38 protein-coding genes (2 of these 38 cut by a window edge) are annotated in these 57671 nt (G+C 44.1%); 3 read left to right on the forward strand and 35 right to left on the reverse strand.

The genetic code is table 11. The annotated features are described in order from the left end of the window. The 6 genes from radA to purM all read right to left on the reverse strand — a co-directional run. On the reverse strand, window positions 1-623 hold the beginning of the coding sequence (gene radA / locus GT575_RS08400; protein WP_161171863.1) for a DNA repair protein RadA. Its footprint begins 739 nt before the window's first position; only the first 623 of its 1362 coding nucleotides appear in the window; it begins with the start codon at window positions 621-623; its stop codon lies beyond the left edge, outside the window. A 23-nt stretch (window positions 624-646) separates the two neighbouring features. Beyond that, complete coding sequence (locus GT575_RS08405) at window positions 647-1063, reverse strand: hypothetical protein (protein ID WP_022216880.1); 417 nt, start codon at window positions 1061-1063, stop codon at window positions 647-649. Between the two features lie 236 nt (window positions 1064-1299). Continuing rightward, the gene (locus GT575_RS08410) at window positions 1300-3783 is read right to left on the reverse strand and encodes an ATP-dependent Clp protease ATP-binding subunit (protein ID WP_161171864.1); all 2484 of its coding nucleotides are present in this window, start codon (window positions 3781-3783) and stop codon (window positions 1300-1302) included. Window positions 3784-3971: 188 nt separating this feature from the next. Continuing rightward, window positions 3972-5243, reverse strand: a complete 1272-nt coding sequence (purD, locus tag GT575_RS08415) for a phosphoribosylamine--glycine ligase (RefSeq protein WP_022216882.1) — start codon at window positions 5241-5243, stop codon at window positions 3972-3974. An 11-nt stretch (window positions 5244-5254) separates the two neighbouring features. Continuing rightward, window positions 5255-5881, reverse strand: coding sequence for a phosphoribosylglycinamide formyltransferase (purN, locus tag GT575_RS08420; RefSeq protein ID WP_055146784.1), 627 nt, complete (start codon window positions 5879-5881; stop codon window positions 5255-5257). Continuing rightward, window positions 5875-6900 carry a phosphoribosylformylglycinamidine cyclo-ligase gene (gene purM, locus GT575_RS08425; RefSeq protein ID WP_022216884.1) on the reverse strand — a complete coding sequence of 342 codons (1026 nt, stop codon included), beginning with the start codon at window positions 6898-6900 and terminating at the stop codon, window positions 5875-5877. The genes purN and purM overlap by 7 nt, the downstream gene beginning before the upstream one ends. Before the next feature lie 225 nt (window positions 6901-7125). On the opposite strand from purM, the gene GT575_RS08430 reads away from it, so the two are divergent. Then, window positions 7126-9435: a diguanylate cyclase gene (locus GT575_RS08430; RefSeq protein ID WP_161171865.1), complete on the forward strand. Its 2310-nt coding sequence runs from the start codon at window positions 7126-7128 to the stop codon at window positions 9433-9435. Window positions 9436-9526: 91 nt separating this feature from the next. Here GT575_RS08430 and GT575_RS08435 read toward each other — a convergent pair whose 3' ends face one another. From GT575_RS08435 to GT575_RS08500, 14 genes are all read right to left on the reverse strand, one after another. Further along, the gene (locus GT575_RS08435) at window positions 9527-11632 is read right to left on the reverse strand and encodes an aminopeptidase (RefSeq protein WP_161171866.1); all 2106 of its coding nucleotides are present in this window, start codon (window positions 11630-11632) and stop codon (window positions 9527-9529) included. Between the two features lie 12 nt (window positions 11633-11644). Then, the gene (locus GT575_RS08440) at window positions 11645-11959 is read right to left on the reverse strand and encodes a hypothetical protein (protein WP_015535076.1); all 315 of its coding nucleotides are present in this window, start codon (window positions 11957-11959) and stop codon (window positions 11645-11647) included. Then, window positions 11946-12410 carry a VanZ family protein gene (locus tag GT575_RS08445; RefSeq protein WP_055223402.1) on the reverse strand — a complete coding sequence of 155 codons (465 nt, stop codon included), beginning with the start codon at window positions 12408-12410 and terminating at the stop codon, window positions 11946-11948. The genes GT575_RS08440 and GT575_RS08445 overlap by 14 nt, the downstream gene beginning before the upstream one ends. A 13-nt stretch (window positions 12411-12423) precedes the next feature. Beyond that, on the reverse strand, window positions 12424-13644 hold the full coding sequence (gene coaBC / locus GT575_RS08450) for a bifunctional phosphopantothenoylcysteine decarboxylase/phosphopantothenate--cysteine ligase CoaBC (RefSeq protein ID WP_161171867.1): 1221 nt from the start codon (window positions 13642-13644) through the stop codon (window positions 12424-12426). Between the two features lie 35 nt (window positions 13645-13679). After that, a complete protein-coding gene (gene panC / locus GT575_RS08455) occupies window positions 13680-14525 on the reverse strand; it encodes a pantoate--beta-alanine ligase (RefSeq protein WP_015535078.1) in 846 nt (281 codons plus the stop codon). A 14-nt stretch (window positions 14526-14539) separates the two neighbouring features. Next, window positions 14540-15367 (reverse strand): 3-methyl-2-oxobutanoate hydroxymethyltransferase, encoded by an 828-nt coding sequence (gene panB / locus GT575_RS08460; protein ID WP_015535079.1) that lies wholly within the window; start codon window positions 15365-15367, stop codon window positions 14540-14542. After that, window positions 15294-16259, reverse strand: a complete 966-nt coding sequence (locus tag GT575_RS08465; RefSeq protein ID WP_117874935.1) for a Rossmann-like and DUF2520 domain-containing protein — start codon at window positions 16257-16259, stop codon at window positions 15294-15296. Before GT575_RS08465 ends, panB begins: the two co-directional genes overlap by 74 nt. Before the next feature lie 127 nt (window positions 16260-16386). Then, a complete protein-coding gene (gene purE / locus GT575_RS08470) occupies window positions 16387-16878 on the reverse strand; it encodes a 5-(carboxyamino)imidazole ribonucleotide mutase (protein WP_015535082.1) in 492 nt (163 codons plus the stop codon). A 72-nt stretch (window positions 16879-16950) separates the two neighbouring features. Next, complete coding sequence (locus GT575_RS08475) at window positions 16951-21261, reverse strand: hybrid sensor histidine kinase/response regulator (protein WP_022216892.1); 4311 nt, start codon at window positions 21259-21261, stop codon at window positions 16951-16953. A gap of 26 nt (window positions 21262-21287) precedes the next feature. After that, complete coding sequence (locus GT575_RS08480) at window positions 21288-22667, reverse strand: aminopeptidase (RefSeq protein ID WP_015535084.1); 1380 nt, start codon at window positions 22665-22667, stop codon at window positions 21288-21290. A 15-nt stretch (window positions 22668-22682) separates the two neighbouring features. Beyond that, complete coding sequence (locus GT575_RS08485; RefSeq protein ID WP_022216894.1) at window positions 22683-24353, reverse strand: hypothetical protein; 1671 nt, start codon at window positions 24351-24353, stop codon at window positions 22683-22685. Next, entirely contained in the window at window positions 24340-25065 is a 726-nt protein-coding gene (locus GT575_RS08490) for an ABC transporter ATP-binding protein (RefSeq protein ID WP_022216895.1), read from the reverse strand. The genes GT575_RS08485 and GT575_RS08490 overlap by 14 nt, the downstream gene beginning before the upstream one ends. A gap of 68 nt (window positions 25066-25133) precedes the next feature. Further along, on the reverse strand, window positions 25134-28976 hold the full coding sequence (addA, locus tag GT575_RS08495; RefSeq protein ID WP_161171868.1) for a helicase-exonuclease AddAB subunit AddA: 3843 nt from the start codon (window positions 28974-28976) through the stop codon (window positions 25134-25136). A gap of 4 nt (window positions 28977-28980) precedes the next feature. Continuing rightward, the gene (locus tag GT575_RS08500) at window positions 28981-32685 is read right to left on the reverse strand and encodes a PD-(D/E)XK nuclease family protein (protein ID WP_161171869.1); all 3705 of its coding nucleotides are present in this window, start codon (window positions 32683-32685) and stop codon (window positions 28981-28983) included. 119 nt (window positions 32686-32804) lie between these two features. On the opposite strand from GT575_RS08500, the gene GT575_RS08505 reads away from it, so the two are divergent. Beyond that, window positions 32805-33287: a hypothetical protein gene (locus GT575_RS08505; RefSeq protein ID WP_055146811.1), complete on the forward strand. Its 483-nt coding sequence runs from the start codon at window positions 32805-32807 to the stop codon at window positions 33285-33287. A gap of 103 nt (window positions 33288-33390) precedes the next feature. On the opposite strand, the gene GT575_RS08510 is transcribed toward GT575_RS08505, so the two are convergent. The 13 genes from GT575_RS08510 to GT575_RS08570 form a co-directional block, all read right to left on the reverse strand. After that, the gene (locus GT575_RS08510) at window positions 33391-34080 is read right to left on the reverse strand and encodes a UDP-N-acetylglucosamine pyrophosphorylase (protein WP_161171870.1); all 690 of its coding nucleotides are present in this window, start codon (window positions 34078-34080) and stop codon (window positions 33391-33393) included. A 73-nt stretch (window positions 34081-34153) separates the two neighbouring features. Next, complete coding sequence (locus tag GT575_RS08515) at window positions 34154-36202, reverse strand: DNA topoisomerase (RefSeq protein ID WP_161171871.1); 2049 nt, start codon at window positions 36200-36202, stop codon at window positions 34154-34156. A 422-nt stretch (window positions 36203-36624) separates the two neighbouring features. Then, a complete protein-coding gene (locus GT575_RS08520; protein WP_117549155.1) occupies window positions 36625-38733 on the reverse strand; it encodes a glutamine synthetase III family protein in 2109 nt (702 codons plus the stop codon). Window positions 38734-38901: 168 nt separating this feature from the next. Then, window positions 38902-39585 carry a metallophosphoesterase gene (locus GT575_RS08525; RefSeq protein ID WP_242857336.1) on the reverse strand — a complete coding sequence of 228 codons (684 nt, stop codon included), beginning with the start codon at window positions 39583-39585 and terminating at the stop codon, window positions 38902-38904. A 62-nt stretch (window positions 39586-39647) separates the two neighbouring features. Beyond that, window positions 39648-40151 (reverse strand): CinA family protein, encoded by a 504-nt coding sequence (locus GT575_RS08530; RefSeq protein WP_161171872.1) that lies wholly within the window; start codon window positions 40149-40151, stop codon window positions 39648-39650. 160 nt (window positions 40152-40311) lie between these two features. Next, window positions 40312-42483, reverse strand: a complete 2172-nt coding sequence (locus GT575_RS08535; RefSeq protein WP_161171873.1) for a serine/threonine protein kinase — start codon at window positions 42481-42483, stop codon at window positions 40312-40314. A gap of 5 nt (window positions 42484-42488) precedes the next feature. Beyond that, a complete protein-coding gene (locus tag GT575_RS08540; RefSeq protein WP_161171874.1) occupies window positions 42489-42962 on the reverse strand; it encodes an FHA domain-containing protein in 474 nt (157 codons plus the stop codon). 15 nt (window positions 42963-42977) lie between these two features. Next, complete coding sequence (locus GT575_RS08545; protein ID WP_055146867.1) at window positions 42978-45314, reverse strand: PASTA domain-containing protein; 2337 nt, start codon at window positions 45312-45314, stop codon at window positions 42978-42980. 23 nt (window positions 45315-45337) lie between these two features. Continuing rightward, window positions 45338-48304 (reverse strand): PASTA domain-containing protein, encoded by a 2967-nt coding sequence (locus GT575_RS08550; RefSeq protein WP_055146870.1) that lies wholly within the window; start codon window positions 48302-48304, stop codon window positions 45338-45340. A gap of 21 nt (window positions 48305-48325) precedes the next feature. After that, window positions 48326-50422, reverse strand: a complete 2097-nt coding sequence (locus GT575_RS08555) for a serine/threonine-protein kinase (RefSeq protein WP_022216238.1) — start codon at window positions 50420-50422, stop codon at window positions 48326-48328. Between the two features lie 26 nt (window positions 50423-50448). Further along, complete coding sequence (locus GT575_RS08560; protein ID WP_055146873.1) at window positions 50449-51174, reverse strand: PP2C family protein-serine/threonine phosphatase; 726 nt, start codon at window positions 51172-51174, stop codon at window positions 50449-50451. A 126-nt stretch (window positions 51175-51300) separates the two neighbouring features. Further along, window positions 51301-52269 (reverse strand): DUF5050 domain-containing protein, encoded by a 969-nt coding sequence (locus tag GT575_RS08565; protein WP_022216240.1) that lies wholly within the window; start codon window positions 52267-52269, stop codon window positions 51301-51303. Next, window positions 52266-53000: a LytR/AlgR family response regulator transcription factor gene (locus tag GT575_RS08570; protein ID WP_022216241.1), complete on the reverse strand. Its 735-nt coding sequence runs from the start codon at window positions 52998-53000 to the stop codon at window positions 52266-52268. Before GT575_RS08570 ends, GT575_RS08565 begins: the two co-directional genes overlap by 4 nt. A gap of 334 nt (window positions 53001-53334) precedes the next feature. Here GT575_RS08570 and GT575_RS08575 point away from each other — a divergent pair, with 334 nt between their 5' ends. After that, window positions 53335-55365 carry a hypothetical protein gene (locus tag GT575_RS08575; protein WP_161171875.1) on the forward strand — a complete coding sequence of 677 codons (2031 nt, stop codon included), beginning with the start codon at window positions 53335-53337 and terminating at the stop codon, window positions 55363-55365. A gap of 4 nt (window positions 55366-55369) precedes the next feature. Here GT575_RS08575 and GT575_RS08580 read toward each other — a convergent pair whose 3' ends face one another. Continuing rightward, a complete protein-coding gene (locus tag GT575_RS08580) occupies window positions 55370-56692 on the reverse strand; it encodes an MFS transporter (RefSeq protein WP_161171876.1) in 1323 nt (440 codons plus the stop codon). A 107-nt stretch (window positions 56693-56799) separates the two neighbouring features. Further along, window positions 56800-57671, reverse strand: the 3' portion of a protein-coding gene (tyrS, locus tag GT575_RS08585) for a tyrosine--tRNA ligase (RefSeq protein WP_022216244.1). 349 nt of this gene lie beyond the right edge of the window; the window shows 872 of its 1221 coding nt (coding positions 350-1221); the start codon falls outside the window, past its right edge; it ends in the stop codon at window positions 56800-56802.

A 57671-nucleotide genomic window follows, 5' to 3' on the forward strand; every position in this document is an offset into this window, starting at 1 on the left:
AATATGGCGATCCCTGTCTGCTTCGCCATCCTCATGAGTCTGGCTGTAACTTCCTTTACCTGGGATACACTTCCCGGTGCAGACTCCACGTCATCCGTAACTATGGTCTGTATGGAATCTATAACAATGACCTTTGGAGTGTCCTTCTTGACATACTCCTCCACATCCTCGAGATTGTTGACACAGAGAAGCAGCATATCCTTTGTAAAATTTCCGATACGCTCTGCCCTCATCTTTATCTGTGAAAGGGACTCCTCACCTGACACATAAAGTATCTTCTGTCCCATCTCTGACATATTCCTACACATCTGCAGCAATATGGTGGATTTACCTATACCCGGATCTCCTCCCACCAGCACAAGGGATCCGCTCACTATCCCGCCGCCTAATACTCTGTTTAATTCGCCTATTCCTGTGGTAAAACGCGTCTCGTCGGTGGTCTCCACCTCCAAAATGCTTGTAGGCGCCACGACAGCCCTTCTACCGGACTGGCTCTTGGCGCCTACTGTCACTTTCTCCTCGCAAAATGAATTCCACGCTTTACAGCCGGGGCACTGCCCCATCCATTTTGTCGATTCGAATCCACATTCCTGGCAAAAAAACACCTGTTTTCCTTTTGCCATAAATATCTCCTGTGTATGCTATATTAGTCAAATGCTCTTTTAACATCAACCTTGACTGGTCTGCCCTCTTCAAGATCTACGCTTATGCTCATCTTGCCACCGAGGTTGGTCTTGTTCTTGCCGACATATACATCGTCTACGTGAACCTTGTACTCTGTCTCAGGCTCAAGCTCAAGTGTGATGGACGCATTCTCTGGTCCCTCAACTACAAATGTAACATCGTTCTCATCAGCCTTGAAACCATGTACTGCTGTTCCCGGTACTGACTCATATACGAACATTCCGTTCTTCTCAAGCTTTGTGATCTCGTTGAAAGTCTTTATCTTGTAGATATCTCCCTGGAACTCAAAACCGTCCTTCTTGGTCTTTGCTCCAAGCTCATAATTACCGAATTCCAATGACTCCCCCTGTGCATTTATCAATTCATTTACTACTGACATTGATCTTATCCTCCTGTTGTTTTTGTATGATCTGAACTCTATCGCAATAATATCCTGATATATATCAATAATCTCTGTATACTATCCGTTAGTGATTTTCATTATACAGTAATGCATCCTTTTTTTCTACAAAATTATGCATTTTCACCAATATTTCATATTAATTTCTACTGCTTAATTTTCCGCACTTGGCACTACTGTATATCATGCTCACATCACAAATATCTAATCCGACATCATTCCTCTGTCTTTTGTTTCGCTGTAAGTGATATTTTCTCAGTGGTTTTTCCGTCGGCTTCCTTCTTTTTCTTCGTTGACACTGTGACTGTATCACCTTTTTTGACATCACCTCTAAGCATCGCCTCCGCAAGCACATCCTCCACATATGTCTGGATAGCCCTTTTGAGTGGTCTTGCTCCATACTTCTTGTCATAGCCTTTTCCAAAGATATATTTCTTTGCATGGTCGGTGAACTTAAGCTCAATATCCATCTGTGTCTGGACACGGTTCTTAAGTTCCTTTAACATAAGTCCGGTTATATCCTTTACATTTGCCTCGCTCAGGGCATGGAACACGATTATGTCGTCTATTCTGTTCAGGAACTCCGGCTTGAAGGTTCTCTTGAGCTCATCCATTACATTGCTCTTCATCTTCTCATGTTCCTTTGTCTCATCGCTTACCGTGACAAATCCAAGCTGCTTAGGATCAACTATACCCTGTGCCCCTGTATTGGAGGTCATGATTATGATGGTGTTCTTGAAATCCACCTTTCTTCCCTGGGAATCCGTTATGTGTCCGTCATCAAGTACCTGAAGGAGAATGTTGAACACATCGCTGTGAGCCTTCTCTATCTCGTCAAACAGCACAACAGAATACGGATTGGTCCTGACCTTCTCACTGAGCTGTCCGCCCTCCTCAAAGCCTACATAACCCGGAGGTGAACCTATCATCTTGGACACGCTGTGCTTCTCCATGTACTCCGACATGTCAACTCTTATCAGGGCATCCTCACTTCCAAATACTATATCTGCAAGAGCCTTGGAAAGCTCTGTCTTACCGACACCTGTAGGTCCGAGGAACAGAAATGATCCCATCGGTCTCTTCGGATCCTTAAGTCCGACTCTGCTTCTCTTGATAGCACGTGATACGGCTGTAACAGCCTCCTCCTGGCCAACTACCCTCTTGTGAAGTTCACTCTCAAGGCGTTCAAGCTTCTTTGACTCCTTCTCCGTGAGCTTGCTCACAGGGATCTTGGTCCACACGGACACAACATCCGCAATATCGTTCTCCTGAACTGTGATATTTCTCTGGCTGGAAGACTGCTTTCTTGCATTCTTCTTTGCAAGCTCCTTCTGTCTCGCGCTCACCTCTGCCGCCGCCTCTATATTGCCAGCCATGAGTGCCTTCTCCAGATCGTCGTTGAGCGTTGTAAGCTCAGCCTCCACAGCCTTTTTCTTCTCATAATTATGTCTGTCCGATGAGAATCCGAGCCTCTTTCTGGAGCATGCCTCATCCATAAGATCTATGGCTTTGTCCGGCAGGAATCTGTCTGTTATATATCTGATGGACAGATCCACCGCAGCTTCAACCGCATCATCGCTTATATCGACATTGTGATGCTGCTCATAGCATGGTCTGAGTCCCTTGAGTATCTCCACTGCCTCATCCCTTGTAGGCTCATCCACGTACACCGGCTGGAATCTTCTCTCAAGGGCCGCATCCTTCTCTATATACTTCCGATATTCGTTCAGAGTCGTAGCACCTATCATCTGGATCTCGCCGCGTGACAGGGACGGCTTCAGTATATTGGACGCATCTATTGCACCCTCGGCACCGCCTGCCCCTATGAGTGTGTGAAGTTCATCCACAAACAATATGATATTGCCATCCGATATGACCTCTCCGATGACCTTCTTTATCCTGTCCTCAAACTCTCCTCTGTACTTGGATCCGGCAACCATGCTTGAAAGGTCAAGCGAAAGGAGCCTTTTACCCTTTACAGTATCCGGCACTTCATCGTGGGCTATGAGATATGCTATGCCCTCCACAACAGCAGTCTTTCCAACACCCGGCTCTCCGACCATACATGGATTGTTCTTCATTCGTCTGCTGAGTATCTGCATGACTCTCTCTATCTCTTTTGTACGTCCGATGACCGGATCCATATTGCCCATCCGTGCTTCCTGTGTCAGATCTCTGGAATACTGATCCAGTGTAGGTGTGGATGTCTTGCTCTTATTTCTCGACTTTTTCAGTGCTGCATATTCTCTCTTTGCCGTATTCGCATCGCTTCCACAGGCCAGAAGTATGTCTGTGTACACCTTCTGGATATTTACATTCTCTGATGCCATAAGCTTTACAGCTACACAGTCTGTCTCCTTTATAAGTGCCAGAAGGATATGCTCTGTTCCCACCTCCTGGGAATTGAGTCTTCTCGCCTCATACTGTGAGTCATCGAGAATCCTTCTTGCGCTCATCGTATATTTGTCTCTCTCCCCTGTGACTACTCCACCAGGTTCCAATGTATACTTCAACGCATCTATGATCTTAACTATATCCAGACCATTCTCGTTCAGAATACTGTACGCTGTTGTATCTGCTACAGATGCCAGTGCAACGATAAAATGCTCGCTTCCGACAAAATTCTGTCCAAGCTTCCTCGCCACCCTGTTTGCCTCTTTTATAACTATGTCAGATTCTTTGCTGTACGGTAATTTCATTCAGTCCACCTCAAATCTAAATAATCTAGGATTTTATGCGCTTCATTATAGCATATGTCGTCGTGCGTAAGCGCGATGACCTACGCACGCATCAGCGTGCTTCATTATAACATATATATTACAGGAATACAAAAGAGGTTTTGAGACAAATTCTCTCAAAACCTCTTCCGTAAATATATATCTATAGATTACTGCTCGTCTATAGCCTTACCTATATCATGTCTCATGTACTTGTTGTCAAATGTGATCCACTCTGTCGCAGCATATGCATTCGCACGAGCCTCGAAAAGATCCTTGCCCTTTGCTGTAACACCGAGTACACGGCCGCCATTTGTCACGATCTGATCACCGTCAAACTTTGTGCCGGCATGGAATACAAAGTAGTCATCCTTGCCATCAAACTTCTCAAGTCCATGTATAGGATAGCCCTTCTCATATGATACAGGGTATCCGTCTGATGCAAGAACTACGCACACTGCCGCATTGTCCTCAAACTGAAGATCAACTTTATCAAGTGTTCCGTCGATACATGCCTCCATGACATCGATAATATCATTCTTCATACGAGGAAGAACTACCTGAGCCTCAGGATCGCCAAATCTTGCATTGTACTCGAGAACCTTAACACCATTTGGTGTCATCATGAGTCCGCAGAACAGAACTCCCTTGAACTCTCTGCCCTCTGCCTTCATGGCAGCCATGGTTGGCTTGTAGATGTTCTCCATGCAATACTCGTCTATCTCTTTTGTATAGAAAGGACTTGGGGAGAATGTTCCCATTCCGCCTGTGTTGAGTCCCTGATCTCCATCCTTTGCTCTCTTGTGATCCTGTGCTGAAGTCATAGGCTTGATCGTTGTTCCATCACAGAAGCAAAGGACTGATACCTCACGTCCTGTCATGAACTCCTCTATTACCATGGTATTTCCGGCTGAACCAAAGTGCTTGTCAAGCATGATCTCCTTGACGCCTGCCTTTGCCTCCTCAAGGTCATTACATATGAGAACACCCTTGCCGAGTGCAAGTCCGTCAGCCTTTAAAACTATAGGGAATGTGGCTGTCTCAAGGTACTTAAGCGCTGAATCGGCATCTGTAAAGTTCTCATAAGCCGCTGTAGGTATGCCATACTTCTTCATGAGATCCTTGGAGAACGCCTTTGAGCCCTCTATGATCGCTGCATTTGCACGAGGTCCGAATGCTCTGATACCAGCTGCCTCAAATGCATCGACCGCACCTGCAACAAGCGGATCATCCGGCGCAACAACAACCAGATCGACTGCCTTATCCTTTGCAAATGCAACCAGCTTGTCAAAATCCATCACACCTATATCAACGCACTCTGCAAGTGCTGCGATACCTGCGTTGCCAGGTGCACAATATATCTTGGATACTTTATCACTCTTTGAAATACTTGTAACTATAGCATGCTCTCTTCCGCCGCTTCCTACTACCAATACTTTCATGGATATTCCTCCTAATCTTCTACAACTGCAATTCCATCTTCAACATGTACTTTGCCATGGGCAATCTTGTCTATAACCGCAGGCAGAAGCTTCCACTCGGCCTGCTCCATCACACGCTGCTGCAGAACCTTTGGTGTATCTCCATTCTGTACTGCAACCGCCTTCTGCATGATTATAGGACCTGTGTCAGTGCCTTTATCTACAAAATGAACCGTAGCTCCCACTACCTTGACACCTCTTGCAAGGGCTGCCTCATGAACTTTAAGTCCATAGTAGCCTGTTCCGCAGAATGCCGGTATGAGTGATGGGTGTATGTTGACTATCTTATTCGGATATGCATCTATCACTATCTCAGGTATAACCACAAGATATCCTGCGAGAACTATAAGATCCGCTCCGGTCTCCTGAAGCTTTGCGAGAAGTGCTTCGTTGAATCGAGCTCTGTCCGCGTAATCCTTAGGGCTTACGACCTCCGCTGCTATTCCCACCTTCTTCGCCCTCTCAAGAGCAAATGCATTCTTATTGTTGCTTATGACCGCAACTATCTCCGTATCTGTTATGACTTTATTATCTATGGCATCTATGATGGCCTGAAGATTGGTTCCGCCGCCTGATACCAGAACTGCAACCTTTAGCATAAGTCTACTCCCTTTTCACCAGCTACAACTGTACCGAGAACAAATGCCTTGTCGCCGGCAGCTTCTATAGCTGCAATAGTCTTATCTGCGTCTGCAGGGTCTATAGCAAGACACATACCAACTCCCATGTTGTATGTGTTGTACATCATATGCTCATCTATATCGCCTTTCTTTGCGAGAAGCTTGAATATAGCCGGTACCTCATATGAATCCTTCTTAACCTGAGCACGAACTCCGTCTGGAAGCATTCTTGGGATATTCTCATAGAATCCACCACCTGTGATGTGACTGCATCCCTTGATCGTAATGCCTGCATCCTTCACTGACTTGAGAGCCTTTACATAGATTCTTGTAGGCTCAATAAGTGCCTCACCGAGTGTCTTGCCAAGCTCGTCGTAATATGTATCAAGAGATTCCTTTGTCATCTCGAAAACCTTTCTTACAAGTGAGAAACCGTTGCTGTGCACTCCACTTGAAGCGATACCTATAAGTGTATCTCCAGGCTTAATGCTCTCTCCTGTAATAAGATCCTTCTTCTCAACAACACCTACTGCAAATCCTGCAAGGTCGTACTCATCCTCAGGCATAAGTCCCGGATGTTCTGCTGTCTCACCACCTACGAGGGCAGCTCCTGACTGGTTGCATCCCTCTGCAACGCCGCTTACTATAGTTGCAATCTTCTCAGGATAGTTCTTGCCACATGCTATATAGTCAAGGAAGAAAAGTGGCTCTCCACCAGAGCATGCTATATCATTCACACACATTGCCACTGCGTCGATTCCGATGGTGTCATGCTTATCCATAATATAAGCGAGCTGAACCTTTGTTCCGCATCCATCTGTTCCTGACAGAAGTATAGGCTCTTCCATATCCTTGATCTTAGCGAGACTGAAAGCTCCTGCGAATCCACCAATTCCGCCAAGTACCTCAGGTCTCATGGTTGTCTTGATGTGCTTCTTCATAAGCTCCACAGACTTGTATCCAGCTTCAATATCTACTCCGGCATTCTTGTAATCCAATTTCTTATCCTCCTGTTATCTGTTTTGTACAAGGCGCACCGGCACCTTTTCAAATATTCCAATAAATTATAGATTATATCGAATACTTTGTAAAGATTGAGATGATTACAAATTGATAATGTGGTGAACGTGTGATATAATCACAATATATTGTGATTATAGCTATCCGCAATATATAACAGTCGATTATACTACAGCAAAAGCAGTTACTAAAGGAGCACCCGCATGACCAACAACAGATTGAACATCGGTATTTTTACATGTCATATTGATAACGATTACGCAACAGAGGTTTGCAAAGGAGCTGAATACGCAGCAAAGGAACTTGACTGCAATCTCATCGTATTTCCGGGCATGTTTCTGAATGCCTCCTTTTATGATCCTGCCAATCAACTGTATGATTACCAGTATAATTCGATTTTCTACTATGCACATCCTGAGTGTCTGGACGCACTTATCATCTCCGTCGGAGCTATATCATCTCTGTTATCGGAGAAGGACATGAATTCTTTCCTTTCCCATTTTGATGGAATACCTATCCTCACACTGGAGGAGAAGCTTCCGGGATATCCATGCATCAGAACAGACAATTCAAGAGGAATGAGGGATGCCATAGAACATCTCATAAAAGAACACAAGAGAAAGCATATATGCTTTGTTGCCGGCAAGGATGACAACACCGACAGCAATCTCAGACTCAAGATATACAGAGAGGTTCTCTCTGAGAACGGACTCAGCGTTGAGGACCGCATGATAATACACGGCGACTTCGCAGAATACTGTCAGGAGGAGACTGCACAGCTTCTGGATGTCAACCCGGATGCCGATGCCATCGTATTTGCAAATGATCACATGGCAATAGGCGGTTACGCAGAGCTCAAGGCCAGAGGAATACGCATAGGAGAAACCATGTCGGTCATCGGTTTTGACGATTCACCATCTTCAGTCAACATGGATCCACCACTCACAACAGTCAATATCAATTCCTGTGAGCTCGGTTTCCGTGCAGTGTATGCGGCGGTGAGACTTGCCCAGACCGGCAACATGAAATCCGAGGCTTTGGATTCCCGACTTATAAACAGAGTGTCCTGCTGCTGTCATCTGTGCACAGAGAGTGACCTGATGAAGGATGGCAGACATTTGCTGGATCTGGATATACCAGACATCATCGATATTCTTGATGGCCGTCTCTTCGGTGAGATTGCAGATTCATTCTACGCATCCAAGGTCATGTCCGCCTACAACAGGATACTCATTGATATAGTATCCGTGATCAAGAGCGACATAGATACGGAGTACCCACAGAACAAGATCATCGATGAACTCAAATGTATTCTCGAATCTGACCTGACCGATTTTTATTCTGTCCAGAAAACAGCATACATGTTCCGTGAACTGGCTTCCATCTTCTCAAGCTGTAAATTGTCTGCAGCCAAGAGTCTCCAGTTCAACAGACTTAACACGACCATAACCAACACCATATCACTCTTCATCTCGAATCAGCTTTACAACACGATATACGAGAACAAGATGATGGGCTGGTCATCAATATACATAACCCGTGACACCCTGACATACGGCGAGGATCTTGGCAAGACATACACATCCATCCTCCACAAGCTTCAGGGGCTGAATTACGAAGGAGCTTACATCTACACATACGACGATCCTGTGCGCATCACAGACACGGGAAGCTGGATCGTTCCAAAGTCAGTCTTCCTTCAGGCTTTCTTCAACCCGAACAATTGTCAGGTGCTTTTCGGAGAGTCCAGAAGGGTTCCTTCTGTAGAAATTTTTGACAACGAATATACATACTATGACAAGCGTTTTACATCCGTCATAGTTCCTATATTTACAAACGAGGATCACCACGGAGTGTTCATATGCAACACAGATGTGGCTCACTTCAGTTCCATATATTCCACCAGCCTGCAGCTCGGTGCAGCACTGAAATATATGTCGCTGCTCCGTGAGCAGAACATCACGCAGGAACAGCTCAGGATGTCTCTGAACGAGATCCACGAGAAGAACGAGCTTCTGAACCACCTGTCGACATCAGATGAGCTGACGGGTATATATAACAGACGTGGATTTATGGAGCGGGTTGAATACTATATCAACATTCCGTCAAACTGTGGAATGAAGGCTATACTTCTCTTCGCTGATATGGATTCACTGAAAGTTGTAAATGACAAATTTGGACACAAGGACGGTGACTTCGCCCTCAAGAACATCGCGAACATCCTGTCCCAGAGTTTTGGTCCACATGATGTCATCGGTAGAATAGGCGGCGATGAGTTCGTATGCTTTGCATTTATAGACGACTCCGATTACGTCACCGAAGTGCAGCGCAAGATCAAGGATTTCTCAGCCGAGCTGAACGCAACCTGTGGCAAGCCATACTTCATAGAGATGAGCGTTGGTGTTACTGAATTTGTCTGCGATGGAGAACAGACCATCGAGGATCTACTCTCACAGGCAGACACGGCACTTTACTCAAACAAGAGATACAAGAGAATGTCCATACTGAAGTAATCTTCAGTATCAGAACAAAGATATATACATAAAGAGAGACAGATATTTATTTCGACTGAAATAGATATCTGTCTCTTTTTGTCCTATAGGTCTACTTTGCCTGATCCAGCGCTTCATTGAGCTTCTCTGTTCCCGGCAGGACAAATCTGCCCTTCTCGATGATCGGAACTTCAGTTCCATCCGGATGAACGGAATATATTCCTCCTATCTCATCGTAAGGTATTGTTATGTCTGTATGGCAGTTGAAATACGCCTTTGACACATCTGTTTTTCTCAGAATAGAACACTCATTGTCCTTTGCCACGATCTCCTTGCCATCAGGATTGTGGAGCACATTTTCCTCACTCCAGCTATAGCATGTATCTCCCACAGCAAAATGCGGTCCCATCTTCTCAACTATGAGGATAGGCAGTTTATACACTATGTCATATTTGTTTGCCATGACGTATGCTGTCGTATTTGTTCCTATTGCAAACTCTCCTATAGGAAGTGTATCCCTTCCGCCCAGAAGATTCTCCTTTATATACGCCTTGTTCTTCTCCGTATCCGGATAGTTGTCACATGTATAGTCCGCTATTTTTCCATCCTCAAATGTAAGCTTGAGATTCACATATTTCAGGCCGTCCAGGAATACTTCACTTACGTTTAATATTCCGTGGGTTCCGGTGAGCTTCGGTGAAGTGAACACCTCTCCAACAGGTATATTCACATCGGCTACGCAGTTCTCAAAGTTGGTCTCCTTCGATGGATCTGTCATCTCGTGCATCATAACGGTCATATCAGTCACATTTGCTCCCTGACCGACAACCCTCACGTGTTCAGCCTTATCAAGCTCATCTATCATACTCTGATGGATCGCCCTGAACAGATCATTGTCCAGTGTGTTGATCCTGACAGTATCCCTGAATATATCTCTGTATCTATCTCCGATCTCCGGCACAGGGTATGCTATTATAGTGAAGCTGCACTGATCCTGGGCTATATATTCATTTACGATCTGTGAACTCATTGTGCGGTATGAGATCGCAGCCTCCTGCTGTTTCTTGTCGAGCACAGGATTCCGTTCACTGTTCTCCGGCTCAAATGGGTTCTCGCCGAACACCTCGACCACCGCAGGGCCCGCATATACTGAAGCCTCATAGGCCATATTCTTGTATGCCTGTCTGAGCACCTCCAGCTTTCTCTCCATGAGCTTCTTGTCCATGAAGAGTGCCTCATCCATCCTGTGATCGTACTCGAGCTGTCTGTTAGGAACGCTTGACGAATAACCTATCCTGTGTATAAGTCTCCTGTTGATCCTGTTTGCCGCATATCGGTAGCATATCGGCCTCAGACCCATCTGCTCAAACTGCAGTATCGCGGCTCTTATCATCCTCTCCTGTCCAAGGAAATATCGGATATTTACAGTTTTCTTCTTCGAGAGATCTATTCCGGCAGCCTCGAATCCCAGTCTGTAGCCCTCGGTGAATGTTCTTGCCATGGCCTCTATCTCTGAATCCGGCAGGGTACTCATGAAAATCGCCGTGTCGATCTCATTTTTTCCAACATACTCTCCATATCTGTACAGATACGTGACATCGCCCAAATCGCTGTTCATAATGATATCCGTCGCAAATGTGAGATCAGGGTCAAGCTGCTCTCTTATCCTGTACGTGATCCAGAACTCGGCATAATCGTTCTCAAAATAATACACAGCGGATTCCAGATCCTTCACGGAAAAATCATCCTGAAACATGAAATATATCTGGACAAACAGCTCCGCAAACAAAGTTATGTCAACCACTCTGCCCTCAAATGCGTACACTGTCATTCCTCTTATCTCGTTGTACACAAATCCCAGAAGCTGGGCGATGCGCTTTATCTCCTCTTTGTCACGGGTGTAATCCTTTGAAAACTCACCCATGATATATCTGTAATTTGCATAGCTTCTATTGTAGTTGTCTCCCAGTATATCATTGTACAGCCCATGGTTCATCGCCTGAAGCTGATCAAGGCTCCTGTCTGGCAGTGCGTCATTTTTTACCAGTTCCAGAACATCTCCTATTCTAGCTATAAATCCGGCAACATGACTGAAATAATCTCTGTACGGCTCCTTTACCAGTGATTCATGGATTATCTGTCTCACACGTTCCATGATAAGCTCATAGCGCTCTTCTATATCATCATATTCTTCTGTAAGATCCTTATAATAATTCATCGCATGCCCTTTCTATAATCCCATCAATAAAAATATAACAGACGCTCCAAGAACTATAACATTAAGTATGATCGCCATCTTCTTGTTTGTTATACCTCCGTTGTCCGCCCTGTAGCCTATGGCCGAGAATACCAGGCCTGTAAATGCCATCAGCATCGCGCTGACCATGAGGACTCCGTACACCCTCTGTACCTTTCCCTGGGTAAGTATGGATTTTATGATGGATATGACCACAAACACTCCGCCAAATCCGCCCAGAAAGTATCCAATTATGGTGTCCGTCGGCAGACCCGGTGTCGAAACTTTGAATTCCTTACTTCTTTGCATGATATCTCCTGATAAGTTTTGCTGTAACGTAATATATACAATATCCTATGACTCCACCAAGCGTATTCATGATGATGTCATCGATATCGAACACACCCAGTTTGGTTATGTACTGCACCGTCTCTATGACAAGTGTAAATCCCAGAGAGTACAGCAGAGCCTGTACAAATGTCGTGTTCTTATTTCTCGCCCATCTGAGCAGCATACCAAACGGTATAAATGCGATTATATTGCCATAGAGATTCAGAAATACACTCATTGGCGACATCTGATCCCCGTATGTGATAAACCGCTGTATTTCCTGCAGAGGGTGAAGATTGTATCTGCGTTCATCATATCCCCCTCTGCCAAACATATCGCTGAAAATAAGAAAGTAAACGATACAGATTATATAAAGCACAAACAACACAGAGCACACAGCCCTGAGTTTTTTTCTATCTATCTGCTTCAAAATATTACTCCTGTCAGGACAGGTCTGCAGCTTTACGCATCTCCATTATTCTGTCAAGAAGCATGTCTGCACACTCTTCCTTTGACATCATCGGAAGTTCACTGATACTGTCCCTTGTAATGAGAGTGAGAACATTGGTATCAACACCAAATCCCGCCCCTGCGACCTTTAAATTATTTGCCGCAATAAGATCTATATGCTTTGAATCTATCTTCTTCCTTGAATTCTCTATGAGATCCCTCGTCTCCATGGAGAATCCGCAGATGATCTGATCCTGTATCCCCTTTTCAATTCTCTGATTTCCAAGTGCAAGCAGAATATCCTTCGTTCTCGAAAGCTTGATTCTCATGTCTCCATCAGCCTTCTTGATCTTGTGTTCTGCCACCTCTGCAGGCCTGTAATCAGCCACCGCAGCAGCCTTGATGATCACGTCCTGCTCTGTACTTCTGTCCATGACAGCCTCGTACATATCCTGAGCCGATGTTATGTCAACCACATTGACAAATCTCGGCGGTTCTATCTCCACCTTGCCTGTGACCAGGGTGACGTCCGCCCCTCTGAGCATGGCCTGTCTGGCAATGGCATATCCCATCTTGCCTGTGGAGTGATTCGTTATATATCTGACCGGGTCTATGGCCTCACGGGTAGGGCCTGCCGTAACCAGAAGTCTCACCCCGGCCATATCCTTTTCTTTCGCTATGGCCTTAAGGATATAATCCTGAAGAACCTCCGCATCAGGGAGCTTGCCCTTGCCTGTGTCTCCACATGCAAGGTATCCAGTTGCGGATTCCACTATCTCATATCCATATGACTCAAGCTTCTTTATATTGTCCTGTACTATAGGATTCTCTATCATTCCGGTATTCATGGCCGGTGCTATGATCTTAGGACATTTTGCCGGCATGATCGTTGTGCTGAGCATATCGTCTGCTATTCCCCCCGCTATCTTGCCGATTATATTGGCCGACGCAGGTGCCACCATGAACACATCCGCCCTCTTTGCCAGTGCTACGTGCTCCACGTTGAACTGGAAATTCCTGTCAAATGTATCGACCAGGCATTTGTTGCCTGTGAGCGTCTCAAATGTGATCGGATTGATAAAGTTTGTTGCGTTCTCCGTCATGATGACATGCACATCCGCATGCTTTTTCACCAGCATACTTGCCAGATTGGCTATCTTATATGCCGCAATGCTTCCTGTGACTCCGAGAACTACTGTCTTTCCTTTTAACATACTGTGTATTTTATCCTTTCTTCAAAGGCTGTATTCTATAACTCAGCTATAAAGTTGTCAATCAGTCTCGCCTTGCCGAACTTGACTGCCATTGCACAGAGTACATGTCCTTCTGCCTTCTCTATGGACTGCATGGTATCCATGTTGACCATCTCTACATAGTCGATAGTTGCAAGCGGTTCAGCAGAGATGAGCTTCTTCATCTCACCAACGATCTTCGCTGCGTCTCTCTCTCCGTCAGCTATCATGTCCTGACCAAGCTTTACGGCCTTGCTGAGAACTACTGCAGCCTTTCTCTCCTCTGGTGTGAGGTAGATGTTTCTTGAGCTCTTTGCCAGTCCGTCCGCCTCTCTTATGATCGGACAGCCGACTATCTCTATATCAAAGTTCAGATCCTTGACCATTCTCATGATGATGGCAAGCTGCTGGGCATCCTTCTGTCCAAAGTATGCTCTGTCAGGTGTAACTATATTGAAGAGCTTTCCTACAACTGTACATACACCCTTGAAATGTATTGGACGTGTAAGTCCGCAGAGTGCATTTGGAAGTCCTGTCATGTTGATGAATGACACGAAGCCGTCTGCGTACATCTCCTCAGGCTCCGGATTGAATATGATGTCTGCACCTGTGCTCTCACAGAGCTTTGCATCAGCCTCAAGATCTCTTGGATAGCTCTCAAGATCCTCGTTTGGTCCAAACTGTATAGGATTTACAAATACGCTTACAACTGTTCTGTCGTTCTGCTCCACTGACTTCTTGATAAGACTCTGATGTCCCTCGTGAAGATAACCCATTGTAGGAACAAGACCAACTGTAAGTCCCTGCTTCTTCCACTCTTTAACCTGCGCTCTTACCTCATCTATCTTCTTTAAAATTACCATGATCGTTTTCTCCTTTAGTATAACTTCTCTATTACTTCATCGTCTATCTTGTATGTGTGCTCAGGGCCCGGGAATGTTCCGGCATTTATCTCATCGATATAAGCCTTAACCGCACCTCTCATAACATCGCCCACATTTGCAAACTGCTTTACGAACTTTGGAACAAAGTCTGAATACATGCCAAACATATCCTGATTTACAAGCACCTGTCCATCGCAGTAACGGCCTGCGCCTATTCCTATGGTAGGGATGCTTACTGTCTCTGTGACTATCTTCGCAAGCTTCTCTGGTACGCACTCCATTACGAGCATGAATGCGCCTGCCTCCTCAACAGCCTTTGCATCCTCTATGAGCTTCTTGGCTGCAGCCTCTGTCTTGCCCTGCACCTTGAATCCGCCAAATGCGTTGATGGACTGTGGTGTGAGTCCAAGATGTGCACATACAGGTATGCTCGCCTTGACTATGGCGCTTATCTGCGGACACATGTCCTGACCGCCCTCAAGCTTCACCGCTCCGGCACGTCCTTCCTTCATGATCCTTCCGGCATTGACAACCGCGTCATACACGCTTGTCTGATAGGACATAAATGGCATATCTGTGATAACAAGAGCATTCTTTGCGCCCCTTGCCACCGCTGCACTGTGATGTATCATATCATCAACAGTTACAGAGATCGTGTCCTCATATCCGAGGATAGTGTTGCCCAGGGAATCTCCAACAAGAATAGTGTTGACTCCTGACTCATCCACGATCTTCGCCATGGTGTAATCATACGCTGTGATCATGGATATCTTCTTGTCCGTTCCCTTCATCTGCCTGAGTGTTGCCGTCGTGTTCTTCATAATTAAATTCTCCTATTCCGTTCAGTAGACGTATCAAACCGCTATAATCTCTGTCCGGGTGCTTTCTCTCTGCCACCGGCACAAGGCATCTGGACACCGCAGCATATGCGCTCCGTTCATCTCCGCTCAATGCATTCAGATGCTTTCTCACAGTTTCTGTATCGCATCTCTCAACAGGCCCTGTCAGGCTGTCAACCGTTCCCCTGTCAGCCGCAGCTTTCGCATTGCCGAGGAACAAAGGCACTATAGCCCTCTGTGCCTCCTCCGCCGAGAAGCCGCACTGTGTCAGAAGCTCCTGTGAAACCGCCAGCAGCCCTGTTACCAGATTGCTTGCAAACACCGCAGCGCCGTGATACTTCACCTTGTCGGTACCATCAATGCGCACACAGCTATTGCCGAGGGCTCTTATGACAGAACATACCTTATCGACATGTCTGTCATCTCCCTCAACTGTAAAAAATGAATTGTCCAGTTCTTTATAGGATTCGTACTTTGAACTTATTGCATACATAGGATGAATCGAATAACCAAAGGCTCCCGCCTCTGTTATACCTGAGAAAATATCTGATGTCATCGCCCCACTGGCGTGACAAATGATCCTGCCACGAATGTCAAGATCCTTTATACTCTTCCACACCTCTCCTATCTGTCCGTCAGGAACGGTGAGAAAAATAATTTCACTATACTCACACAGCTGCTCCAGGCTGTCGTACACACAGGTCTCGGTAAACTCTGCTGCAAGCTCCGCACTCTGTCTGCTGGCGCTAAAATATCCACCAACCTCCAGGCACAATGCTCCATCCGTTTTCTCTCTGACAAGCTCTCTCTTCTCTGCGATATACCTGCCAAATGTGAATCCGACTTTTCCAGCTCCAATAAATCCAATCCTCATACAATCACCTGCTTAAATCTGTTGTCAGTATCCGTGTATGCGCTTCCTGTGGAAGCATGATTCAGGTACAGCTTCTTTCGAATACCATCCATCCAACATACTAACATTCCACTTTTTAATTGTAAAGTTAGTACTTAAACTTTTCTATTACTTCTTCGTTAGCTTTCATGGCTGCCTTTTCCATGTCTCTACGCTCATCCTGAAGCTTTAATCTGACTGCCTCGTTGTTGACACCGATTATCTGAAGGGCAAGATATGCAGCATTCTTGCTTCCGTTTATCGCAACTGTTGCAACAGGGATTCCTGAAGGCATCTGAACGATAGAAAGAAGTGCATCCATTCCATCAAGAGTTGCGCCTGAGAGAGGTACTCCAATAACAGGGAGAACTGTCTGTGATGCCACAACTCCAGGGAGTGCTGCCGCCATTCCTGCAGCTGCGATTATGACCTCTGTTCCGTTATTGTTAGCTTCCTCGATGAATTCTGAAAGTCCTGCGTGTGCTCTGTGTGCTGAAAGGCATCTCACATCGACCTCCACACCGTAATTCTTAAGAATTGATACTGCCGGCTCAACCTTTGGCAGATCACTTGTTGATCCCATGATAATTGCTACTCTCATTTTTCATTTCCTCTTTTCTTGTTTATTTATATTGCAGCGCAGGCTTATTTTGCCTGCGCACTTTATATAATGTTAGATACTGTTGAGATACTGGTCTATCATCTCACTGGAGGTCTGGTAATCTCCGGTTCCCACATACTCCTTAAGTGCAGTGAAGAACTCTGTGTCTATATCTCCGTAGGAGTACCTGTCAATATCACGTATAAGGTCCTCCACAGGTTCGCGGTCCCCCGCTCTCAAGAATGCCCTGAGCTCCTTGAGCTTGCTCTTGTTTATTCCATCCCGGACTTCCTTCTCAGCAGGCTCCTCCACATGATTTATCTTTGACATATACTTGTCTATCTGCTTGAAGAAGTCGTTCATCATAGCTATAAAATCGCGGGTATTATCGCGGGCATACTGCTGGTTTCCGATATTTATCGCAGACTCCAGGTTGGCCGCCTTGCGCTCGATTCCGTAAGCCCCGATATTTGCACTGCTGCTCTTGATGTCATGGATTATATTTTTGTACTTTCTCACATCGTCGTCTATATATTTTCTGAGCTGCTGTACCTCTTCCCGGTACTCATCCCTGTAATTTCTGACAAATGTGTTAAAGGTTCTGAAGCTTCCACCCATGGCTTTGACGGAATCTTCCACGGACACAAATCTTCCAAGCAGGACTGCATCCTCCATATAGTTGATGTCATCATCGGACTGGGAAAGCTCTGTGTCTCTCTCCTTTATCTTGTCCTCCGATATATAAGTCCTCAGCATGGATTCTGCCTGATCGAGCTCTATCGGCTTAACTATGACATCGTTGAAGCCCGATGTGAGTATCTCCTCTCTGGATGTCTCGACCGTGTTGGCGGACAGCGCAATGATAGGCATCTTCTTGTACTCCTCGCCGTCAAGATTTCTCATCTCCCTGACGGTATCCAGTCCATCCATGACAGGCATAACGGTGTCGATAAATACCATATCGTAATTCTCCACCATGACCTTATCAAGTGCATCAAATCCCGATGTGGCTGTGTCGCACGCCAGACCATATGTATCAAATATGGTCTTCTCCACCTGTAATGCAAGCTCTGAGTCGTCCACTATAAGTATGCGGGCATCCGGCAGCCACAGATGTGAATTGGCATTTCTTCTCGCCATCTCCTTGCGCTTTCTCTCATTGTAGTTGACATAACTATAATCAAACACTGACTGCTTGATGCTGAAGCGTATGGTCGTTCCTGCGCCATATATGCTCTCTGCGCTGATGCTTCCATCCAGCATACGCACAAGCTCCTTGGCTATGGCAAGGCCAAGACTGACTCTGAACATTCCTATATCTGATCTCTCATAGGAGTCATCCAGCTCAAACAATGTTCCAAGTCTCTCTTCCTTAACTCCAAGTCCTGTATCCGATATCTTGAAGTCCAGATATATCTCATCGTGATCCCTGTCAAATATTCGGGATATCTCAGTCTCCGGTTCCTCTATGAGCTCCGAGAATTCACTGACTGTGTAATCCTCGGCCTCCGCCTCATCTACATCCTCGTCAGCTCTTCTGGCTATACGCCAGTCAATGTCTATGCTTATATAGCCCTCTTTTGTAGTATTTGCGGACCATGCAAATATGTTCTCAAGAATCTCTCTCACCGCCGTCATATCTCCTATGAGTCCGTTCGGTATCTTGTCCTCAATGCTGACCTTGAGATCGATGAGATCACTGTTCACCATGGACTTGAATTCGTCGGAGAGCTCATCTATGAGATCCGAGGCAAAATACTGCTTGTACTCCGGCTCTATGATGTCGTCCTTGAGGTTTGAAAGCTTCGATATTCCATCGGACATATCGAGTATCTCTCTTCCCGCAGCATACATGGCACCGTACTGTGCATACTCATCACTCTGGGTATCCTGACAGTTTCTCATGGCAAGCTCTGAGATGGCGATTATGTTATTGAGTGGAGTCCTTATCTCATGATTAAGATAGTTTACATAATCATTCTTTGCCTGATTGGACTTCTCCGCCTCCTCACTCTTCTTGCTGAGCTCTTCCACCTGCTCGTTCTGTCTTCTGAGAAGCTTGAAGATACTTCTCGCAACAGCTATTCCCACTAAGATAAGAAGAACTATAAATATCACAAGGAGCATCTTTGCCAGATTCGTCTCGAAAAAACCAAGTTCCTTGTCTATGACAAATGTAAGCGGCTGTTCACACTCCACGCCGTCCGCATTTTTTGCAGTTAACATAAAACGGTAAGTACCTCCCTCAAGATTGGTGTACTCGACCTCCATCTTGTCAGTTCCCGTGAGCGTTCTCTTCTCGCTCTCAAAGCCCTCAAGGTAATACTCCACTGATATGTCAGCACGGTTTACATAACTAAGGACTGAGAACTTGATAGTTATTCTGTTGGTGTTCTTCGGCACATCTATCTGTCCGTCCAGATCTGAGAACTGATGCTCAGTTCCATCCACCTCTATGGAGGCAATACGAACCCTAGGAGCTACCTCGTTCACATACTCTGAATTGAGATTTATCCTGCACAGCCCTTCATCGCAGCACACATACACAACGCCTGTCTTTGACACATAGTTGGTTGATTTCTCTGTTATGTTGGATATTATTCCGTCGTTCTTCGTAAAGCTTATATATTCAGGTGAGGCATTGCTCAGTATATCCTTCTCATAATATCTGTATAAACCTCTGGAACCAAACATCCACAGGTATCCCTGATCGTCCATTATGAGATCGTATATACCGTTGGTGTTATCCACGGTGGTGACCTGTCTGACGGTTCCCTCCTGATAATACAGACCATTGTCCGTTCCTATCCACAAACCGCTGCTTCCGCGGACCATACTTGACACAACGCTCATCTTCTGGGTATCATCCAGCTTCATCTTGCCGACAGTATAATCCGTGTCAACTATAAACACGCCAGCGCCGTTGGAACCGGCATACAGCTCGCCGGTCTCGTCTGCGTACAGGCTGATTATGTCAGGGTTATCAAGTCCATCCAGTCTCGATATGCTCTTTACGACATCATCGCCCTCTATCACAGATATACCGTTCTCTGTTCCAACCGCCACCGTTCCCGGCTTTATCTCAGTTATACAGTTCACGGCATTGCTTATGAGTGATGACTCTCCACGGCTGTAGCTCTTGTACTGCCAGTTTCGGCTCACCTTTATTACACCATATATCTTATATGTAGCTATCCACAGATGATCGTCCGAATCCACATACAGATCTCGTATACTTATACCGCTGAGCTTTGATACGAGCTCATTGTCCGCACTCATCACAAGCTTGCCATTTGAATCTACGATATACAGACCTTCATCAGTTCCTATAAACGTGTTGCCATTGTAGCTCGTCACACAGTTCACGATGGAGCTGTCTATGCCGTACTTCATGGTGACATTCTGGAACTTGCTCCTCTCCAACTGAAGAATACCTTTTCTGTATGACGTAAACCAGTAATTGCCCTCAAAGTCTATGATCATATCGCTCATCGACTCGTTAAAGCTCAGTCCCCCGATGGCTGTCACATTACCCTTTGATGAGATATATCCAACACCGTCATCGGCAAGCGCCCAGATGTTGTCGCCATCCGAATATATCTTGTTGATTCCGTGAAGGTTGCCCGTGTTGATGATCTCATTCTTGCCGTCTGTTCCTATCTTAAGGATGCTGTATCCGGCGGATCCATAATATCTGTTGCCATTCTCGTCAACATACAGTGAGTTTATATCGTCGACCCTGTACTCTGACTTGTTGGTTATGGAGACATGTCTTTCAGGATCAACGGTTATCAAAATATCATTATTGGCTATTGCATACACATAGTCCCCATGTCCTGATATATTTCCCACGCTGAGTCCTGACACGACATCATCAGCCAGAGCTTCCGCACCGTCAGATGACAGACGAAATATTCCCGACGAGGCCGCTATCCACAGATTCTTGTTATCGTCCTCGTACATGGCGTTGATGGTCGACACACCCAGATTGTACATCTCGGAAACTCTCTGAAAGGTTCCGTTATCATACATGTAGAGTCCATAGTTGTCCGTTCCAACATACAGCTTCTCATCACTTGTGAGATAAATGCAGTTGATCGAATATTTCGTGGCATCCTCGTCACCGTCCAGTGAGAACAGTGTAAATTCACTTCCGTCATACCTGTAAAGTCCGTTGTCCGTACCTATCCATATGTATCCACTCACAGACTGGCACACACAATTTGCCTCTCCACTGTCAAACCCATCGGTATCGGAGAATGTCCTCTGGTTATAATTTGATGTAAAATCCTCATCTGCAAACACACTAAGCCGTGGCCACATCACTGTCGCCACGGCAAGTATTATCACGTATATGATAAGTTTCTTTTGATGATCTCTCATTTTTTCCTCCGAAGATATGTCCGCTCCTACGCCTCTTTGAGGAATGCAACATATCCTTTCTTGGTCTCATATATATCTGCCTTGGATGTCACTTCCCATGGTGCATGCATGTTGAGTACAGCCACGCCACAGTCTATTACCTCCATACCATACAGTGAAAGTATATATGCGATGGTTCCGCCGCCACCGACATCTACCTTGCCGAGCTCGGCTGTCTGGTATGTGATCTCCGCATCATCCATGATCTTTCTTATAGCCGCCATGTATTCTGCATTTGCGTCATTTGATCCTGACTTTCCTCTTGATCCTGTGAACTTGTTAAATACCATTCCTTCACCGAAGATAGCCGCATTCTTCTTGTCAAATGCTGACTCAAATGTAGGATCAAAGCCCGCAGATACATCCGATGACAGCATCCTTGACGATGCAAGACATCTTCTGAGTGAGATCTCTGAGAAGCCACCCATGGCGTTCATGATCTCAGCTACAGTATTCTCAAAGAAGTGTGACTGCATTCCTGTTGCTCCAACACTTCCTATCTCCTCCTTGTCAGTGAGCAGACAGCAGGTCGTCTTCTCCGGATCGTCAGCCTCAAGCATGGCGACAAGGGATGTGTATGCACACACTCTGTCGTCCTGGCCATATGCCATGATCATACTCTCGTCTATACCGCAGTTCCTTGCCTTTCCTGCAGGAACGATCTCGAGCTCTGCTGAGAGGAAATCCTCCTCCTTCATATTGTACTTCTTCTCAAGGAGCGCAAGTACAGCTTCCTTTACAGCCTCCTTCTCCTTGCCCTCAAGCGGTCTGCTTGCAAACAGTATGTCAAGCTGCTCTCCCTCTATCACTGAATCCGCTCTCTTCTTGAGCTGCTCCTGAGAGAGATGTATGAGAAGATCTGTAACACAGAATACCGGATCATTCTTGTCCTCTCCTATGTTCACTGTCATAACGTCACCATTTGTCTTTGCAACAACACCGTGTATGGCAAGTGGGAGTGTTACCCACTGATACTTCTTGATTCCGCCGTAATAGTGAGTGTCGAGATATGCAAATCCGCCCTTCTCATAAAGCGGATTCTGCTTCACATCCATTCGAGGGGAATCAATGTGTGCACCGAGTATGTTCATGCCCTTCTCAAGCTTCTTCTTTCCTATATTGAACATGGCGACCGTCTTGTTCATCCACACGGCATACACTTTATCTCCAGCTGCAAGGCTCTCCTTGTTCTTAATGATCTTCTTCAGATCTCTGTAGCCGTGATCCTCTGCCTGTCTGACGATCTCTTTAACGCATTCTCTCTCTGTCTTGCCATTGTCAAGGAATTCCCTGTAGTCCTTACACAGGCTCTCCAGCTCCTTTATCTCATCCTTCTTGTATTTGTTCCACGCATTTTTCTGTGCCATTTTCATTGCCTCCTGTTAATAACTGTACACATCAGTGTCTATATTCCACGCACTCCTGCGCATAGTAATACTGCGCAGGATAACGAGTATAGCTCCCATTATTATAAAGAAAATAATATATACTGCATATGACGGGATCATTGTAAACTTGAAAACAAGATATCCTGCCACACACAAAACAATTGCTATAACAATTGCAATAGCCATATTAAAGAATGCATTCAGATTGCCTCTGAGCGCACCGTATTCATCCTCCCAGTCAAGCTTCGGATGTGTTGAATCGAGAAGCACACCTGTGTATGTGCAAATGCCCGAGCCGAGGATTCCCAGCACAACATAATACACACTGTCTATAACACTACACTCCATATATATACAGAGGATAACCGTGGTAACCGCGATCGTCACTCCGCTGAACAGCATGCTAACCCAGACCTTTGCGCGGATCTGGAGATCATATGTCATCGGGATGTGCTTTATAAATGATATATGGCTTCCCTCTCTGGTGAACGCCGTGGATGCGATACTGTTCATCGCTGTTGCAAAGAATGCCAGGGCGATGACCGCAACCAGCATGACCATGTCAGCCAGGAAAAGCCCTCTTCCAAATGTGTCTCTGAATGCCCTGATCGAATCCGCAGTTGCAGGTATATTGAACAATGCCACAACGAGTATCGGCCATATCAGGTTGACCACAACGCAATACTTCCTGTATGCCGGAGTCCTCACCAGTGTCTTTATCTCCTTTGCCATATATGATCTGAACGGTGTCTTTATGGCAAAGTCCTGCAGCCCGACAACTTCCTTCTGGCGGCGTCCTGACCTTCCGGTGGATGACACAAGGTATACGCCCCTGAGGTACAGCAGATTTCCAAGGAAAAACAGAAGTGCCACACAGCCAGCGTTCACAAGCACAAAGAGCAACATATACACGATGTTGTTACTGCCCAATGCCTTCAGGAACAGCGGAACCGTGAAAAATATATTGTTCATTACCTTTATGAATATATTGTCACCATTTTTAAGGCTGTCTATGTAATTATTTATATTCACAGAGTCCATCTGTGCAAATGACCATATGAAAAGGCCTGCAAACACTACAACCGCAAGTCCCACCATGAAGTCCACATTTCTGAGCAGTTTGAGTTTGCTGAAAAACGCCATGACTATCAGTGCAAATATACCACAGTACACCAGCGGCAGAACCGGAAGTAAAAATACTCCAAGTAATGAGGTTATCACGGATACCGGCTTTATCTCTGCGGCTACAAAGTAACCGATAAATCCACAGAAGAGAACCATAAACTCCATGACGCTCTCGGCAAAATATGCGTGTGTAAACTTGGCGGCCACAAGCTCTGCCGGTTTCACAGGCAGCGGCAGTAAATGATCAAGATCAGATGAAAAATAAAGCAGATTGAATAAGACCATTATACTGAATATAACGCCGAACACCGACATGAGCTGGATAACGAGGTTGAGTCCCTCTGTACAGCCTCCCGCCTCCATGAGTGCGGCAGTCATTATGTAAACTATAAATCCCACAACGATACAGCACGGGATCATGATACAGCACATGGCGATGATTCCCATGACCTTATATGCCTTTGCCTTGTCCCCGTGCTCCGGCATCTCCATATCATTATTCCTGCTTATCATACTGAGCAATATCCTAAAATTCTTCATGCGTCATCTCCACAAATATCTCTTCAAGAGATTTGTTCCTGTGCTGTGTCTCAAGCTCATCCAGAGTTCCCTGGTATATATCCTTTCCCTTTCTTATCATGATTATCTTGTCGCAGAGCTTCTCTGCAACCTCGAGAACATGTGTTGAAAAGAATACACAGTTTCCTGCGTCGGCATGTTCACGCATCATCTTCTTGAGCTCATATGCCGCATTCGGATCAAGTCCCGTCATAGGCTCGTCGAGTATCCATACAGGTGGATTGTGCACAAGCGCAGCTATGACCATCATCTTCTGGCGCATACCGTGGGAATAGCTGACCATCTGTCTGTTCAGGCTGTCCTCCATACCAAAGCGCTCAGCCATCTGCTCTATCCTCTGCTTTCTCTCGGTGGTCGATACTCCATATATATCAGCGATGAAATTGACATACTCAAGTCCCGTAAGTCTGAGAAATATATCAGGATTGTCGGCTATATAACCCATGGACTGCTTGGCCTCCATTGGCTTTTCTCTCATATCGAAACCATTTATCTTTACTCTGCCCTCCGTCGGCATAAGTATACCTGTCAGCATCTTGATGGTAGTTGTCTTACCCGCACCATTCTGTCCAACAAATCCTACTATCTCACCCTTGTGTATATGGAAACTGAGATCATCAACTGATACAATGTCTCCGCCATACACCTTCTTAAGATTCTCCGCTATTATCATGCGCATGTCCTTTCATCACTATATCGTTTTTGCATACCCGGTCTTATTATATCAATTCAGCGTACGGTTTACAAGTTTACCGTTGTATCAAGACAGAATGAATATATGACCTTCTCCTTAACCTTCATGCCGGTGAGCTGTTCAAGCACATCGGCGTATTTGTCGAGCTGGATATGGTATCTCTTAACCAGCTCCGACGCATCCTTCACGCTGTCTGTCTTGTAATCCAGAAGAACTATGCCTCCATCCTCCTCGAAGTAGGCATCTATGATTCCCTGTACAACTATCGTCTCGTCTCCGCAGTCCTTAAGTGAGCTCATTATTTCTCCGGGCTCCATCATCATGTAGAACTGTCTCTCACGGTACAGTCTGTCCGACTTGCCCGCAGCCGCCATGCGCTGTCCTATCTCACTGTGTATCATCTTATATATCTTCTTTGGTCTTATCCGCTCTCTGTACAGCTCATCAAATAACCCAAGCTCAAACACTCTGTCGACATCCTTCTCCGCATCCGCAACAGTTTTCCCTGAGAAGTCTGCAAGCTCCATGATCTTGTGATAAATGTTTCCTATCTCATTTCCATGGACTATCCTCTCCTCACTCATGAATGCTGGGATTGGGACCTCACTTCTGGCACTGTACTCCCTGCTGGTTAGGATATCCGGTGTAATGGCATCCTCACCGTGCGCCTGAAGTCTTTTTATCTCGGTTATGGACATCTTGCTCTTAAGCCCCGAATGTCTGTAGCCATACCTGAATTCCAGTCCGTTCTTCACATGGTCATACAGTTCTTTGTCGAGCTTCGCTTCAGAGGCTTCCACTGTCATATTTTCTGCTTCATCCTGATCAGTCTCAGGAGACATAAAGCTGTCGGCCTCCACCTCGATGCTCTTCACATGATCGCACTCTCCCACATATCTGAGCGCGGTATATATCCAGGCGGCATAGCCATTTGCTTTCATGATAGATGCATAATTCATCCTGTCTCCGATTATATACATATCACAGGCTGCCTTGAATTTATCTGCATCCTTCACGCACCCGGTCATGTACAACTTTTCCTTTGCCCTGGTTAACGCCACATACAGGACTCTCATCTCCTCGGCATAGGTCTCCGCAACGATATTCTTACTCATTATCCGCTTGAAAAATGTCATTCTTCTGGCTCTTGTTCTGAGGTCGACCTGGTCGCACGCCAGATAATGATCCTGGTGGACAAGCACATTTGATCTGGTGTCCATCAGATTAAACTCCTTGCCGAGCCCAGACACAAATACAACAGGGAACTCCAGTCCCTTGCTCTTGTGCATGGTCATGACTCGGACGACGTCCTCATTCTCACTGACCACATCAGCCTCTGCAAAATCCAGATCATTTGTCTTGAGCTCATCAACATATCGGATGAAGTTGAACACGCCCTTGCTGTTCTCCTCGAAATCATCCGCCTTCTTGATGAGCATGTCGATATTCGCCTGGCGTCTTCTTCCCATCGGTCTGGCACCGACAAACCAGTAAAATCCGGTGGTGTCCAGCACGTATCTTATTATGTCGCTTATGGACATATAATTTTTATTCTTCTTGAGATAGTCAAGCATGCGGAGGAATTCCCACAGTCTGTCCACAGCGTGTTTTTTCTCGCCCACATGGGTGTCCATATAATCTATGACCTTGTCATAAAGTCTGGCGTTCCAGTCCATGCCGTTCTTCTCGTATCTGCTGCGGTATTCACCCACTATAACCGCAAGCTCCTCCTCATCAAGGCCCACCAGTGGCGACCTTAAGACAGCAGCCAGGTCGTAATCCACGTAGCTGTTATCAACTATGGAGAGCATGCTGACCAGTGTCCGTATCTCAGCAGCATCAAAGTAGCCACTCTCACTCTCAATATACAGAGGTATGCCCTTCTCCTGAAATACCCTGTCAAATATGGTGGATGCTGTGGACACACTTCTAAGCAGTATGACGATATCCTTATATCTGACAGGTCTCCTGTCAGCACCACTTCCAACATACAGAGGTTCACTTCCGTCAACAATATCACGTATCTTACCGGCGATATAATTCGCCTCAACCTCAGGATTGCCATACTCCTCAGATACATCCGCTTCTCTCATATTGTTGTCTATGAGTATGAACTCTGATACAGGGCCATGATCCACATCATCCGGCTCCGTCATCCCTTCTCCGTCACTTATGGCAAATCTGGAATTGAGCTTTGCGCCCTCATCGTACTCTATGTCTCCTATCTCTCGCCTCATGAGCTGGGCAAATATTGAGTTCACCGTCTTTAACACATTTATCTCACTTCGGAAGTTTCTGGTCAGCAGTATGCTGTTGCCATCTATGTCCGGGTCCGCTATGTCAGCATCACCCAGCCTGCGGTAGCTGTCATACTTCTCTATGAACAGATCGGGTCTCGCCATTCTGAATCTGTATATGCTCTGCTTAACATCGCCGACCATGAATGTGTTGTGGATATCCTCACCGTGTCCCGACACACTTGCCAAAATGTATTCCTGCAGAAAGTTACTGTCCTGATACTCATCTATAAGTATCTCCCTGTAGCGCCTTGAGACTTCCTTTCCAATCTCTGAAGGGACAGCCCTGCCATCCTCTATTCCATCGCAAAGTATCCTGAACGCGAACTCCTCTATGTCGTGGAACTCGAACATATTCTTGTCCATCTTGACCTTCATCAGCTCATCCATATAAAGCTCAGTGAGCTTCAAAAGTGATGATATCACTGGCTCAGTCATGGCTGCCTGCCTCAGAATGTCATCCACATCCAGGACGACCGAAACTATGTCGTCTATGATCGACTTATACACATCCCGCCTTGATTTGACAAATTCCTTCTTCTCCGGGTCAGCTCCACCGCCCGGGTTCACAAATCTGTCAAATGCATAGCATATACTCCGGCCCTGGGCATCCTTCTCCATCTTGAGTCCCTCCGGTCTCAATGACGATCTGTATATATCTCTGAGTTCAAACAGGTCAACATGCAGGTCGTCTTCCCCGCCACAGCTTCTGAGCATGTGTGTTATCAGCTCAACATCCTTATCCACACGGAGTCCGTACGCCTCAAGGCCATACGCCTCCGTTGCATATTTCTGACACTCCCTGACCATATCATCCGCAGTTCTGAGCATCATGTACACCCTGTCCGCAAATGTTCTGACCATCGGAAGCCCCATGACTTCTCTTCTCTTCTCCTCCTCAGTGGATGATGTATCCACGGCAAATTTCATGGCATCCGCCGCCTGCGCAAGCCATTTCTTCGGCTCCGGATAGCTGGATATAACCTTTATTATCCTCTCAACTATATCCGGCACGGCACTGTCGCTCTCATTCCTCGCAAATGTCCTTATAAGCCTGTCGAAACCGGGCACGACCGATTCATCCTCATAGCACATCTCCATGACCTGATCCATCACGTCGTGCTTTATGATCTTCATCTCCGTGTCGTCCGCTATGCCAAATGCACAGTCGAGCTCCACCCTCGCAAAGTATTCCTTCACTATCCTAAGGCAAAAGCTGTCTATGGTGCAGATGTCAGCATGGTTGATCAATGTCATCTGCTTTATAAGATGCTCGTCATATTCGCCCTTCGCCATCATCTCATCTATCTTTTTCTGCAGTGCCTGTCCTATCTTCTCCTTCATCTGGGCCGCTGCCGCATTTGTAAATGTAACCACAAGAAGCTCATCCACAGATACCGGCTCGCTTCCCTCTATTCTGTCACCACGCGAATTTCTTCCGGCCACCATCTCTATGATACGCTCCACGAGCACCGCCGTCTTACCTGACCCCGCCGCTGCAGATACAAGAAGATTGCCATGCCTTGTGTCGATGACATGCGCCTGCTGGTCTGTCCACTTAATTCCATTGTCAGTCTTCATATCTTTTCCCATGCCATCACTCCTCACTTATCTCTATATCAAACTCTGCAGCTCTCTTCGCTATCTGTTCAGCCAGTTCTCGCAGCTCCTCAAGATGCGCCCTCTCCTCCGCCAGCTTCTTTCTGGTGCTCTCGAGAGTCTCCATCATCTTCTGTGTTGCCTTATCGCCGCGGTCATCGACCTTCTTCTGTGCATCATCGTACTTTTTCTTGGCGCTGTCACATGACTTAACAGCCTTCTCCATATCCCCCCTGACCTTCTTGTAGTCAGTCCTGATATTCTTTATATCCTCAGCTTTGCGGTTGTAATTTTCCGCCTCGCCCCTATAGATCCTGGAGTATGAATTGCCTGAATACTTGCTGTCAAATGCACATATGCCCTTAAAATCACAGTATTTGCACGCATTTACCTTGCCCTCATTGACCGGATTTATCTCGATGCTTCCCTCGGCTATATTGCCGGCAAGCCTCTCTATGTTCCTGCGGTTCGCCTCCATGAGATCTGTTATAAGAGTCTCCTCAAGGCTCTGTCCGTTCTTGAGTGTCGCTGAGCTGTTGTCCATGACCTTCAGCGCCCTGTTATCTCCATTGTACAGACCTGAATATCTGGACTCCTCAAGTATCTTCTTCTCGAAGGTGTCCACAAGCACTCCCCCGAACACCTCGTCATCGGCCGCAAATCCCATGCCATCATCGGTGTATCTGATCTTATCTCCCATTGCCGTCACGTCACATGCCGGATTGTCAAAGGTATAATACAGAAGTCCGCCCACATGTATACCACCAGGTCTTCCAAGCTGTGCCATCCTGCGCTTTTCAAGCTCGCAGGCTATGGCGCCGTATGTCACGAGCTGCATCTGGAGTCCTCCGAGCACCTTGTCTATATCCAGCTTCTTATCAGATGACTTGTAATCTATGATCTTGAAATAAGCATCCCTGTCATCCGTAAATTCATCTATTCTGTCTATAACTCCCTTGAGGCTCATCGTGAGTCCATTTGGAAGGTTGAATATATATCTGTCTATGTTGTCTGCATTTTCCGATGTGTTGAACCGCCGCTCAAAATTCTCCGGGTCCATCTCCCCACATCTGATAAATGTGCGGAGCGTCCTGGCTGTCCTCGACGCAACACCCGCCAGAAGCTTTTTCATGTATGCCGCTCTTGAAGAATCCTCAAAGTACAGCCCGGCTTCATCCTCCGCAGATTCATTTGCAAATTCCACCGCCTTCTGTTCCAGCTCCGCCTCGTCCAGATGTACCCAGTCGTTGTCCCTGAACATCCTGACAAATGAGAATATCTTCTCCATGGTGCTGTGAAGTATATTACCAACATTTGCAGCGCCTATCCTGTATGTCTCCCTCTCTCTGAGCGAAAGTCCGTATGTCAGGAAATACTTGAACTGGCACTCAGCATACCGCTCAAGCTTGGACACACTCTCCACCAGATTCTCTCCATATATAAGGCGTACAGTATCTGGAGACAGATTTTTTGACGAGTTAACATAATTCTGCCCGAAGTTAATCGATCTGAGCTGTCTGCCATATCCCATCTTCGAAAGCAGTTTTCTGACAGCGTCCAGCGTCTCCCCGGCTTCAGCGTCATCAGAATGTCTGATGAGGTATCTGAGCGCTCCCGCCGCAGTCTCCGGCATCTGACCGTCCACATCATACTCCTCCGTCCGTATATCCGGGAATATATTCTTTATCCTGTCTATCAGGTATGACGGCTTCATGGACTTGAGATCCTCTCCGATCTTTCGGCACAGCACATAGATCATATCCGACGCCTTGGTGAGCGTGGTGTATATATAGAACTGTTCTATATACGCATTTGTCTTATCTGATGGAGCCAGCTCTATACCGTAGTCCTCAAGGCTCTGGCGGTCTGCACCGGAGAGTATCCTGCCCTTCTTGGCCGGTTTCGGAATTATGCCTTCGTTCACTCCCGCCATGAACAGCACCTTTATATGGTTGAGCCTTGATCTCGTCATATCGCCGACCACCACGCGGTCTATAGTCGGAGGCACTATACCGATCTCCATATCCGCTATGCCTGCATCCAGGATTCCCGCATATTCTTTTACGGTAAGCTTCTCATCGCCGATTATAGCCTCCATCTTCTCAAACAGGGCAACAACCTTGTCAAATATCCTTCCGTATGCATCTCCCTCATCCCATCTCTCCTGCTCATACAGCACTTTCTTATGAGCCTCAAGCTTACCGCACACATCAAGCTGCGCAAGGAAGCTGTAAAGAGATTCCGTATATGTTCTCACTGTGTTCTTGGAGCCAGGGCTTGCCGGCTTCCACACATCGATACATTTGTCCGGGAAAAGCTCCATGATCTGGGCTCTTATAGACTCCATGTCTGCCGCATAGTCAGGATTCCTGTCATCGGTTATCTCCTTCGTCCAGCTCCTGTAACCCCTGAGATTCCTGAGAAGCACATAGTTCTCCATCCTCTCAATGTCGTCCTGATCCACACCGGTCATTCCTGACTTTAACAGTCTGAACACGCTGTCAAATGAGAAGTTCTCCGTCATCACACCGAGGAAAGCCCTTATGGTGTCTGAGCACGGATCTCCCTTAAGAGATATATTTGCATCTATGAACACAGGGATTTCGTATTCCTCCATCGCCTGACGGTAATACCTTGCCACATCCTGCAGATCACCCGCAACCACGGCTATATCCTTATAACGGTATCCCTTGTCCCTGACAAGCTCTCGTATTCTTCCCGCTATATACTCAGCCTCGTCTGCCGCCCTGTCCACAGCGACCACATGTATGTCTCCGTCATCGCCTGTGACTCTGCCATGGGGGTATCTGAACAGATTGGCCTCAAGTCCGGCAAGCTCCTTGCTTTTCTCGAATCTGTACGGTCTGCGATCCTGACACATAACGACATTATCCAGTATGTCCACCTGCTCATCACCCGCCATTCTCACAAGCGCCTGCACAGTCTCCTTGGTGAGTCTGAACAGCTCGTACTCCTTCGGCTTTGTGAAGCCTATCTGCGACGCATCTATCGTAAATACAAATATCATGCTCTCAACGCGTGTCATGAGCTTCCTGATAAGATCCATCTGTACCGGTGTAAATCCTGTGAATCCGTCAAGATACAGATGGCTGTGTGCCAGCATATCCGACCTGTCCACGCATTCAGCCAGCAATTCAATGAGCTGCTCCGCAACTATATAGCTGCCATCCCTGTTGTACTCCTCAAATCTCTTATATATAAGCCTGATGTCATGCATTTTTCTGTATACCAGACTGTCCTTATCCAGCTTGTCCATGACTGCGTCGATCGAATCCCTGTCAACCGCATACTGGAACAGCTCAGACATCATGGATTTCATCTCATCTATAAAACCCATCTTGTTGATATAGCTTCCATAAACAAGGAGCTCGTCCTGTGACTCTATAAGTATCTTCTTGATGAGCATGCTCTTTCCAAAGTCCTCCAGAACCCTTCCCGGATTCACTGACAGCTCATCGAATACCCGGTACGCAAGCCTGTTGAAGCCTATGGCATCTATGTTCATTGTTCCATGCCTCGGATGCATGGTCACTATATCTCTCTGCGCCTCCATGGAGAACTGCTCTGGAACCACGTACAAATAATTCAGGTCTCCGTGAGCCATCGACTCCTCTATCAGCTTCTTTATCACATATTCTGTTTTTCCTGAACCGGCGGGTCCCAGTACAAACTGTATTGCCATCTGTATTCTCCTTACACCTCAATATACTGTTATCTATGCTGTTTTTTCATCTGCTAATAATTTTCTCATAAAATCGCTCTCTTGTGAATAAAATATATAAAAAACAGGGAGAGCAAATAATGTCATCAACTAAACTTATCGTATTAAAATCAAAAGAACTCATATACACCGCCATACTGCTGGCACTTGTGATCGTATTTGTCATTATACTTATCACCATGTTCCGCGGCAAAGATTCAGATGACACCAGTGGTTCAGCCAGGAGCATCGCAACCTCAGCCCAGACTGATCCGTCTCCTAAGCTCGACGAGATACATTACACACCGGGGACATACTCATCTTCCCTTGTTCTGGGAGAAAACACTCTGTCCGTCATGGTCACTGTGGATGAGGACTACATCACAGATGTGTCATTCAAACAGGTGGATGAGACTGTGACCACCATGTACCCACTTCTTGAAACGGCACTCGAGGATATCAATACTCAGCTTCACTACATATCTTCCGTGGACGATATAACACCTTCCGGAGACAGCACATACACTACCAGACTTATCATAGATTCCATACGAAATGCCCTGAAGGATGCCGTGATCAACTAGCTGTCACGGTGCTTTCTGCCAAAACAAAAGGACATATGACCGTATATATCTTGTATTATATACGGTCATATGTCCTTTATTTATCCCACCGTTTATACGGTCGTTACTGCTTTGCAACTATGTTATCCTTATCCTTGAAAATACTGCCTCCCGGCACATATCCCCTGACTCTTGATACAGGATAGATGTTGCTGAATCTTCCTATTACGGTTCCAGGATTGAGGACGCTGTTGCAGCCAACCTCAACATTATCTCCGAGCATTGCACCAAACTTCTTAAGTCCTGTTGCAATGTCAAAGCTCTGTCCGTCCACATTTCCCTTAACGTGAACCAGAGTCTTGTCAGACTTCACATTGGACGTGATGCTTCCGGCACCCATATGTGACTTGAAGCCGAGGACTGAATCTCCCACATAGTTGTAATGAGGAACCTGAACGTTATTGAATATGATGACATTCTTGAGCTCTGTTGAATTACCTATCACACAATTCTCTCCGACCAGTACGCTTCCTCTGATGAATGCACCCGGGCGAACCTCTGTGCCTGCACCTATGATTGTCGGTCCAAGGATGGTTGCTGTTCCATACACCTTACAGCTCTTGTGGATCCACACATGCTCATCCACCTCATTGTACTCATCCTTGTCCAGGCTCTTTCCAAACTCAAGCACGAAATCCTTAATAAGTGGAAGCGCCTCCCATGGATAGGTAAGCTTCTCAAGAAGAGGCTTTGCCATGGTCTGATCCAGGCTGTAGAGCTCCTTTATTGTTACAACTGACTGTATATCTTCCATAATAATAGTCTCCTTTTCTATCACATATAACTGATACATACTATGTTATACACCTTTGAATCAGTATGTGCAATCACTGTGTATCCGCATTCTTCTCCGCCTTTGCGCCTGTTCTGGCTGTGGCTCTTGTCTCCTTCTTCTGGGCACCTCCGCCCTTGGCGTAGAACACCTTCGTTTTGTCGAATACCCCTGTTATTCCATTCTGGTTCTGTATCTGCTTCACAAGGTTTGTGTATTTGGTGACAAATGTAGTCATCTTATCCGTGTATTCCTGCTTGGATATCTGACCTTCAGCGACACCCTCAAGCCCCTTTTCCCAGCTCGCCGTCAGGTCCGCTCTCAGCAGACCGTTGATGGAATAATATACTATATCGTATATTATCTCCCCAAGGAATGTCGGGGTCACTATCTGTGTCTTCTTGTTCAGCGATATATATTTGTTCTTCTCCAGCTTGGTGATGATCCCGTCTCTTGTGGCACTTGTTCCGATTCCAGCTCCCTTGATCTGCTCTCTGAGCGCCTCATCCTCTATGAACTGTCCTGCATTCTCCATGGTCAGGATCAGTGATCCTGAGTTGTATCTCTTAGGTGGGGATGTCTCACCCTCCTTTATGTCGATTCCCTGGACGCTCAGCTTGTCACCCTTCTTTATCTTCGCAAGCCTTGCTATGAATTCAGGGCTGTACTTCACATCGTCCTTCTTCTTGGAAAAGCTGTTGGCCGCCACCTTAAGATAGCCATCGTTTATCAAATATTTGAAGTTGGCAAACAACTTCTCTCCGTTCTTGGAGAGTGTCATTGCAACCTTCTGGTATTCCGCAGCAGGGTAAAATATGCTGAGGAATCTCCTGCATATGATCTCATATACCTTGAGAGCTGTAGGTGCCAGACTTCTAAGTGCTCCAAAGCCCTGTCCGGTAGGTATGATGGCGTAGTGGTCGGTGATCTGCTTATCGTTCACATATTTCGTCTTTGCGATTCCCTTATATGTGCCGCTCTCCATGGCCCCCTGTGCAAATTCTGCCACAGGCTGGAAATTCTTAAGTCCCGATATGTTCCGTCCTATCTCCTTTGCCACGGCCGTTGACAGCACTCTGGCATCTGTTCTCGGATAGGTTACCAGCTTCTTCTCGTAGAGCTCCTGGACTATCTTGAGGGTATCGGACGGACTGATCTTGAAAAGTGATGAACAGTCATTCTGAAGCTCCGCCAGATTATACAGCATCGGAGGCTGTTTCTTCTCTTTCTTGCGCTCCACAGCCTGGGCCACAGCCTCGGGCTCCCCTGCCTTCAGCTCCGCCAGAAGCTGCTCCGCTGCGGGTCTCTCTTTAAATCCATTCTCCTTATACAGAAGAGGCGACTCGAAATACTTTGTGCCCTTCACTGCCTTCCATTCTGCGTCAAATGTCTGTCCTTCCTCGCCCACATTTGCAACGAGTCTGTAGAACGGAGTCTTTACAAACTCCCTGATCTCACGCTCTCTCTTCACTATTATACCGAGGACACAGGTCATGACACGGCCCACGGCTATGACACATCTGTCCATGCCGAGATACCTCTGGACTACATTTGAAAACTTCAGCGACAGCGCCCTTGAAAAGTTGATACCCATAAGGTAGTCCTCCTGGGCCCTAAGGTACGCTGCGTTGCTGAGACTGTCGTACTCTGAGAGTGGCTTCGCCTCACGGATTCCCCTGAGGATCTCCTCCTCGGTCTGTGAATCGATCCACACACGGCGTTTCTCCTTGCCGGTTACGTGAGCCATGGAATCCACAAGCCTGTATATGTATTCTCCCTCTCGTCCTGAATCCGTTGCCACATAGATACAGCCTATGTCATCGCGGGTAAGCAATCCCGCAACGATATTGAACTGTTTCTTTGTGTCAGGAAGAACTTCATATTTGTATTCAGTTGGAATAAATGGAATAGTTGAAAGGCTCCACTTCTTAAGATTCGGATCGTAGACCTCCGGGTAGCTCATGGTGACCAGATGTCCGACACACCATGTGACAACCGCTGTATCCGACTCCAGGTAACCATTTCCCGCATTACCCTTCACCCCCAGCACGTCGGCAAACTGCCTCGCCACGCTGGGCTTCTCTGCTATATATAAATTCTTCAAATTATGCTCCTATTCTTTCAGCATCCGCCACACACATGATCCTGTTTATACCGTGGCCGGTGCAAAAATACATCACAACACATCTGTATATAATAGCAGAATTTGTGGAGGGGGGCAAGTGGGGACGGAGGTGCCTGCTCCTCCGCTTCGCACTTCTCTCGCGCTTTGCGCGTTAATACCAAATTGCTCCGCACTTCGTGCTCCCGCAATTCTGCGCGGCATTCACACTCCGGCCTGTCGGCCTTCGTGTTCATGTCGCGTCATCCCGTCAAATGCGCTACATGCCGCGAGCAAGCTCTCGCATGTGCGCGCTTGACGGGATTATAACGCGCAAAAAGCACCCCGCCTGCGATACCGCAGACAGGATGCCTCTAAGCTATTTTATATAGAATTTAGTAGGATTAGCAAACTCAATCTATGTTTTACTGCTCGAATAACAGCTGCTCGTATGTTGGGAATGGCCAAGCTGTCTTTGGAAGTTCCTTCTCAAGCTCATCAGCTGGCTTTCTCACTGTGTCAAATGCTGCAAATACTGTGTTGTGGAAATACTTAGCCCAAGCCTCTGTATCTCCCTCGTAATCTGCTGCCTTTGCAACCAGCTCCTCAAGGGCTACTGTAGCGCTCTTGAGCTCTGTGAGCTTCTCTGAGATGGTGTTCAAAAGTGATACCTGAACTGTAGGATCAATTCCGAGAGCCTTGATCTCAGCTGCACCCTTTGCAAGCTCTGCCTGATATTCCATAACTGCAGGAATGATCTCCTCATTAGACATCTCTATCATAGTGAGTGCCTCGATGTTGATCTTCTTTGCATAGTTCTCAAGCATTACATCAGCTCTCGCCTCAAGCTCTGCCTTATCCATAACTCCAAGGTTCTCGAAGATCTTAACGCTCTTATCTGCTGCAAGATAAGGAACAGCATCAACCATGCACTTGATATTTGGAAGACCACGCTTTGCTGCCTCCTCAACCCACTCATCTGAATAACCATTGCCATTGAAGATGATTCTCTGATGTGCTGTGAGTTCTCTTCTGATGAGTGCCTTGCAGGCTGTCTCGAAATCGTCAGCACCCTCAAGTTCATCTGTCATCTTCTTGATCTGATCTGCAACTATTGTATTAAGTACCATCATTGGGAATGCGATGGACTGTGTTGAACCAACCATTCTGAACTCGAACTTGTTGCCTGTGAATGCAAATGGTGATGTTCTGTTTCTATCTGTGGCATCCATTGTAAATGTAGGAAGTGTTGATGCACCTGATACATATGTCTTGCCCTTTGGTGACTCTGTAGCCTCCCCCTTCTCGATGATCTGCTCAACGATCGACTGGAGCTGCTCTCCAAGGAATGCTGAGATAATTGCTGGAGGTGCCTCATTTGCGCCAAGTCTGTGATCGTTTCCTGCTGATGATGCTGAAAGTCTCAGGAGCTCAGCGTTGTTATCTACTGCTGCCAGAACTGCTGCAAGGAAGAACTGGAACTGAAGATTTGTCTCAGGATGCTTGCCTGGATCTATAAGATTCTCACCCTCGTCTGTTGAGATAGACCAGTTGTTGTGCTTACCTGAACCATTTACACCGGCAAATGGTTTCTCATGAAGTACACACTCGAGGTCATGCTTTGCAGCGATCTTCTTCATGGTTGCCATAACCAGATGGTTCTGATCTGTAGCGATGTTGGTTGTTGAGAAGATTGGAGCAAGCTCATGCTGTGCAGGAGCGACCTCATTGTGCTGTGTCTTTGCAAGGATGCCATACTTCCACAGCTCCTCGTTCAGCTCTGTCATGTATGATGCGATCTTATCCTTGATCGCTGCGAAATACTGATCATCAAGCTCCTGTCCCTTTGGAGGCATTGCTCCGAAAAGTGTACGTCCACAGAGCTTAAGATCTGTTCTCTTTGCAAATTTCTTTTTATCTATCAGGAAGTACTCCTGCTCAGGACCAACTGATGAAGTAACCTTCTTGGCTGTTGTGTTGCCGAACATTGCAAGAGCCTTAAGGGCTTCCTTGCTGATGGCATCCATTGAACGGAGAAGAGGTGTCTTGTAGTCAAGTGACTCTCCTGTATATGATGTGAATGCTGCCGGGATACAGAGGATACATGTTCCCTCATCCGTTGTCTTTACAAATGCAGGTGATGTACAATCCCATGCTGTATATCCTCTTGCTGCACATGTCTCACGAAGACCGCCTGAAGGGAATGATGAAGCATCCGGCTCTGACTTAATGAGCTCCTTGCCTGTGAACTGGAGGATAACACCGCCATCACCGACTGTGCTTACGAATGAGTCGTGCTTCTCTGCTGTTGTCTCTGTAAGTGGCTGGAACCAATGTGTATAATGTGTTGCACCAAGCTCCATTGCCCATTCCTTCATGGCTGCTGCAACTGAATCTGCGATTGATGTATCGAGAGGCTCGCCCTTGTCAATAGTCGCCTTGAGTGACTTGTAAACTGCTTTTGGAAGTCTCTCTCTCATGACCTGATCTGAGAATACGTGTGAGCCAAATACGGCCGAAATTTTGTTCATCATAATTACTACTCCTTTTCTTGATTAAAAATGAATCCTTAACGTATCCTCAAAAAAAGAGAAAGGTGTCCTCCTTCTTGAGAACACCTTTGTCCATTTCGTATCATCTAATTGTTGAATATAAAATACTCCATATTCTTTCAAAAATCAACCCCTAATTTTAAAAAAATCTCATATATAAAAAATACTGTCGTCGTCCACGCAATAGCACGCCAGCTTTCCGCCCCTGTTTCTCTCTCCATTTCCGCAGTCGAGATCCGTATAGTATGATGTCACATAAGCGTTATATGAATGATCTTCATTGAGTCTGTTCGTCGTCACATGTCCGCAGAACACATACCTGTCAAATGCCTTCTTATCCGAAAACGGAACATTGTGGATATCCGGCGATATGAGAAACCTGTATTCATCTCTTCCCACGGCATTCGTAATAGACTCGGTAATATTGATCGTCCTGTCAGCGTTTCTGACATACGAGCCACAATGAATGCCCGGATGGGTGACAACACAAACTCCGTACTTTGGCGAATGTATCTCTGTGTAATGTGGCAGATGTGCCAGATACCCATGCAGTTTCATCTGATCATCCACATTGAGCTTCTTGATATCTCTGACTGTTCCACCACCGCCGAATATGATCCACTGTCTCTCTGACATGCTTCCCTCTATGTACATCTGGGCAAACAGTTCATGATTACCCTTTATGAGCTGCATCGAACCATCCACAAGATAGTCCGACATAAACTCAAGAAGAGAAATTCCCTCATCGTTCCAGTCAAATATGTCTCCCATGACTATCATGTTGTCCACGGCTGGATCAAAGCTTATCTTTTTCAACATTTTTCTGAATGACATGACATCTCCGTGGATGTCGGATATGAGATATAGCATTTATTCTTCCTTTGATAATCGTTCTATCAGTCCAGCCTCTTAATAAGCTCCTCATATATCTCCTCCGCCACAGCAAGCTTGTACGCAAGCCTTGTCGGCTGAGGTGGAAGCTCCACATAGTACTCTTCCACATCGCCATCTATGTCTATGGCAAAGTATACCTGTCCCGGAATCGAAGCGTCTGGATTTGCCGGATCCACATTTCCCATGGTTCCAGTCACGCCGATCCCTATATTCGCATTATACGCCTTTCTACACACCTGCGCCATTGAACCTGCAGTTTCCTTTGAATAGACTGTATACTTGTCTATGATCTCTGCGGGAACCCCCTGCATGATCTTCGCCTCATTGCAGTAGGTGATAAATGCACCTTTCAGCACTGCAGAGGAACCTTCCGTGTCGGTGATGAGGGATGCAATCTGCCCTGAGGTGGCAGATTCCATGGTGGTTATGGTTAGGTGTCGGGAGATAAGAAGCTGGGTCAGCTTATGATAATTGCCTCTTATTTTGTTCTCGTTATATTGTTCCATATATGTATATATCTCCCCTTTTCGATACTTCTTTATTTTTCATCTATCATCAGAGTAATAATTTTTCAATCGTGCGTCAAGCTGAATACTCAATATTGCAAATAAAAATAGTTCACCATACTAAATTATATTTACTCCGGTGAACTATATTTATTATAGCTTATATATTATCGTTGCCAGTTCTAAATACAAACATTCTAAGGCACAATATCATAACTGGAATTACCACATCTATAAGAAGCAACAACGTCTCCGCTGGCTTGATAATTCCCAGCTCCGCCAATACTGTGTATATGAGCAGAAATGCACCGATCATATATATTCCTAACACAAATATCCCGCGCCTAGCAGACACCCTCATAAGCTTTGCTGCAGCCCCAATAACTGCAACTGACAAAATCGCAAATAATACAAACCACAATATACACACAGGGATTCCCGCCTGTTTTTCAATTATTGTAATATTGTATCTTGCTTCAAAAAATTTGTCCGGTACACTTCCAGACTGAGACATATCACTTACAAGTGCCACACCTGACATCTTATGCTTACTGGTAAATATATCCTCACATCCAGCAAACATCATTATTGCTCCACATAGTAATGATACAAGACACATCGCAATATTCAAACTGTACTGCACCGCCATATATATAATAAACATAACAGTTTCAGCACAAACAATTGCAAATGTAAGATCATCTTTACCTGTCACAAGCTTTACGCTTGTAACATTTGCCAATTCAATCAGGAACCATATCAGCATTCCAGCCCAGTTGTTCTTTATCAGATCTGCGCTCTTTATCATCACTACAAATGCAAGTATCGTTATAACCAGCGCATATATCCTGTCACTTCCAGATCTAAATAATACCCAGTGACCACCATCATCAAATCCACTGTCCGTACATAGGGAAAACACTGTTCCCGCCCAGCAAACCAACGCATACAAAAACACAAGTAAGAATACAGTCGTTCCATCCTTGTACTTCTTTTTATCTGTCAAAAGAGAACCGCAGTAACATATCACGCAATATGTCTTGTCGCATATTTTTTCAAGAGGCAATACAAAAAGTATCACACCAACAAGAATACATATTAGAATATGTTTTACTTGATCCACTGTCCCTACTCCACCTATGTATCCGGCAAAGAATGCGTTTTCTGTTCTTGCCATTATTGCCCTCATTGCCGCGTAACAGACGGCTGATGTTATGAAGGCGGGGATGGCTGGACTGGTAATTTGTTTTTTTGTTTGTCTTTTTTCTTTCATCGTAACTTCTTTCATTTTTCCACTACCTTCATTGTCTCCAGAAATAATAACTATGTATGGATGCGGAATTCGTCCATGTGTTGCAGAAATAAGGTTATCTGTAACCGCATGTATTCCGTTGGCCTTATTCTCATTATTCTTTTTTAAGATATCCGCATTTTGGTTATCATCATGAGAATATACAGTCTCATTTATCAGCCTCATATCTGATAAAAATTCATAAATAGTCTGTGTTCGTTCTTTATAATTTACTCTCAACGCTTTATATAAAGCATCAGTTACATACTCTGGAATATCCTCATCATCCAGAACTATATCTTCACTGGATAGCAGTCTTTCATTAGGGTTTAATAACATCTTTCCCGTAAGAAGATAGTATACGGTCGCTGCAAGTGAATACACATCAGTAAATGTACCCTGCTCAGACTTTGATGAATACTGCTCAAAAGGAGCAAATCCAGGAGTAAGCATCACTGACAATTGTTCATTACCAGATTGTCTTTTTATATTTTTGGCATTTCCAAAATCAATGAGCTTTATTACACCGGTGCTATCCACCATAATATTGTCTGGCTTTATATCTCTATGGAATATATTCAATGCGTGAACCTGAATAAGCGCAGTTCCGACATCAAATAAAATTTTGTTTACATATTTAAACTTTAATTTACCATTTTCCCTAACAAGTTTTTTTAATGTAACTCCGTCAACATATTCCATCACATAGTATCCGGTGCCATTTTCTTTAAACCTGTCATACACTGATACAACAGATTCAACGCCTTGAAGCTTCCATAGAACATCTGCCTCTTCCATGAATCTCGTAAGGCCATGATTAAAAATTTCTATTTTCTCATCCGATACTGTTTTTACTTCTTTTCCATTTGATAATCTTACGGCGCTATCCCTCGGGAAATATTCCTTCACAGCGCACTTTTTGCCTTCTGCTTCGTCATATGCCACATAAGTTATTCCAAATCCACCTTGACCAATAATTTCATCTATACGATAGCGATTTGATAAATATGTTCCTTTACCCAATGCATATGTAATATTCATTCATATCACCACCTTACTATAATTCCTACTGCACCGATCATCAGTCTATCTCCCGAAAACAACTGATGTCTGTCAGTTATCTGCTTGCCATTTAATTTTGTACTGTTTGTCGCAGTCATCAACGGCTGAACGAATAACTCTCCATTTTTGCATTCCAATACAATATGCTGTCTTGAAACTGTAACTTCATTGATAAAAACGTCACAGGTGTTTGCCCTGCCTATAAATGCACTTCCATTTATATGAACATTTTTCACATCAGGCTTGTAGCTTAGTCTGCAATGTGTACGACTGATGAAATCTCCCTCCATGATCAAATTACATGTTGCCGGATCCCTGCCTATAGTTATGATATTTCCATAATTCACAGCAATAATAACCCCTGCCAGATACCCTCTGACACCGATAATCGCACCTCCATCCTGTGGAACATGATTTAAAACCTGCTGTCTTGAATTGATTTTCTTAACATTCTCCATTTTTATCCTCTACTATTAGTATTCTGGGCAAATATAATTTCCGCTCTCATCTTTTTCATTATTACAAATTATCAGTGAAACCGATGTTCCATAATCGACCTCGGAATATGCAGAAACACCTTGACTTAAGACTGCACCATCATATGAATTAGGATCAGACCTGTACTCTATGCTTCCAACTGAAAGCCCCGCATCATACAACATCGATATAGCAGAATCTTCACTACATCCAGATAAATCTGGAACGATTGCTTTTGTCGGTTCATCATCTGGTTCTGGTGCTTCTGTCGTTTCTTCTTCAGTAGTAGTCTCCTGGGCTGTCGTAGGTGTATCCTCTGTAGTAATTTCTGTTGTTTCTTCTGTATCATTAGTTGCTTCTGAATTATCTTCAGAGCCATTGCCTTTACTCACCACAAGTTTTATAATTGTTTTTTCCTCAACCTCCGTATCTGGTTTTATACTTTGCGATATTACATGATCCTTCTCAACCTTATCACTCTGTTCATATTCGACCTCTATCTGAAGATTACTCTCATCCATAAGTTTCCGGGCATCTTCAAGGCTCTTATAAACTACATCAGGAACATGAGTCATTTTTACACCAAGAGAAACTTTTACCCCCAACACAAACCCCTGTTTTTCTTTTTCTCCAGACTTATGATTCTGCTTTATCACTTTTCCCTGAGCAACCTTGCTGTCATTAAGTGTTTCTTCCTTATATATGTATATCTTTTTCTCTCTTGCACACTTTCTTGCATTCTCCCATGTTTCACCAACAACATCTGGAATTGTAGTTTCTGCGCTCTCATCATAACTACTATTGCCAATAGATACTTTCAATAATATCTCTGAGCCTTTATCTACTTTTTCTCCTTCTTTATATTGTTGGTCACATATATAATCCTGAGCTATTTCACTTTCTTGTGTTTCAATCTTCGCATGCAGCCCCATCTTTTCAACTTGTTCCACGGCTTCAGTCTGTCCTAATCCAGTGAAATCTGGCATATACACCTGTCCTTTTCCACTCGATACAACTATTTCTACTGTCATACCTTTCTGTACCTGACTTCCACCACTTATATTTTGTGATAATACTGAGTCCTTAGGTATATCTTCCGACTCCTGCTTATCAACAATTTTCATATCTATATTTTCAGAGGCCAGTATTTTCTCAGCATCATCAACTGTAAGATTTATGACATTTGGCACTCTTGCATCCGATCTGTCATCCGAGGAAATAAATGAATCCCAATTTATTACACCAGTTACCAATAAGGTCCCAACTACCAGTACAGCTAATATTGATGCTGCTACCACTGCTTTCAACCATGTTGGCCATCTTCCAAGATCTCTGGATTTTGATGTTACACGATTTTTGTGTACAACATCCGTTGTCGTAAGTTCATATTCCAGTCTTTCCATATCCGGAGTTCTGTCATTGATTTCTATATTTAAAGCATTCAATATAGCATTCTCAACATTCTCTGATATGTTCCCTGCAAACTTTGATGGTAATTCCAGTGTATCTTTAGAACATCTCTCCATTGAATCGTCCGGAGTTACGCCAGTTATCATTTTGTACAAAGTTGCACCACAACCATATACATCTGTCCACGGCCCCTGTTCTCCACGGCTTCTATACTGTTCAGGCGGCGCATATCCCGGTTTAACTATAACCGACAGGCTTTTGCTGTGATTTGTTGATGTCGCCTGTCTTGCAGCGCCAAAATCAATAAGCTTTACCTCTCCATTTGAAGTTATGAAAATATTATCTGGAGCTATATCTCTGTGTAATATCCCTTTTTCATGAACCTTCTTCAAAGTCCTTATTATAGGTATCATCATATCAACAGCTTTTTGATAATCTATTTTACCGTTATCTAGGAGGAATTCTTTTAACGTTTGTCCCTCCAGATATTCCATAGCAATATATGCTGTATTATTTTCACGGAACACATCATACACATCTGTTATTCCTGTTGTTCCCTTAAATTTTGCAAGCCTCTTTGCCTCATCAATAAACTTTTCTATTCCTCCGTTAAACTGGTCAGTCCTATCTCCACTAAAGATAGATATCGTTGATGAGCCAACAGCCCTTGTTGCAAATTCAGATGGCAGATATTCCTTAATAGCTATTTTCTTCTCAAGACTATAATCATATGCCAGATATGTAACCGAAAATCCACCATATCCTATGGTTTTTCCTACAATATACTTCCCGCCAAGTATTACTCCCGGAGCTAAATGATATGGCTCTGCGGGCGGAGTATCCACCCTATATCCACAATATGGACATATGCTATCATTTTCATCAAACTTATTCATACATCCCATACATAATTGTTCCGCCATACCATACTGCCTCCTGTTACTTCCTAGTATTGTTCATATACATAATCTTGTTTTGTCTCAACCTGTCTTGTTGAGGATTCACTAACTCTAGATGTGCTCCACTCAGACCACGAACCATAAATTGGTTTTCTGTACCAGTATGTATATACCTTATTCACAGACCGGGTCTGATATCTGTAGACAGTACCCGTCCACGACCACTCACCAGTGCCTGAAACATTTCTGTAATTAACTTCTCCATTACTATTAAATACCCATCTTTCAGTCGAACTGCCAGGCCACTGAAATTGATTTGCACGTGATACTTCATCCCACGGAAGATAATATTCCCTCCTTCTAGATCCTGAATTCTGCCATTTATCATCAGTTCTTTCATAAGAACCATCGGCCCTGTATGTATCATATCGACCAAACACAGCGCCATCTTTCGCTTCTACATTACAGGTATCACTGGATTGTACGTAGTTTGAACTCCATTCAGTCCATCCTCCCCAGTTCCCATAAGACTGACTTTCTTCAGTTTTGTAATATGTATAACCACTTGGAGTGCTGTTACTGTTAGTCTTTTTTATATCATAATCCTGCACATCTCTATATCTATACATTGTCACAGTATCATTCGAACAAACTATCAATGATATCTGAGTTCCTTTTTTTACCTTCTGATTTGAACCAATACCCTGATCCAAAACTATGCCTGTACTAGATGATGAGGAAGATCTATATTCCACACTTCCAACACTTAATTCATTACTTTCCAGCATTGCTTCAGCCTGTTGCAAAGACATTCCAACCAGACTAGGCACATCTACCATAGAATCATCTTTTGATGGTTTTACATTCTCAGTTGTGCTTTCTGTCTTATTCTCTGTGCGCTGTTCTTCTGTAGCATGTTCTGTTTTTTTGTCCTCAGTGTTCTTATCTTCCTTCTTACTCTCTGATTTTTTCTCCGTTGTCTTCTCTGTTGTTTTTGTTTGCTCTGATGTTGTATTCTTCTTATCAGTATCTTCATATCTAGGTGCAGCATCAATCTTATCACTGCCCTCACTTATACACAGCGATACTGTAGACCATACTTTCACCTCTGTTCCCGCCTCAACGCTCTGGGATATTACATGATCTTTAGCTACCACATCACTCTTCTGGTATGTAACCTCTATTTTTATCTTACTGTCATTCATAAGTTTTGAAGCTTCATCAAAGCTCTTATATACAACATCTGGAACATGCGTTGTATTTATTCCGAGGCTCACATCAACGCCTAAGTCAGAACCTTCTTCCACCTTTGACTTAGCTTTCAAAGACTGTTTCATAACTATATCTTTCTCAACAGTATCACTGTTCTTTATATCTGATTTATATATGTATATTCTTTTATCAGATGCCATTTTTCTTGCATCATCCCATTTTTCACCTACAACATTCGGCACTTCTGTTTTCTTCGAATTGTCATACTCTTTTTTACCCAATGACACCGTAAGGTTAACCTCTGAACCTTTATCTACAGCCTCGCCATACTTGTACTGCTGTGCGCAAATATATTCCTTCTTTATTTCGCTCTCAGCCGTATCTGTTTTTACAAACAAACCCAGATCCTTCAATTCCTGTTCAGCTTTTTCTTTAGATAAACCAACAACATCAGGCATATACACCTGTCCTACGCCTCCAGATATTGTAACCTCTAACACCATTCCCCCTTTGACTTCCGTACCATAAGGAATGTTTTGTGACAAAACCGCACCTTTAGGAATCGTATCAGATTCAACCTGATCAACTATCTGAATCAGCATATCCTTTTCTTGAATCATTATCTCTGCATCATTGAGCGTTTGATTTACAACATTAGGCACCCTGACTTTAGATGTCGCCCCCGGTATAAACATCTTCCAATTTATCACGCCTGTGACCAATAAAGTTCCCAGCGTCAATAGTAAAACAGCCGCTGCAGGCACCGATATCTTTAACCATAATGGCCAACGTCCAAAATCCATTTTCTTCTTTTTAGCCTTTATTCTTGCAACTTCTTCATCCGTAGTAAGCTCATATTCCAATCTCTCCATATCTGGTGTTCTATCCTCTATCTCCAGATTCAGAGCATTCATAATTGCATTTTCCTGATTAGTCGTAATATCTATATTAAATTTTGATATATCTTTCAGTGAATCCTTCGAATCTCGATCCATCGAATCTTCAGGGGTAACTCCAGTTATCATCTTATATAACACGGCACCGCATCCATATACATCTGTCCAGGAACCCTGATCTCCCCTACTTCTATATTGCTCTGGTGGTGCATATCCCGGCTTCACTATTACAGATAAACTCTTGCTATGATTTGTAGATGTAGCCTGTCTTGCAGCGCCAAAATCAATGAGTTTTACTTCACCATTATTGGTCATAAAAATGTTATCTGGTGCAATATCTCTATGTAAGATTCCCTGAGCATTTACCGTCTTTAACGTTCTTATTATAGGAAGCATCATTTCTATCGCTTCATCAGGTGAAATCTTTCCGTTTTTTCCCAGATACTCTTTGAGTGTCTCTCCCTCAAGGAATTCCATCACTATATATGCAGTATTATTCTCTACCAACACGTCATAAACATCTGTTACTCCCGGAGTTCCACGAAATTTTGCCAATCGTTTTGCTTCATCAACAAATTTTTCTATTCCTCCACGGAATTGTTCTTCTCTATCACCTGTGAAAATTACAACCTGTGAAGATCCTGGAGATCTTGTTGCAAACTCAGAAGGCATATACTCTTTTATCGCTACCTTTTTATCAATACTGTAATCATAGCCTATATATGTTACAGAAAATCCTCCATACCCTATTGCTTTACCAACAATATATTTTCCTCCAATAACAGTTCCTGGAGTTAAATGATATGGCTCCTGAGCTGAAGATTCGGAATTATAACCGCAATACGGACATATACTGTATTTGTCATTGTATTTTTCCATACATCCCATACATATTCTTTCAGGCATCTGTATATTCTCCTTCCCACTTTACTGCTGTTTTATCTTCATGTTATCTGTGTAAGAATCTATAATCTGTAATTCAGTATTAGTATCCGTATATGACTTCAACGCAGATTTATTAACTGGTAATCCTTCAATTTTCTGCAATTTATCCACACCATTATCGCTATAAGATGTTCCTAAGAACAACGCTTCCTGAGCTCCCTGTTTTAACATATAGCTTATTAACAAAGAAGCCGCTCTGCTCTCATCATCACTGGTTGTTCCACTTATCGACAATTCATTAGTTGGTTCTACATAAACTGAATCACTTTCTATCTTCACGATCTTATATCTTCCAGCCCAACTGTCATTTACAAATTTATAGTCCTCCGTTGAACCGAAATAGTATAATAATTTATCGTCAGATAAAAACTGCTTATATATTTCACTTCCACCTAATTTTTTCCATTCTTTTTTTCTTTTATCATCAATATTCTGACTATTCTCATTACTATTCAGCGAACTCAGAAGCATATCTTCCGCAGATTCTGATATATAGAAACTATCATCACTCATGCTTTCTATCTGCTTGTAGTCGCTTATAGTCAGATTATCTATATTCTTAACTTCTGAGCTTCTTTTTACATATACAACAGGTGCCTCAAAGCTTAATGGAATTTTTTTGCTTTCTTCAATAGAATTTTTATAATTTTCTAACAGATAGCAATCGTCAGATCCCGACTTTTCCATATATTCATAAACTTTATCTACGCTGGCCGCATCCTCCATAATCTCTTTTGTTGCATATTGAGCCTGGAATATTGTAGGCATCTCTCCATTCTCGTATGCTTTTAATAATTCACTGCCATATTGATCTTCTGGTATAAATTTATAATTAACATTTACCTTCTCTTGACTACTTGTGAATGCTTCTATTCCACTATCCATCATTGCCTTTGCGCCATCTTCATTCATTTGATCATCCACTGCAATCCAGATTGATATATCAGCAGCATTCATAACCACATCAGCTTTTTTATTTTTATACATGTTGTACACATAAAGTGACATTGACACGACGACAAGAAGTGCAATTCCTACTGTTATCGTTCGCTTCATTCTGCGTACACGAAGTTCTTTCTTTGGCTCCATAACTTTCTTTTCTCCATCAAGAGCCTTTTTTAATTCGTCTACATTTGAAAATCGTATTTCAGGATATATTGACATTCCCTTCATAACAGTATTACTTATTCTTTCAGGAATATCACTGTATATCTGAATTGGAGATTGTACTGTATCCTCTATAACTCTATTAACAGATTCGTCCGGTAATACTCCTGTTATTGCGCGATATACAGTTGCACATAACGCATATATATCTGTCCATGGTCCCTGCTTACTTTTTGCCTGATACTGCTCTGGTGGAGCAAATCCAGGTTTCAAAATAATAGATCTGGTTCTTTCCTGATCAGCATCTGAAAATCTTGCAGCGCCGAAATCTAGGAGCTTAATCCGCCCATCGTTGCACAACATTATGTTGTCAGGACTGATATCTCTGTGTATTATTCCGCCAGCATGTATCTCCTTGAGAGCTGTTATTACCGCATCAGCTATAGGTATAACCTCTTCACAGCCTATACGACCTCCCTTTGACTTTAAATAACTCTTCAAAGTCATTCCTGGCAAATATTCCATAACAAGATACGCAGTATTATTTTCCTCAAAAAAAGCATCAACATGAACAATATTTGGATTATCGACAAATTTCGCCATATTTTTTGCTTCATCCAAGAATCTTTCCAATCCCTGCATATACTCTTCTTTACTTTCACCAGTATAAATAATTACCTGTGGCTTTCCTGGAACCCTTTGCACAAGACCAGTTGGATAATACTCTTTCACAGCCACAACCGTCTCAAGTACATTATCCCAAGCCTTATATGTAATACCAAATCCGCCAAATCCTATACATGTACCTATCACATACCTGTTATTGTATAAGCCAACTCCCGGATATAAATGATATAATTCTTTAGGTGGTGTTCCCTCGCAATATCCACAGTATGGACAGACCTCACTCTCTTCCTTATCGCTATATACTATGTCAAATAAATTAAAACAATTTAGACATCTTCTCTGCATTCAATATATCCTCCAACAATATTTACCTACTTAACCCAAACGGCAATCGCCGAATTGTTATCCATATCCGTACACTTACCGTTTTGCCTTACTATCTCAACCATTGCATCCAACCACTCATCAACACTGTTTGATTTCTTCAAAGTCTTAGTCATTGCTTTTTCATCTATCAATTCCCAAAACCCATCTGAACACAAAAGAAATGCCTGAAATCCATTTTTATTTATAATCTCAGAACAATCATACTTTTTAGTCTCCCATGGACTACCTATAACCCTCAGCAATTTATTCCGGTCTTCATGCCCTCTGATTTTTTTCTCTTTTAGCTTGTGCGCCAGAACCAACATCTGAGGAACGCTATGATCCAAAGTTCTTTCAACCAACTTACAATTTTGAAAATAATATAGACGTGAATCGCCTATATGGGCCCATTTGATCTGATCGCGACATATATCTAACGCAACAAGTGTCGTTTTCATGCCATTTGCGAATGTACCCTCTTGAATATTCATTACTCGTTTTTGAGCTTCTTCAAATATATCTGACAAAAGATCAGCGTTACTGTCTCCAACTAATTGTGTAAGATCTCTGGCTGTTTCTATCGCATTTGAAGAAGCAACTTCACCACGTCCATGACCGCCGAGTCCATCAGCCAATACAAATATATTTCTCTGATTTACATGGAAATTTCCAACGGAATCCTCGTTTTTCTCCCTGTTTCCTATGTCGGAATATACCTTATATGTTATCATTCTAATCCCCTCCATCTCTTGTGAAATTATATCATATACTATATATCTCCACGTTTTTGCATGTCTGTATGTCGTTTTGCCATGTCTGTATTTTGCTTTTTTTCGGCAAACTCCGTAATAACAACATCAATATCCAATCAAAGCTGCTGCAACATTTTTTACGCCCGCTCCACTCTTACTAACAACGAACGCATATGTGTAACCCGAAACAACAAACAGATAATCTCCACAATCTATTACATAATTTATTCCACCATTTCTAACATACTGTGCAGGAACTTTAAATATGGTTCTACGACTTGTTCCTTTACACCTGACAAGTGCGGCTCCCTGTATCTTATATATGTAACCATATTTATTATTTGATATCGGAAGTTTATTAATTGTTGAACTTGTAAGCCATGTAAATGTACTAATTCTGTTTTTTGAAGTTGAAATACTCGCGCGAGTCATCTTTCCGTTTGTTCCTATTGCATATGTGACAGAATTACTTCCAGTAAATATGACTCGATTTTTTCCAGCAATGAGCTTATCTGTTGAAACCTTCCCACTGAATCGATAAATGCACTTCTTATTTCTTCCGTTGGAATCCATTCTATATATGCCCGTAGAGCCATATTCAACCTTAACGTTTGCATTCCACGGAGCAGAGCCTTTTTTAACACCTATATAATAAATATACTTTCCGACAACAACAGGGCTATAGCCTTCCGCAAGGACTTTCGTCTTCTTACCATCCTTTGACATTCTATATACATACCTGTTACGGGCATCGGAACCAATATATTTATTTACAGTGCAATATATATTTTTTTTTGTAATTGTCAGATCCGTACAGCGCAAATCAGATATTTTTTTCTGACGTTTTGTAGATGTATTGTACATATACAACCGCCCTCCTTGAGCCCCTGATCCCACTGCGTAATACAGCATCTTCCCACTCATTGCCGCATATGACGGCACATATAACTGCTCGTACCTACTTGTTCTTGTACTGGCATATACATTATCACCACTAAACAACTGAACCTCTGAAACCAGCAGTATTATGCCCATAATCATCACAATAAACTTTCTTATTTCTCTTTTTTTCATTGAACTACTTTCTCCTTTCTATTTGCATTAACATCTCCATACCGTCTTCCAATCTTTATCTCCTCCCCATCAACCATCGTAACGGTCTGATGATTATAATTACTGATATAGTCCCTGTTTACCACCGCAGCGGCTGAGCATCTCACGAAATTATCTGGGAGTTCTTTCATAATCTCGCTGAGAGGTCTGTATTCGTAATATTTGCCATCACGCTGGTCATTTTTTCTATTTGTGTAATATATCGTTACTCTGTTCTCTATTTTGATGTACATTATGTCGCGGCAATCAAGGATATTGACGTTCCTGTCATATCGGATTTTGATGAATTGCTTCTTGTCATCATTGTTCATCTTCTCCACAAGATCATTCATGAATGTCACAAGTCTTGCATCATGTCTGCCTTTAAGCATACAATTCACATGATTCGCCTCGTATATGTCCAGTTCTTCAGGGATTTTGTTTACATAAAAAAGAATCTTGCAAGATGGAGCTACGGCATTGATCCTCTTTGCCAGGTTCACACCATTCTTGCCATTTGGATACAGAAGCTCTGTTATAAAGATGTCACAGTCGAACTTCTGATAGTCGATATCCAACATTACTGAATCAAGGTTATATGAAACAAATCTCACATTTTCGTTATCAATAATGTTGTTTTTAATTTGAGAGCGCAGGAAATATACTGTTCTCTGCGTCTCGTCTGGATTTACATCGCATACGCCTATTGTCATATTGAATTCTCTCCCCCTCATTTATCTATGCGGTTCTCCGCCTCATTGCATATCAATTTAAAGAAATAAATGATCTTTATCAATTATTACCTGATATTATAGAGTCTGAAGTAATATGACTTTCAGGCAATGTAATCCGCACTCCAGACATATCATTGTCTATATTGCATGTTTCATTGTCTATTTTCGTTATTGAAAATTCCTTATTCTATTTTGTCGAAATATATCCTTTGTTATGTTGAAATAGCTCATTTTTTGTTATATATTCATATAGTGCTTAGCACATATATTTACTAAACCAACCTATTTCATTTCCATGAGGGGGAAACAAAAGATGAAATATCGTACCAGACCGGCGGAACACATATGCTCTCTGGAGGAACTTTTCACAGAGCATCTGGGGCTTAACATTCCCATTGTTCCACAGACGTCTTCATACTCCAACAAACATACTTTCAGCCAATTATTCTTTTCACAGAATCCGAACCAATATGACGATATTGACAAAATAATGTCATTTTCCGTCTTCAAGGATGCGGATATAGAATGGCTTAAGAAGGATGCAGATTCAGCCCAGAAACCTCTGTACTATCTCATCCATCCTGACGAGAGCTATCCTACAGGCACGAAGCTGAGTGTTTTCTTTTCCAACCTGGCAAATAAGAACTTTTCCGGAAACGAGCAGCCTCTTCCTATAAGAGCTCTGCTGAATGCGATAGATTACGACAAGCTGTGTGCTCATCTTGACAATCTTATAGAAACAAAAGGCGCACTGGACTCTGATTTTATAGTTTCACTGCAGTCATATCTGAGTAACGTCCTCTCAACAGACAACCAGCTTACACATTATTGCTCTTTGTTCAAATGCACCTCACCATCAGAATACCTTGCTACGATCCTTTTGTATGCGCTTTTTGATGATGTGAATTTCCCTGCATATGCATCGGAGGTTGCAATAACAAGAAATATCAAAGAACCTAAGGTCGCACATCCCGTGACTGATCTGAACAACCCACATTTTCAGAAGCTAATGAATGATGCCAGGAGGGTTGACAAGCTACAGGCATTTGCAACATATACACTGATAGTCCTTTACTCTGTACAGATGCTTGCAACCATCTTCTCTTCTACCTGGATCAGTTCCTATGAGGCGACAAGCACAAAGGGGACGCTGTTCAGTATTGTCATGCTGTGTGCATCCATCATTTTGACAGCTTTGAGATTTATTCCATTCTCATTGCACAAGAAGTATTCGGAGCTAAGCCTGATACTTGAACATTCCGTGCTTGATGAGAACAGTAACACCTATAGCATTACATATAATCATTTTCAGAACTGTTCGAGATCTTTTAATGATATACAACAGGGGAGACGAGTCATCATCACTTTGTTTTGTATGATGAGTATTCTGTATATTGTTGTGTCATTTGTATTTAACAGCTTTCCTCTTCTGGTGGCTCTCGTCAGTTTATCATTTGGTGGAGTTATGCTTATCGACAGCATGGTTCATGACCATATTACCTACAAAAGGTATGATGCTTTCTTCTCCTCGGATCTGCCAGGTCATGTTCCTGCGTCCAGATTCGGAGTGGCGCGCATGTGCTCATGGGATTACGATTCCAGACTGAACTCTTTCAGACACACCAGCTACAACAAGCTCACAAACTACAGTGAGGATTGCATCCGGCATATATATGATCAGGTAGCGGATTCGTCCAAATACAGTTGGGCTACTCTAACCGCTTTCATTGTCACTCTTTCATCCATAGGTGTGATCGCCGAGATCCTTCAGCTTGTGAATCCTGACCTGGAGTATTTCAGAATGCCAAATGCTTCCATGCTCTATTCCGTCACAATGATCCTTATTTTGCTGAACGGTGTTCTGAACATACTTATACTTCTCCGTGCGAGATCCCATTATCAGAAAATGGCCGAATTCTCATTCTACGCCGGCAATCCTGACTCTGATAATTATGAAGTAACAACACTGTTCCGACACAACCTGTACGCAGGCAGCATATCTGAGCTTGCGATTGCCAGAGGAATATATAACTACAATTTGTGTCAATTTGAACAGAGCCTGTCCACATCGGACATCCAGCCACCTGACGACCGTTATCATCCTATGTATATCGTGAATCAGAAGCTGCATCTCATCACAGATGTTGCGCTGTGCATATTCGTCGCATACCTGAGCATGGCGGTATGGCACTCAAATAATCTCCGCAATCTGATAGGCCTGCCCATTCTTGTCGCAGTGTATGCCCTGTGGACATTTGCAATGTATCCACTATTCAAATACAGAAAGATCAAATCCAGCATCCGCAAGCTGAATGTTGAACATAAAAATAAGGAAACACGCTGAACAACTAAGCGTGTTCCCTTCTCTTTTCTATTTCTTTTCTTCTCAGAACCACCATTGCTATGACAAGAGGCGACACGAGAAATACCAGTTTTGCCCATCTCATGCCAAGGGCTCCCACAACCAGACTTATTGCAAATATCCCCAGCTGATCTCCTATTCCATATGACAGTGTGGACATGGCTGACGCCCTTCCTCTGACCGATATATCTACACTTTCCATGACCATAAGATTTATCAGTTCTTCCGCAGAAAAGTAAAATCCATTCATGCAGCCCCAGAGTATTCCCAGCAACACCGATGAAACTCCATGCCCTACTCCAAGTGTAAATGCCATACCTGATATGAGGCTAAGCGCTATTCCCATCTGCACCACATATCTCCGTTCCATTTTGTCTGCAAGTATTCCTGTCAGAACATTTATAGCCAATGATGCTATGGGCTGTATGAGCAACACTGTATTCACATTGCCCTCTCCCATACCTGAGAAGGCACACAAAGGTTCATTGTAATATGTTATGCCTGCTGTCGCCATCCCCACCACGCTTATGCTTATGAGAAGATTTCTGGTTGCATGATCTCTGCATATATCTTTGAATGTTTTTATAAAATGTATATGTCCATCATCTGTGTTACATTCTGTACTGTCCACAGATTTTCCCTCACTCCTGTTTGCCGATCCGCCAACACTCGGTGCAGCTTTAGAACCAGTTATATTCGGGAATCTGTACAACATAACCAGTACCATACCTATTACTCCGCCAACAATTCCAACAGCGTAAAGGATCTGCCAATTATGTCCGCCGCCATCCACGTACAATGACCTGAGCAGAGGTATACACATGGCTGCTGCCATGGACACTCCACCACAGATTCCTCTGACAGTTCCTCGATGTTTTCTATCTACCGCATCGACTATGTATATCAGATGTATGTCCAGCGAATATCCCAGTATGAGAATTCCATTGCCAAGCAGGTATATCCACAGATTGTTTGCCAGCAGGCATACTGCACTTCCAACAGCCAGAAGCGCCACATTTATGATCATCATCTTCTTCCTGCCTATGATATCCGTATATGACCTGATAAATGGCGTGAGCGCTCCGATAAGATAAAATGGCAGCATGTCTCTGCTCATATATGCAACCGCCGCTTCAGAACTCATCCCACGCGGATCCATGAGAAATGTCCTAACAGAAAGTGACTGCGTCTTGCCGAACATCTCAGTGCAATAGGAATCCACAAATTGTACAAGTATTATGAGTGCCACAGCCGAGATAGCTGCGACTGCCAAACGTCTTTTATTTGAATCTGCCGTTTTGTCATTCATCAAGTTCTAATCCCCTTCTGTAGTACATAAAAAGGGAAGCTCATCGCTTCCCTTTTTGAATAACCACTGGCCGTTCGCCTTGATATCACTCAAAGCATCAACGACTCTTACTTACTAACCTTCCTGAAGTTCTTCTTACCACGTCTCACAACAACGCCCTCTCCGTCGAACTTCTCCTCTGGAATTGTAATCTGGACATCTGCGATCTTCTCGCCGTCCACAGCAACACCGCCCTGCTCTACGGCACGTCTGCCCTCGTTACGTGATGTAACAAGACCTGACTTAACGAGAACTGACACGATATCGATGGCGCCGTCCTTGAAGTCATCTGCTGTGAGTGTTACTGATGGCATGTCTGCTGCAACACCCTTGGAGAACAGTGCTCTTGCACTCTCCTGAGCCTTCACAGCCTCCTCCTCGCCGTGTACAAGCTTTGTAAGCTCGTATGCAAGGATCTCCTTTGCCTGGTTGAGCTGACTGCCCTCCCAGCTATCCATCTTATCTATCTCCTCAAGTGGAAGGAATGTGAGCATACGGATGCACTTCAGAACATCTGCATCTGCCACATTTCTCCAGTACTGGTAGAACTCAAATGGTGATGTCTTGTTAGGATCAAGCCATACAGCACCCTTCTGTGTCTTACCCATCTTCTTGCCCTCTGAGTTGAGGAGAAGTGTGATGGTCATGGCGTATGCATCCTTGCCAAGCTTTCTTCTGATGAGCTCTGTACCACCAAGCATATTGCTCCACTGGTCATCGCCGCCGAACTGCATGTTGCAGCCGTACTTCTGGTACAGTGCGTAGAAATCGTAACTCTGCATGATCATGTAGTTAAACTCAAGGAAGCTGAGTCCCTTCTCCATACGCTGCTTGTAGCACTCTGCACGAAGCATGTTGTTGACTGAGAAGCATGCTCCAACATCGCGGAGAACATCTACATAGTTCAGGTCGAGAAGCCAGTCTGCGTTGTTGACGAGAA

Source organism: Coprococcus sp. BIOML-A2, from assembly GCF_009875795.1.
Taxonomy (GTDB): Bacteria; Bacillota; Clostridia; order Lachnospirales; family Lachnospiraceae; genus Coprococcus; species Coprococcus aceti.

Excerpts from the sequence above, each read along its gene's own strand:
- GT575_RS08405 (WP_022216880.1), bottom strand. The coding sequence starts at position 1,063 with ATGTCAGTAGTAAATGAATTGATAAATGCACAGGGGGAGTCATTGGAA.
- GT575_RS08410 (WP_161171864.1), bottom strand. The coding sequence starts at position 3,783 with ATGAAATTACCGTACAGCAAAGAATCTGACATAGTTATAAAAGAGGCA.
- purD (WP_022216882.1), bottom strand. The coding sequence starts at position 5,243 with ATGAAAGTATTGGTAGTAGGAAGCGGCGGAAGAGAGCATGCTATAGTT.
- purN (WP_055146784.1), bottom strand. The coding sequence starts at position 5,881 with ATGCTAAAGGTTGCAGTTCTGGTATCAGGCGGCGGAACCAATCTTCAG.
- GT575_RS08430 (WP_161171865.1), top strand. The coding sequence starts at position 7,126 with ATGACCAACAACAGATTGAACATCGGTATTTTTACATGTCATATTGAT.
- GT575_RS08435 (WP_161171866.1), bottom strand. The coding sequence starts at position 11,632 with ATGAATTATTATAAGGATCTTACAGAAGAATATGATGATATAGAAGAG.
- GT575_RS08440 (WP_015535076.1), bottom strand. The coding sequence starts at position 11,959 with ATGCAAAGAAGTAAGGAATTCAAAGTTTCGACACCGGGTCTGCCGACG.
- coaBC (WP_161171867.1), bottom strand. The coding sequence starts at position 13,644 with ATGTTAAAAGGAAAGACAGTAGTTCTCGGAGTCACAGGAAGCATTGCG.
- panC (WP_015535078.1), bottom strand. The coding sequence starts at position 14,525 with ATGGTAATTTTAAAGAAGATAGATGAGGTAAGAGCGCAGGTTAAAGAG.
- panB (WP_015535079.1), bottom strand. The coding sequence starts at position 15,367 with ATGAAGAACACGACGGCAACACTCAGGCAGATGAAGGGAACGGACAAG.
- GT575_RS08465 (WP_117874935.1), bottom strand. The coding sequence starts at position 16,259 with ATGAGGATTGGATTTATTGGAGCTGGAAAAGTCGGATTCACATTTGGC.
- purE (WP_015535082.1), bottom strand. The coding sequence starts at position 16,878 with ATGAGAGTAGCAATTATCATGGGATCAACAAGTGATCTGCCAAAGGTT.
- GT575_RS08475 (WP_022216892.1), bottom strand. The coding sequence starts at position 21,261 with ATGAGAGATCATCAAAAGAAACTTATCATATACGTGATAATACTTGCC.
- GT575_RS08480 (WP_015535084.1), bottom strand. The coding sequence starts at position 22,667 with ATGGCACAGAAAAATGCGTGGAACAAATACAAGAAGGATGAGATAAAG.
- GT575_RS08485 (WP_022216894.1), bottom strand. The coding sequence starts at position 24,353 with ATGAAGAATTTTAGGATATTGCTCAGTATGATAAGCAGGAATAATGAT.
- GT575_RS08490 (WP_022216895.1), bottom strand. The coding sequence starts at position 25,065 with ATGATAATAGCGGAGAATCTTAAGAAGGTGTATGGCGGAGACATTGTA.
- addA (WP_161171868.1), bottom strand. The coding sequence starts at position 28,976 with ATGGGAAAAGATATGAAGACTGACAATGGAATTAAGTGGACAGACCAG.
- GT575_RS08500 (WP_161171869.1), bottom strand. The coding sequence starts at position 32,685 with ATGGCAATACAGTTTGTACTGGGACCCGCCGGTTCAGGAAAAACAGAA.
- GT575_RS08505 (WP_055146811.1), top strand. The coding sequence starts at position 32,805 with ATGTCATCAACTAAACTTATCGTATTAAAATCAAAAGAACTCATATAC.
- GT575_RS08510 (WP_161171870.1), bottom strand. The coding sequence starts at position 34,080 with ATGGAAGATATACAGTCAGTTGTAACAATAAAGGAGCTCTACAGCCTG.
- GT575_RS08520 (WP_117549155.1), bottom strand. The coding sequence starts at position 38,733 with ATGATGAACAAAATTTCGGCCGTATTTGGCTCACACGTATTCTCAGAT.
- GT575_RS08525 (WP_242857336.1), bottom strand. The coding sequence starts at position 39,585 with ATGTCATTCAGAAAAATGTTGAAAAAGATAAGCTTTGATCCAGCCGTG.
- GT575_RS08530 (WP_161171872.1), bottom strand. The coding sequence starts at position 40,151 with ATGGAACAATATAACGAGAACAAAATAAGAGGCAATTATCATAAGCTG.
- GT575_RS08535 (WP_161171873.1), bottom strand. The coding sequence starts at position 42,483 with ATGAATATTACATATGCATTGGGTAAAGGAACATATTTATCAAATCGC.
- GT575_RS08540 (WP_161171874.1), bottom strand. The coding sequence starts at position 42,962 with ATGGAGAATGTTAAGAAAATCAATTCAAGACAGCAGGTTTTAAATCAT.
- GT575_RS08545 (WP_055146867.1), bottom strand. The coding sequence starts at position 45,314 with ATGGCGGAACAATTATGTATGGGATGTATGAATAAGTTTGATGAAAAT.
- GT575_RS08550 (WP_055146870.1), bottom strand. The coding sequence starts at position 48,304 with ATGCCTGAAAGAATATGTATGGGATGTATGGAAAAATACAATGACAAA.
- GT575_RS08555 (WP_022216238.1), bottom strand. The coding sequence starts at position 50,422 with ATGCAGAGAAGATGTCTAAATTGTTTTAATTTATTTGACATAGTATAT.
- GT575_RS08560 (WP_055146873.1), bottom strand. The coding sequence starts at position 51,174 with ATGATAACATATAAGGTATATTCCGACATAGGAAACAGGGAGAAAAAC.
- GT575_RS08565 (WP_022216240.1), bottom strand. The coding sequence starts at position 52,269 with ATGAAAAAAAGAGAAATAAGAAAGTTTATTGTGATGATTATGGGCATA.
- GT575_RS08570 (WP_022216241.1), bottom strand. The coding sequence starts at position 53,000 with ATGACAATAGGCGTATGCGATGTAAATCCAGACGAGACGCAGAGAACA.
- GT575_RS08575 (WP_161171875.1), top strand. The coding sequence starts at position 53,335 with ATGAAATATCGTACCAGACCGGCGGAACACATATGCTCTCTGGAGGAA.
- GT575_RS08580 (WP_161171876.1), bottom strand. The coding sequence starts at position 56,692 with ATGAATGACAAAACGGCAGATTCAAATAAAAGACGTTTGGCAGTCGCA.